The organism is Paenibacillus tritici (genome assembly GCF_013204885.1).
In the GTDB taxonomy this organism is placed as follows: domain Bacteria; phylum Bacillota; class Bacilli; order Paenibacillales; family Paenibacillaceae; genus Paenibacillus_AQ; species Paenibacillus_AQ tritici.
On record NZ_JABMKX010000001.1, the window covers coordinates 173,015 to 230,685 of the forward strand.

Sequence of the window (57,671 nt, forward strand, 5' to 3'; positions counted from 1 at the left end):
CAGCTGCGCGCCAAACATATGGAGTTGGGGTGAGGATATTTGATCAGAACAGTTCAAGCCAGCGACATTGGCCGGGTACGTACGGTCAATGAGGATTCAGTCTGGATCGGCGCTACGCGCCACGGTTATACCCTCGGCATTATAGCCGACGGAATGGGGGGACATTTGGCTGGCGACACCGCGAGCAGGCTTGCACTGGAGACGGTCCGGGATATTCTGGACCAGCTGCAGCCTGATCTTCCCGAGGCAGAGCTGAAGGAGGCGCTGACTGCCGCCATTATGGAAGCCAATAACACGGTTCACAGAGAAGCCCAGAGCGATGAGAAGTTCCACAATATGGGGACCACCATCGTTGCTGCGCTGTTGAAGGGGTCGGCCGGATATATCGGCCATATCGGGGACAGCAGAGCGTATCTGATTCAGAACGGTGAAGCGAAACAACTAACCGAGGACCACACGCTGGTGAATGAGCTGTTCAAGAACGGCCAGATCAGTCTGGAGGAGCTGGACAATCATCCGCGCCGCAATGTGCTGACCAGGGCACTGGGGACAGATACAGTGGTATCGGCGGATCTGGCTTCTGTTACGCTTGCTATTGGTGAACTCCTGCTGCTGTGCAGCGACGGGCTAAGCAATTATGTCAGCCAGGAGCATCTGGGCAAGGTGGCCGGGATTAATGAAATATCTCTGGAAGAAAGAGCAGAGCGATTACTTCAACTGGCATTACTTGCGGGCGGCAGCGATAATATAAGCGTTGCTATGCTGGAACATCAAGGAGAGGCCGCAGTGCCCGAGACAAAGGAGTGGGAAAGATGATCGGTCACGAATTGGGCGGCCGTTACCAAGTTATCGAACGGATCGGCGGAGGTGGCATGGCGCTCGTCTATAGAGCCCATGATATTCTGCTCAACCGGAATGTTGCTATCAAAGTATTGCGCAATCAGTTTGTGCATGATGAGGAATTCATCCGCCGCTTCCGGCGGGAGGCGCAATCAGCGGCATCTCTATCTCATCCCAACGTAGTCAGCATATACGATGTCGGCCAGGAAGATGAAGTCCATTATATCGTTATGGAGTATATTGAAGGCAAGAACCTGAATGAAATTATCAAAGAGCGGGCACCGCTGCAGGTCGATGAGTCCGTGCGGATTGCTTCGCAAATTTGCGATGCGCTGGATCATGCGCATATGAACCAGATTATTCACCGCGATATTAAACCTCATAATATTCTGATCGGCCGTAACGGGCGGGTGAAGGTCACGGACTTCGGGATTGCCCGGGCGGTTACGTCAACTACCATTACCCAGACAGGTTCTGTCGTGGGTTCGGTGCATTATTTCTCGCCGGAGCATGCCAAAGGTGTGACTACAGGAGAGAAGTCCGACCTGTATTCCCTGGGGATCGTAATCTATCAGATGCTTACCGGAGTGCTGCCTTTTCTGGGTGAAAGCCCGATCAGTGTGGCGCTGAAGCATCTGCAGGAGGAATTCGAGGAGCCGCGCCTGCTGAATCCGCTGATTCCGCAAAGCGTGGAGAATGTGATTCTGAAGTCCATGCGCAAGAATCCCGAGGAACGGTACCAGTCGGCCAAGCAAATGCTGCAGGATCTGGAGACCTGTCTGCTGCCTGAGCGGCGGAGTGAGGCCAAGGTCTTGTTTCAGGAGGATGACGATGAGGACCGGACGCGCATCATTCCGGCGATCAAACCGCTTCAGCGGGGGCTTGGCAGCCGCGCCGGAGACGAGCGGATCCGCAGTATGGAGGATGCCCCGCCTGCTGTTCCCGAGAAGCGCAAACGGAGCCGTACAGCGCTGTGGATCAGCCTTACCCTGGTCATTCTGATCGCTATGGGTGGAGTCGTGTGGTATGTGAACTCCAAATTGTCTGTCGATGAAGTAGCGGTGCCTGTGGTTACAGGCAAGACCTTTGAGCAAGCCAAAGCAGAGCTTGAAGCTGCAGGCCTCTTTGCCGAGGAGCCGCCGCTGCAGGCTTACAATCCTAATGTTGAAGAGAATGTTGTGTGGGAGCAGAGCAAGACTAATACCATGGTCAAAGAAGGCACTCATATTATTCTGACGGTTGGCACAGCCAAGACTCTGCCTAAGCTTAAGGACGTTTCGGGTAAGAGCTATAATGACGCGGTCAAAGAACTAATTGCCGCGGGGATTGCAGAGAGCCGGATCACCGAGGACCCGCGGTTCAGCAAGGATTACCCCGAAGGGCAGGTTATCAGCTCTGAACCGGCTGCCGATACGGAATACGATCCTGAGACGGTAACCGTGAAGCTGATCGTGAGCAAAGGCGAAGAGAACACCCCGATGCCGGACCTCATTGGGAAGACGGAGAAGGAAGCCAAGGCCGAGCTTGATAAGGCGGGTCTCGTACTGGACGCGGTCAAGGAAGAGCCGAGCTTCATCCACGAGAAGGGCAAGGTTACGAAGCAGTGGGCCTATGAGCCGGGAGATCTGGTCCCTCCAGGTGAGAAGATCACGATCTATATCAGTACAGGATATCCCCCGGAAGCTCTGGAATTTACGTTCAATGTTCCTGTAGCACCGGCCGCAGACGGCAAGAAGAGCAAGATCCGTATCGTGTTTGCGGATGCGCGCAACGGGGGCGAGAACCAGGAGTGGGGCACCCGCACGATTGGCAAAAGCCAGACCTTGTCCGTGAATATGCTGCTTGCCCCTAACAAGGATGGTATGGTTTCTGTATACCGTGACGGGAAGTTCCTGGAGACTTATCCTATAACGTATGTGGATGTCAAGAATAACACTGTGCAGCAGCCTGAGCCTCCTCCGGTTCAGACACAGACGCCTGAACCTACCGTTGCCCCAACAGAGACGCCTGTCCCTGCCCCTGACCCGACAATAGAGCCTGAGATTCTGCCGCCGGATACGGGGGAAGGCGTTGGGACAGGGGAGACCGATCAGACAGGTCTCCTACCGGATAACGAACAGAGTAATAACGCGCTGGCCTCTGCCGAGAGCAAGGGGAATGAGAACAGCAGCAACAACAGTAAGGGCAAGAACAACAAACCAGGCAAGGATAAAGATACAAATAATAATAAGAGATAAGCTTCAGTGATACCGCCGGCAACACCGGCAGGACTGAAGCAGCGTAAATGACCCGGGGGTTCCACACTTGGGTCATTTGCGCAATATCAGGAGAGGAAGGCTCAGCATGTATGCCTGAAGGAATCATAATTAAAGCGCTAAGCGGATATTACTATGTGAAGCCGCTCAAGGATGGACAGATCGCCACAGAAGAAGAGGCCGTGCAATGCCGGGGACGCGGAATCCTGAAGAAAAGAGGGATTGCGCCGCTGGTCGGAGACCGGATTCTCTATATGCTGACCGAGAACGGGGAGGGAATGGTGGATGAGCTACTTCCCCGTGAATCCGAGCTGATCCGCCCGCAAGTGGCGAACGTGAAGCTGGCGGTGCTGCTGTTCTCCGTCCGGGAACCGGACATGAACCTCAACCTGCTGGACAAGTTCCTGGTTCATATCGAGCATTCCGGTCTTGATACGCTGATTGTGCTCACGAAGCAGGATTTGGCAGAGGATGACGGCCGGGCTACGGAAGCCGTCAAAGCCCTGTATGAGCAGATCGGATACGAAGTATTGGTCACAAGCTCGCTGAACGGGTCAGGCGCAGATGAACTGAAACAGCGTCTGGCCGGAATCATCAGTGTGTTCTCGGGGCAGTCAGGCGTAGGCAAGTCCACGCTGCTGAACCGTCTTGTGCCGGGCCTTGAGCTGGAGACGGGCGAGATCAGCCTCCGCCTCGGACGCGGCCGGCATACGACGCGCCATGTAGAGCTGATGGATATAGGAAATGGCGGATTTGTGGCCGATACCCCGGGCTTCAGCCAGCTGGACTTTCTGGAGCTGGGAGTGGACGAGCTGTCGGAGTGCTTCCGGGAGTTCGCTCCATATGCGGAGAAATGCAAATTCCGCGGCTGCAGCCATTTGCACGAACCGGGCTGTAAGGTGATTGAGGCCTGGAAATCAGGGGATATAGCAGATAGCCGGTATGATCATTACAAGCTGTTCTTCAATGAAATGAAAGATAAAAAGCGGAGGTACTAAACACATGGTTAAAATTGCTCCTTCCATATTGTCAGCAGATTTCGCGGCGCTTGGCGCAGAGGTGGCAGAAGCTGAAGCCAGCGGTGCGGACTGGATTCATGTAGATGTGATGGACGGACATTTTGTGCCGAATATTACGCTCGGTCCCGCTATTTGTGCAGCCGTGAGGGCGCATACCTCGCTGCCGCTGGATGTTCATCTGATGATAGAGCATCCGGAAAACTATATTGCTGATTTTGCTGCTGCGGGTGCTTCTGTAATTACGGTACATGCGGAGGCCTGCGTACATCTGCACCGTGTAGTGCACCAGATCAAGGAACTCGGACTGATGGCCGGTGTAGCTATTAATCCGGGCACACCGGCAGCGGCTGTGCGTGAAGTCCTGGCGGATGTGGATCTGGTGCTGGTTATGACCGTTAATCCGGGCTTCGGCGGGCAGGCGTTCATTCCACGCACCCTGCATAAGATCACACAGCTCCGGGAATGGGCCAAGGAGATGAACCACCAGGGCTTGCATATTGAGGTGGACGGCGGTATTGCCGAAGCCACTGCACCGCTGGTAGCTGAAGCAGGGGCTGACGTTCTGGTGGCAGGCAACGCCGTGTTTGGACGCAGTGACCGCGCAGGGGCAATTAAGGCTATCCGTGAGGCGGCGGACAACGCTGTCCGTTAAGAGATAAGGCTGTACCTGATCTGCAGCAATCGCAGACTAAAGGTATAGGCCAAGTAGTGCGCGCATAAATATGGTTACATGAGCAGAAATCTCATGTAGCCTTTTTTTAGATAGAAGACTTTATACTGTTATAAAGGATTCTTCTATTTCCCGCTGTAACAGAAGCCTTCTCTTCAGAGGACAGAGCTGTTACTGCTTGGTACAACAAGGGAGGTCTGCAGTTCGTTGGTACATTTATTAAGACAGGATAGTCTCCTACGGCACGGCATGAATTGATGGGAGGGTTAATCATGAAATTTTACACGTTTAAGCTGCCAAGATTTTTGGGAGGTTTTGTTAAAGCGATTTTGAACACGTTTCAGAAGAGTTGAGCGCAAGCAGACAAGTAGATATGGAAAAAAAGCACCTTACGAATGTAAAGGGTGCTTTTTGCTTCAAATATAATATCTTCTATTCTCGCTGAAACGGATACCGTCTAAGTAAGGACGGCATGTCCGTTTCTACTTGGTATGAGATATCGCTAGCTCCAGGAATAATCCGGGACTAGACGCGTTCAACTTTGCCGGCTTTCAAAGCACGGGTGCTGACGTACACGCGTTTCGGTTTGCCGTTCACCAGGATACGGACCTTCTGAACGTTAACTCCCCAAGAGCGACGGTTGCGGTTGTTAGCGTGAGACACGTGGTTGCCGCTTCCCGGTTTCTTGCCTGTTACTGTACATGTGCGGGACATAGATTACACCTCCTTGTTACTTACACCTGCGTAAAACAATACTTAAATATCATATCACAGCAAAATTTGCTTCGTCAACCGATTCAAAAACATTTATTTCTGCAGACTCTTATAGTACAATATAACTTAGTGCATTATGTCCAGTTAATCATTGAATTGATTAGGCATGAAGTTAGGAAGGGGAATTCTCATTGAGTAAGCGTTCTATAAACGGTACAGATTTTACCGCAATGGTACTAGCAGGTGCGGAAAAGCTGCAGCAGCATGCCGAGCATGTCAATTCACTGAATGTATTTCCGGTACCGGATGGAGATACGGGAACGAACATGAATCTGACAATGACCGCAGGCGCGAACGAATTGAAGAGAAATAATACGGCCTCTGTCGGTCAATGTGCAAGCGTTCTGTCGAAGGGACTACTGATGGGCGCACGGGGGAACTCCGGCGTTATTTTGTCACAGCTGTTCAGAGGTCTTGGACGTTATGCCGCCCAATATGATGAATTGAACACGCAGCAGTTCGCTGCAGCTCTGCAGACCGGTGTGGATACCGCTTATAAGGCAGTAGTCAAGCCGGTTGAAGGTACCATTCTTACGGTTGCCAAAGAAGCGGCAAGACATGCGGTGTATTATGCCCGCCGTACTACGGATATTGTCGAGCTGATGACCGAGGTGCTGGCCAAAGCCAAGGAAGCATTAGCCCATACGCCTGAGCTTCTGCCTGTACTGAAGCAGGTTGGAGTAGTGGATTCCGGCGGACAGGGTCTGGTCTATATCTATGAAGGCTTCCACCAGCATCTGACCAGCGGATCAGTCTCTGCACCTGTACAGACGCCTGTGCAAGGACAAGCCGCAGCTCCTGCATCCGTGCCGGCAGCAGTACTAACCAAACCAGAGAATGTGTTGTCTTCTGTACAGTCTTCGGCGCAATCTCAGCTCTCTACGGAAGACATTGAATTTTTATATGATATGGAATTTTTCATCAACCGTCAGCTTGGCCCGTCCGTGAAATCGGATTTTGATGAGGAAGCCTTTAGGAAAGCGTTATCAGTTAACGGTGACTCCATTATCGTGATTTCGGATGATGAGACCATCAAGGTCCATGTGCATTCCAAGACTCCCGGAGAGGTGCTGAATCTGGCTCTTGTCCACGGGGAGATCACCCAGATTCACATTCTTAACATGCGTGAGCAGCACCGTGACCTGCTGACTGCCGGAATGGACATCGCGCCAATGCCGGATGTGTTCGCCGATATCCCGGAAGAGAAGGCCAGCGTACAGTCGCCGGCGGTTCCGCCTGCAGATGATATGGCGCCTTACGGCTTCATTGCGGTCTCCTCGGGAGACGGGATCTCGGATATCTTCCGCAGCCTGGGTGTGGATGCGATTCTGGCCGGCGGCCAGACGATGAATCCCAGCACAGAGGATTTCGTGAATGCGATCTCTTCCATTTCCGCGAAGCATATCTACATTCTGCCGAATAACTCCAATATCGTCCTGGCTGCACAGCAGGCTAAGGAGCTGCTGGAAGGCGAACGCGATATTACGGTGATTCCGAGCAAGAGTATTCCCCAAGGGATCTCGGCAGCCTTTGCCTTCCAGGAAGATGATAGTGTAGATGCCAATACCAGCAACATGCTGGAGGCGATTGCCCAGGTCAAATCCGGCCAGGTTACGAATGCCGTTCGGGATACCGTCATTGAGGATCTGGAGATCAAATCCGGGCAGTACATCGGCATTGAGAGCTCCAAGATTGTCGCTGCTGCTGATGAGCTGCTCGCGGTAAGCCAGCAGCTGCTTACCAGTATGCTCGTGAACGGCGATGAAATCGTGACTGTACTGACAGGTGCAGATACCGAAGCAGACGTTACGGAGGCCCTTGGAAGCTGGCTGGAAGAGACATACCCGCAGGTCGAGGTTGAGATTCATGAAGGCGGCCAGCCGCTGTACTATTATCTTTTCTCAGTGGAGCCATAGACCTCTTAGAGCTTAAGCATTAAGCAGGCACAGTGGATCAGCTATATCACAGTATGGGGAGGAACATTATGAATCGTACCGTAATCGTTACCGACAGCACTTCCGATATCCCGCCTGCGTTGGCGGCGCAATACGGCATTGAAGTCGTTCCGCTGACGCTGATGTTCGGCGAAGAAGCATTCCGGGATAATGTGGATATGACTCCGGAACAGTTCTACGAGCGTCTTCCCCGCTCGCCGCAGCTGCCGACCACTTCACAGCCGTCACCTGTAGAATATATGAATGTGTACCGCCGGATTCAGGAGCTGCATCCGGGCAGTTCGATCTTATCCTTCCATATCTCCTCGGGGCTAAGCGGAACCTATCAGTCTGCCGTCCTGGCCAAATCCATGCTGGAAGAGGAAGGGGAGGCTATCACCGTTGTGGATAGCCTGTCCGCCTCTTACGGGTTCGGATTCATGGTAGTGGAAGCCGCCCGGCTCGCAGAGCAAGGTACAGAGCCTGCAGAGATCCTGGAGAAGGTAGAGAGCCTGCGCCAATCACGCAAGCTGTACTTTCTCGTGGATACGCTCGAATACCTGCAGAAGGGCGGCAGAATCGGCAAAGCGTCCGCCATCCTGGGTACGCTGCTCAATATTAAGCCGATTCTGTCCATTGATGCAGAAGGAATTATCTATGCGGTCGAGAAGGTCAGAGGCCGCAAGAAGGCAGTTGCCCGCATGATCGAGCTGTTCAAAGCAGATCTGCCGGGTGTGAATACAATACATGTGGCCGTGGGTCATACGGCTGAACCGGCTTCCGGCGAAGAATTCCTGCGGGAATTAGCCGGCCATTTCACCTTGAAAGAGAAGGTCCTGACCAACGTCGGCCCTGTTGTAGGCAGCCATGTCGGCAACGGGACCTTAGCCGTATTCATCTGGCCCGCCTAAGTATAGGGGATGAACATGGTGCTAACTTTGGATTCAATTGATGTGAAACAAATAACTGGCGTGAGCGCTCAAAAGCAAAGCGAGCTTCACGCCTTTGGCGTTTTTACAGTGAAGGATTTGCTGGAGTATTATCCGTTCCGTTATGAGGATTTCCGGCCCAAATCGCTCAGTGAGGTCAAGCATGGCGATAAGGCGACCCTGGTGGCCAAGGTTATCGGCATTCCGGTGTTGCAGCGCTTCGGGGGCAAATCCCGCATGAGCTGCAAGATGGTGGCCGAGCCGTGGATGTTCACGGCAACGTGGTTCAACCAGCATTATGCCAGAGAGCAGCTGACTGTAGGCCGCGAAGTGGTGCTGACGGGGAAGTGGGATCAGAAGCGCAATCAGATCACGGTGACCAACTATGAATTCCCGGACCGCGGGGAAGGCAAGACAGGAACGCTGCAGCCGGTCTATTCTGTAGGCGGGAAGATCACACAGTCCTGGATTCGCAAGATCATAGGCCAGGCCCTGCAGCAGTACGGGGAGCTGATCCCTGAGATCCTGCCGCATAGCATTATGCGCAAATATGACTTCATGTCACGCAAGCGGGCGATTGCCACCATTCATCAGCCTGAGGATACACGCGAAGGCCAGCAGGGAAGACGCAGGATGGTGTATGAGGAGCTGTTCCTGTTCCAGCTGAAGGTACAGGCCTTCCGGGTGCTGAACCGCGGCAGAATGGACGGTGTGGTCCATACGGTGGACAATAGAACCGTCCGGGAGTTTGTACGCAGCCTGCCCTTCGAGCTGACCGATGCCCAGAAGCAGGTTGAGCTGGAGATTCTGCATGATATGCGTTCCGGATACTGCATGAACAGGCTGCTCCAGGGGGATGTAGGCTCCGGCAAAACGGTACTAGCGGCGATTGCCCTCTACGCTACGGTAAGATCAGGTTTCCAGGGGGCACTGATGGTGCCGACTGAAATTCTGGCCGAGCAGCATATGCGTTCGCTCACGCGGATGTTCGAGCCGTTCGGCATTACCGTGGGGCTGCTGACCGGCAGCGTAACCGGCCGCAAGCGTAAGGACCTGCTCGCTTCGCTGCAGCTTGGAGTGCTTGATGTGGTGGTCGGAACCCATGCGCTGATCCAAGAGGATGTCTTCTTCCGCAGCCTGGGGCTTGTGGTCACGGATGAGCAGCACCGCTTCGGTGTGAACCAGCGCAGTGTCCTGCGGCGCAAGGGGTACAACCCGGATGTGCTGACTATGACCGCCACGCCGATTCCGCGGACCCTGGCGATCACTGTATTCGGGGACATGGATGTGTCCACCTTGTCCGAGCGGCCGAAGGGGCGTGTGCCGATTACCACCTATTGGGTGAAGCCCGATCTGATGGAGCGGGTACTGAATCTGATCAGCCGTGAGATCGGCCAGGGGCGGCAAGCCTATCTGATCTGTCCGCTGATTGAGGAATCGGAGAAGCTGGATGTGCAGAACGCGATTGATCTGCATGTGCAGATGTCACAGGCTTTTCCGGACTATAAGGTAGGTCTGCTTCACGGGAGAATGACACCGTCCGAGAAGGACGAGATCATGCGGGCCTTCTATAGCAATGAGCTGCAGCTGCTGGTCTCTACAACGGTCGTAGAGGTGGGTGTCGATGTCCCGAATGCCACGCTGATGATCATTATGGATGCCGACCGCTTCGGTCTGTCACAGCTTCATCAGCTGCGCGGCCGGGTGGGCAGAGGGGAACATGCCTCGTACTGCGTGCTTATGGCTGATCCGAAATCGGAGATCGGGCGTGAACGGATGACGGCTATGACCGATACGGATGACGGATTCGAGGTATCAAGGCGTGATCTGGAGCTGCGGGGACCGGGGGACTTCTTCGGAACGAAGCAGAGCGGACTGCCTGAATTCCGGCTGGCAGATATGACCGCAGACTTCGAGACGCTGGAGCTGGCACGGGATGACGCTGCCGAGCTGCTGCGGGATGCCGCGTTCTGGACCTCTGGTGATTATGCGCCGCTGCGCGGGTATTTGCAGCAGGAACAAATTTTCCAGGGGGATTTAATTGACTGAATAGACACATGTAGGCACCTGCCCTCATATACTGTGAATGATTGGATATGACAGGAGGTGCTGTGCTTGGGTTATCAGCAATTTGGAATCAGTCCCCAGCTGGTGGAACGCATTAAGCTGAAGATGAAGAATCCGGCGGTGAAGGAACGCGTCAAGAATATGATCAACGGTATCTCCAAACAGGAGCTGCAGGACAAAACCGTTGTGCGCAGGCTGGTGCATCAGGCGGCGTCTGCTATGAATGAGAAGCTTACTTCGGCACAGGAAGAGCAAATTGTGAAATTTGTGATTGCCCAAAAGATTGATCCTAACAATACGTTTCACTTAATCCGGTTGTGGGGCATGTTCCGCTGATTATGGCGGGTCATATGGCTCCATCCGGGATTTGTAATACCAAAAAGCGTTCCCGTGTGTCACTTGCGGGAACGCTTTTTAGTGTGGCTCTGGGACTAACCGGACACAAACAGGACATCATCCGGGCGGCTTGTTCCGGAAGAGCGCTGAAATCCGGTGGTTTCGGGCAGCGTTGATCACAATCTTGCTGTCCTGGTCACAACCGTGCACGATCGAAGCAAGCTGTTCTTCCTCCAGCCTGCTCGCCAGGCAGAAGACGGTGCCGGGCTGGCCCTCCGGGCCGGTGGAACGCACGAGCTTCACCTCACGGTCCAGCGACTGCTGAAGCTTGCGGCGAATCTCTTCACAGTTGCTGCTGGTAATCCAGACTGCCTGGGTGAGCGAGAGATCCCTCAAGGAGAACCGCAGGGCTTCAAAGGCAAGCAGGTAAGCAATGATGCTGTACATCGCCTGGTCCCAGCCGAATAAGGACCCGCCATAGAGCAGGATGAGCATATTGAACAGCATGATCGGCATTTCCGCCGATTTGGGCGGTCCTCCGTTCAGCAGCCGGACTCCCTGCTTCTCGCTTCCTCCGGTAAGACCCCCGAATCGCACGGATATGCCAAGGCCGAATCCGAGACACAGTCCGCCGGCTATAGCGGCGGGCAGCGGTTCACTGGTTGCTGCCGGAAAGTGGTGGAGGGCGAGCGAACCAGCCGTGAGCACAACCAAACCAACCATGGTATACAGCGCAAAGCGCAGATTAATCTGTCTGCGCGACATCAGAATAAACGGAAGGTTGAACAGGAACAGAAATAAGCCAAGGCGCATTTCTGTTAGATGGGACAGCAGAGCGGATAATCCGGCAATTCCGCCCGGAAGCAGCTTGTGCGGCATCAGGAATAGCTCAAGACCTACCGCAGCGAGCAGTCCTCCGCCTACCACGGAGAGCAGGCGCAGGGTTTTGGAGTAACGCATGGGTGCAGCGCTTCTATATCTGATTCTCAATTAAGATTTCCTCCTTTCAGCAGGAAACCGGGATTTGTGTTAGTTAAAGCATATCATAGGATCTAGGCAGGGCCAAATCTAAAGCACTGTTCAATCCGGAGAAAATAAAACGGAAATACGAAACCGGAGCCGCTACGCTGCGTATTCTCTAGTAAATTGAACTTTTAATGAACATTTCACCAAAGGAGCGGTTCATTTGCATAATGATGGCGTATTTAAAGGTTTTCTGCATCCGGCAGCAGCGAGTGCCCAGGGCGGATGGTCCTCTGCATTCCCTTTTATATTGAAGCTGGTCCTTCTGATGATTGCAGGCTATGTAATCTATACTATAGTGATGATGATCAAGACCTGGATCACCAATTATACGAGTCCGGTTCAGTCAAATGTTGTCTCGGTGGTAGCCAAACGGACGGAGGTCTGGGGCGGCAGGGGGTATATGGGCACCCATACCAGCTACTATGTGACCTTTGAATTCCAGGGCGGGCAACGCCGGGAGCTGCAAGTGAAACCCAAAGCCTATGCCACGATGGTGGAGGGGGACAGGGGCAATCTGTCGTACCAGGGGAGCCGGTTCACAGGGTTCGAGCGCATATTTTGATTAATGTACATAGATTATCAGAATTCTCCTGCTAATTTTGGGTAAAACTCCATATATGGATGTATTGCACAGAATAAACCGCTGAAGGAGCTGATGATTTGAATTCGGATTCTACCCAAAAGAAGAGTCAGGAAAAGACGGCGTTCCATACGCTTGATGCATCCGAGGTGCTGAAGCAGCTGGAGAGCCGGGAAGAAGGGCTGACCCGGGAACAGGCGGCACAGCTATTGGAGCGCTACGGCAAAAATGTGCTTCAGGAAGCCAAGCCCCAGTCCCTGCTGGCCAAATTTATCGAGCAGTTCAAGAATGTGATGATCTTCATTCTGCTGGCTGCTGCCATACTGTCCGGGATTCTCGGGGAGTGGACGGATACTGTAATCATTCTGCTGGTCGTTATTCTGAATGCAGTGCTGGGTGTGATCCAGGAGAACAAGGCCGAGCAGGCGCTGGAGGCGCTCAAAAGCATGTCCTCCCCCCAGGCCAGAGTTAGGCGCGGCGGGCAGGTAACCGAGATCAAAAGCGAGGAGCTTGTGCCCGGCGATATTGTACTGCTGGAGGCCGGAAATGTAGTGCCTGCGGATATCCGGCTGCTGGAGGCCGCTTCGCTGAAGACGGAGGAGGCGGCGCTCACCGGTGAATCGCTGCCTGCGGAGAAGCAGGCGGGTGTGCTGGAAGGCCATGATCTGGTCATCGGGGACCGGACAAATATGGCTTATATGAGCAGCAGCGTCACTTATGGACGGGGCGTTGGGGTGGTGACGGCTACGGGCATGAACACGGAGGTGGGCCGGATCGCCGGGTTCATCTCGGAGGCTGAGAACGAAGTCACTCCTTTGCAGAAAAAGCTGGATGAGCTTGGCAAATACTTCACCTTCATTATTCTCGGTGTCTGCGTGGTGATCTTCATCGTGGGCTGGCTTGAAGGGCGGGAGCTGCTGGATATGCTGCTGACCTCCATCTCCCTTGCAGTTGCGGCCATTCCGGAAGGGCTTCCGGCCATCGTGACGATCATTCTGGCGCTGGGTGTCCAGCGGATGGCTAAGCGCAAAGCGATTATCCGCAAGCTGCCGGCGGTAGAGACACTGGGCAGTACAGAGATCATCTGCTCGGACAAAACGGGTACACTGACCCTCAACAAGATGACCGTTGAGAAGCTGTATGTGGACGGGGAGACCGTGGACGCGGACGCCAGGCTAAACGAAACCCCGGGCGGTGAACTGCTGCTGCAGGCGATGACCCTGTGCAATGATTCCAGTATTGATGACGGCACGGGCGCAGCAGAGGAATCTCCGGCCAAGAAGCCGGATGCAAGCGGCGGGACAAGAAGCGGGAAAGCCATCCTTGGCGATCCCACAGAGACGGCGTTAGTTGACTACGCACTCAGCATCGGGACCGACAAGCGGGAGCTGGAGCAGCGTTATCCGCGTGTGGGTGAGCTGCCGTTCGATTCGGACCGCAAGCTGATGACTACCATCCATAAGCTGGATAACGGACAGTTCCGGGTGCTGACCAAAGGCGCGCCGGATGTGCTGGTCGCCAGATGCAGCCACATCTATGAGAATGGCGGGGGTGTTCCATTGACGGAGGAGCACACCGCCCGGATCACCGCAAGCAACAAGAAGCTGGCGGATGAAGCGCTGCGGGTATTGGCCTTTGCTTACCGCGATGAAGCGGTGCAGCCGGCGGAGCCTTCGCCGGATAAGACAGAGCGGGAGCTGGTATTCGTCGGCTTGACCGGAATGATCGATCCGCCGCGCGAGGAGGTCCGGGATGCTGTGGCCGTCTGCAGACGGGCGGGTATCCGGCCGGTGATGATTACCGGGGACCACCGGGACACGGCGGCTGCGATTGCGCGGCGCCTTGGCATCATTGACGATGACAAGGCGGTGCTGACCGGCCGCGAGCTGGACGGGATCAGCGAGGAGGATTTTGCCGTAAGAGTGGCTGATTATTCTGTGTATGCCCGGGTCTCCCCGGAGCATAAGGTGCGAATCGTCAAGGCTTGGAGGCAGAAGGGCAAGATTGTGGCCATGACCGGCGACGGTGTCAATGATGCCCCTGCCCTGAAATCGGCCGATATCGGAGTGGGGATGGGGATTACCGGGACGGATGTGGCTAAGGGTGTATCGGATATGGTGCTGGCTGACGATAACTTTACAACCATCGTAGTGGCTGTAGAGGAAGGCCGGAAGGTCTACAGCAACATCCGCAAGTCGATCCAGTTCCTGCTGTCAGCGAATCTGGGCGAGGTCGTCACCTTGTTCATTGCAACGCTGATCGGCTGGCGGATTCTGGAACCGATTCATATTCTCTGGATTAACCTGGTCACGGATACGCTCCCTGCACTCGCGCTGGGGCTGGAAAAGGCGAGCGGGGATGCGATGTCGAAAAAGCCGCGTAAATCCAGCAGCAGTATCTTTGCAGGCGGTGTCGGTATTTCGATTATCTATCAAGGCCTGCTTGAGGCTGGCTTGACGCTCATGGTCTATTACTGGGCACATACCCATTATGATGAGGGCGTTGCGGTCACGATGGCCTTCGCTACCCTGGGTCTGTTACAGCTTACCCATGCCTTCAACGTCAGGTCCAATACGAAGTCGCTGTTCCAGATCGGTGTGTTCAGCAACCGTTATATGCTGGGGGCCTCGGTGATCTCCGGGCTGCTGCTCGTGCTGGTCATTATCATTCCGGGGCTCAATGAATGGTTCGGTGTTCAGCATCTGAACGGCTTGCAGTGGGGAATAGTCTGCGGGGCGGCGCTGTCCATCGTGGTCATTGTTGAACTGGTGAAGCTGGTGCTCCGCCTGAGCGGGCGCATAAAGAGCTGGGAGTAGGCTCACAATAGCATATTCGTGTTAACTTGCAGGCAAAAAAACATGCAAGGAGGATTCCCGGCCCTGTCAAGACGCCGGTTATCTTCCTTGCATGTTGTGTTATTCCGGGCTTGCCCCCGGATTACAGCACACGCTGCATATGCAGGATCACATTGCTCCAGTACCCGCTGTCCAGCTCGCTGATCTGCACGCCGGGATCACCCCAGGTATGAATAAAGCTTCCGCCGCCCAGGTAGATGCCTACATGACCGGGAACGGCATCGGTCTCGAAACGTCCGGGAACGGTGAAGAAGATCAAGTCGCCGGGCTCCAGCTCGCTGCGGGACACCCGTCTGCCGATATTATCCTGATCCTTGGCCAGCCGGGGCAGGTCGATCCCGAATTTCTGGAATACATGGCGGGTAAAGGACGAGCAGTCGAACCGCTTGGTCTCCTCATAAGGACCGGCGCCGAAGTCGTAGGGAACACCGAGAAACTGCTTGGCGTAGGAGACCAGTTCGCCGGTATCTACACTGGACACACTCTGAATCCGCAGCGGCTTCGCGGCTTCCCACGCGCTGGTATCTTCTGCAGCGGCTTCACGGTCGGACGGGGCGGCGATATTAATCTCGCCGGTGCCCGGATTCCAGCCCACCTCTGTCTGCAGCAGCTTGGACAAGGCGGTAGGCGTAATGAAGATCTGACCTTCCCGGCGGACCGGAACATCGGGCAGGGTGACTTTTTGTCCCAAGGAGAAGACCTGGCTGGAATCCGGGCGCAGCATATACATTACATCACTGTAGCCCAGCTTGGTGTACCCGCCGCTTGCAGTGTCATCCTTCATTCTATACCCGATGGAGGCTGCAGCAGGTTTGAGCGGAATCCAGTACTTCCCCTCTTTATCGGTATAGGAGTTCTTCTCGTAGTAACTGCCGGCAAAGGTTCCTGACGGCGTGATGGAGTTAACTTTGGGCTTGCTGTCCTTACTGGTGTAACTGCAAGCCGTAGTTCCCGCAATGGCGGCAATCAGGATGGCAGAAGTAAGAATGATTTTGCTGGACTGCGGATGGATCATTGGCATCATGGCACGCTCCTTCAAACTTTACTTAAAGTTTGTGCAGGGCTGGTTTTTTTATGTGCAGCATGCCTTTAGTAATCAATGTCAAGGATAACAGAGCGCTGTAGAAGGGATTCTGCGCCCATTGTGCGATTTTTGTAAAATATGGAGCGAGGATTAAGGATTGACGGAAAATCAGGCTACATATAATATATGTTTAATAGATTAGGGGAGTGGATGTGGAAAGGGTGCGGATATTCGCTTTAATGCTTTTAAAGATGAAAGCGATAATGCTGGACCGCTAGCCCTGGTTCTCGCACTGACCCGTCCAAGAAGAGGGGTAATCTGATGAAGAAAAAGAATGTTTGGCTGGGCCTGAGCATGGCCTTGATGCTTGTAGCTGCCGGATGCGGAAACAATAAGACTGCAGGGAATACCGGAAGCGGGAATACTCCGGCTGCTGCGACAGAAGCCCCGGCCAATACGGGCTCCACAGATGGTAAATCCTATACGATCGCTATTTCGCAATATGTGGAGCATCCGTCGCTGGATGCCACCCGCGAGGGATTCCTGGCGGCACTTAAGGATGCGGGCATTGTTGAGGGTGAGAACCTGAAGGTGGATCTTGAGAACGCCCAGGCCGATCAGGCCAATAACCTGTCCGTGGCCCAGAAGATTGCCGGTGACAAAAACGATCTGGTGCTGGGTATTGCTACTCCTTCGGCCCAGGCGCTTGTACAGAATGTCAAGGATACGCCGATTCTGTTCGCAGCAGTCACAGACCCGCTCGATGCCAAGATTGTCAGTGATCTGGAGCATCCCGGAGGCAATGTCTCTGGTGCATCAGATACGAATCCTGATTCGATTAACCGTCTGATGGACTTCATTGCTGCACAGTTCCCGAAGGTCAAGAAGCTGGGGCTTGTGATCAATGAAGGGGAGCCCAATGCTGTAGTGATGGCGGATATCGCTAAGGCAGCACTGGACAAGCACGGGATTGAGCTGGTGAAGGCGGCGATTACCAATACCTCTGAAGTGAAGCAGGCGGCAGAGTCGCTTGTAGGCCGTGTGGATGCCCTGTACATTACGCTCGATAACTCCGTAGTCAGCGGTGTGGACACCATCATTCAGACCGCGAATGACAATAAGCTTCCGTTCTTCTCTGCAGACCGTGATACCGTGGAGAAAGGCGCTTTTGCAACCGTAGGCTTCAAATACTATGATCATGGCTATCAGGTTGGCGAAATGGCGGTGGAAGTGCTGAAGAACGGCAAAAGCCCAGGCGACATGAAGGTAACTATGCAGGAGAAGCTCGACCTCATTCTTAACCTCAAGGCGGCAGCAGCACAGGGAATTGAAGTCACGGATGCGATGAAGGCTGAAGTGGCAGATCCTGCGAATAACATTATTCAATAAAGATAGACATGATCACGGGGCGTATCCAAAGCGGGCGCCCTTTGCCGTTTGAGGGAGGAAGTCACGATGTATAATTCATTAATGGGCGCCCTGGAAATGGGCCTGCTGTATGCTTTTATGGCACTCGGCGTATATATTACTTTCCGGATTCTTGATTTCCCGGATCTGACGGTGGACGGAAGCTTCACTACAGGCGGAGCGATTGCCGCTGTGATGATTACCAACGGTTACCCTCCATTCCTGGCGACTATCTGTGCGCTGCTTGGCGGAATGGCCGCAGGGATGTGTACCGGGCTGCTCCATACCAAAGGTAAAATCAACGGCCTGCTGTCCGGGATTCTGATGATGATTGCCCTGTATTCGATCAATCTGCGGATTCTGGTGAAGCCGAATGTCTCCTTGATGGGAGATGACACATTGTTCAGCTCCATGAATCCGCTGCTGGTTATGCCTTTTATCGTCGTGCTAATCAAAATCCTGATGGATCTGTTCCTGCGCACCGATCTGGGACTGGCCCTACGGGCCACCGGCGACAACTCGCGGATGATCCGCAGCTTCGGAGTGAACACGGATACAACAACCATTCTGGGCATCAGCCTGTCGAACGGGCTGGTGGCGCTCTCAGGTGCATTGATCGCCCAGTATTCTACCTTCGCCGATGCCTCAATGGGGATCGGGATGATTGTCATCGGACTCGCGTCGGTAATTATCGGTGAGGCAATCTTCGGTGCGAAGAACGTCTTCCGGGCGACACTGGCCGTGCTGCTCGGCTCGATCGTGTACCGGATTGTGGTGGCCCTGGCGCTGCGGGTGCCATGGCTCAAGGCTTCCGATCTGAAGCTGATTACAGCTATTATCGTTATTATTGCTCTGGTCTTCCCGTCGATTCAGCGGATCATGAAGCAGAAGAGCATGGCCCGCAGACGAACCGCAGAGCTTGCTGAACTGGCACAGCGCAGCAAGAAAGGAGGCGCCGCCCATGCTGAAGCTTGATAATGTATCCAAGCTGTTCAACCCCGGCTCACCCGATGAGAAGATCGCTCTGCTGGGGATAGACCTGGAGCTGCGCACCGGAGATTTCGTAACGATTATCGGCAGTAACGGTGCCGGTAAGTCTACACTGATGAATATCATCTCAGGTGTGATGAAGCCCGATCTCGGACAAGCGCGTATCGAGGGCAACTCGATCAGCAATCTGGCAGAGTACCAGCGCGCACGCTGGATCGGCCGGGTCTTCCAGGACCCGATGGCCGGCACGGCGCCGCATATGACGATTGAGGAGAACCTGGCTATGGCCTACAAGCGGGGCCAGTCCCGCGGGTTATCCTTCGGTGTCAATGCAGCCAGACGCAAGCTGTTCCGTGAACAGCTCAGCCGCCTGGGCATCGGCCTGGAGAACCGGCTGCGGGCCAAGGTGGGGCTGCTCTCGGGAGGAGAGCGGCAGGCGCTCAGCCTGCTGATGGCGACCTTCACCCGGCCGCAGATTCTGCTGCTGGATGAGCATACGGCCGCGCTGGACCCTTCCCGGGCCGAACTGATCACCACGCTTACGGAATCCATTGTCCGTGAGATGAAGCTGACTACGCTGATGGTTACACATAATATGGACCAGGCTATCCGGCTGGGCAACCGTCTCATTATGATGGACAAGGGGTCGATCATTCTCGATTTCGATGAGACGCGTAAGAAGGATCTGACGGTAGAGCGGCTGCTTGGCGAATTCGAAGCCATCAGCGGGCATAAGCTGGCAGATGACCGGATGATGTTAGGATAACGAAGGCTTGAGCGCTGTCTGTTATGAGGACAGCAGCTCAAGCCTTTTTGGCGTTCAGGTGTCATTGTCCGATTCATTTTGCGGAATGGGAGGTAAAGTTTAAGGAGAGAATTTAAACTTGAACTACCATGAATCCAAGGAGGAGAATGCACAGATGACCCCTAAGAAACTGGAAGGTAAAGTAGCTATCGTTACAGGAGGCGGCTCGGGCATTGGCCGGGCTTCGGTACTCGAGTTCGCGAGAAATGGAGCCAAGGTGGCGCTTCTGGACCGGACGGTGGAGAATGCCGAGAAGGTGGTGCGTCAGGTTGAGCAGGAAGGCGGGCAAGCCGCTGTGTTTGAATGTGATATCGCCGAGCCGCAGCAGGTAGAGGATGCTGTGAAGCAGGTTGTCGCCAAGTGGGGGCAGCTCGATATTGTGTTCGCCAATGCCGGAATTAACGGTGCAATGACGCCGATCGAGACAATGGATATCGAGTCCTGGGATCAGACGATTCATATTAATCTGCGCGGGACGTTCGCCACCGTCAAATATGCCATACCCCACCTCAAGGAGAGAGGCGGCAGTATCCTGATTAACAGCTCCATTAACGGCAACCGGGTATTCTCGAATATCGGTTTTTCCGCCTACAGTACTACGAAGGCTGGCCAGGTAGCTTTTATGAAAATGGCGGCGCTGGAGCTGGCCCAGTACAAAATCCGCGTAAATGCCATCTGTCCGGGAGCCATCACCACTAATATTGATGACAACACCTATCCTTCTGAGGACCTCAAGGAGGTACAGATTGCCGTGGAATTCCCGGATGGCGGGCAGCCGCTGGAGAAAGGTCCGGGACGCCCTGATCAGGTGGGCAAGCTGGCGCTGTTCCTGGCTTCTGCGGATTCGGATCATATCTCCGGCACGGAAATCTACTGTGATGGGGCGGAATCACTCCTGCATGGCTGATTCTTCTATATATCATAGGTTGCTCATATCCTAGAATGAGTGAAGTCTTCTCAGAAGCGGACGATGTTCCTTTGCCGGACCCGGGGCAGTGCGGCCTGGAGTGCCGGTTAACCAGGGACAGCCGTCCGTTTCTTTACTATGGCTGCTTGCGGGAAATTTCAGTAAAGTTTGCAGCGGTTTTCAGGTATACTGATTCTATGTGCCAAGAGGAAGGAGGAATCATCATATGGATTTTACTATTGATCTGCACACGGAGTCGATTGTGAAGCTGCTTGTGGCCATGCTGTTCGGGCTGTTCATCGGCATTGACCGGCAATTGAAGCAGAAACCGCTGGGAATCCGGACCAGTATGGTCATCAGCATCGCAAGCTGTCTGGTTACGCTTGTATCAATTCATGCCTACGACAAATTCGGCGGAACGGATCATCCCAATATGGACCCGATGCGTCTGGCGGCGCAGATTGTCAGCGGCATCGGATTCCTGGGGGCGGGTGTTATTCTGCGCAGGGGCGGAGATGCGATCTCCGGCTTAACCTCGGCTGCGCTGATCTGGACGGCATCCGGGATCGGGATTGCGGTCGGCGCAGGCTTTTATGTAGAGGCAGGTTATGCGGTTATACTGCTGATGTTCGCGGTAAATGCTGTCCCCCTGCTTATTAGAGCCATCGGGCCAGAGGTGCTGAACAAACATGAGATATCCATCAAGATTATCATGGAGCCGAATTACATCCTGACCGATGTGATCCAAAAGATTGAGCAGCGCCATATCATCACCGACCAGCGTAAAACCCGCAAAACCGGCCGGACGATCCGGCGGATGAAGATCAAGGATCTCGACGACGGAAGACAACTGATTGACATGGTCATCTCTGCTCCAGACAAGGACTATGCTACGGAAATCTATTATGATGTGAAGAAAATCGAGCATGTGATGAGTGTGGAAGTGGAGCAGCTGTAAAAATGACATGTTGCCATTCCGGCAGATGTGGTACTCTATCTATGAGAGAGTCATAATGAATATATGGAAGGGGATTAGAGTAATGAGTTCAATTACTGCATTTGAAGGGCACTATGAGGGAGAAGCCGCCATCTGGCTGAAGGCCGGACGTTATGAGGCTGCGGTTCTGCCGGGCATCGGCGGGAATCTGATCTGCTTCCGTGATACTGAGAGCGGTTACCGTTTCCTGCATGAGCCAGGTGCGGAGGAGATGGAAGTATTCAAGGCTAACCCCGGCATTCACGGCATTCCTGTGTTGTTCCCGCCGAACCGCTACGAAGACGGGGAATTCCCGTGGAACGGACAAACCTACCACTTGCCGGTTAATGAGGCCAAGACAGGCAACCATCTGCACGGTTTCTTACATACAGCAGCATGGGAGGTAGAGGAATTCGGCAGCGGTACAAGCGAAAGCTTCGTCACTGTAGCGATCAAGGTGGATGAGAATCATCCTTCTTATCAATATCTGCCGTTCAAATATACCGTCAAGCTGCGCTATACGCTGGGCGAAGCCGGTCTGTCCCAGCAATTGCTGGTTCGTAATGACGGCGAAGTGCTGATGCCTTGTCTGCTGGCGTTCCATACTGCCATTAATGCACCCTTCGCACCAGGCAGCACAGCCCAGGATTACCGCGTCAAAGTAACGATCGGTGAGCGCTGGGAGCTGAGCGACGACCGGATGCTGCCGACCGGCAAATTCCAGGAGCTGACTGCCGATGAAGTGGCCTTGCGCGGCGAAGGAGTGTATCCGTTCTATGCGCCGATGGACAACCACTACACCGCAGCCGCCCAGAACGGACGGAACCGGATGGAGCTTACCGACCGCAAAGCCGGAGTTACACTGGTGTATGATGTGGGCACCTCTTACAAGCAGTGGATGATTTGGAACAACGGCGCAACAGAAGGCTTCTTCTGTCCGGAGCCGCAGATCAACCTGGTGAACGCACCGAAGGTAGATCTTCCTGCAGAGGACATCGGCCTGTTCGGTCTGGAGCCTGGGGAGTATTGGGAGGAGAGCAGCCGGTTGTATGTGAAGTAGGGGGATATAGCTTGAACCGGGAAAGTCCACTCAGGGGTCAGCCGTGGCTGCAGAGAATGTTTGACTTCCGGCCGCTGTTGTCCCCAGATTTCTTGATTTAAACCGCTCTTCGCGGTGGAAATCCGGGAACAAAGGCGGTCGCTATCGCTCCTACAGTTCAAACTTCTCTTCCGCCACTTCACCCTTAGTGTATATACCAAATTCAAGCTATCTCTTGGAGTTGAGAATAGATAAGAAAGAGGAGAGCAGCGCTTATGCTGCTCTCTTTTTTGAAAAGAGAAGTGCTTTTCCAAATATTGCGTACTTCTTCCCGCTTGAAGGTTATATTTACGTCATGCACGAGCCGGGTAGACGAACGGGAGACGATTGGAGGGGGAGTAGATGGATTTTCTCCACTTGCTGAAGTACGGATGACCACTGTTGGGGGAGCAGTTGGAAAAACAGCACTTCATTAATCACAATTTACGCAAAAGGGCAGGAATCCTCAACAGCAGATGCTGTTTTTCCACTTGCTTACGCCAAATCGTCGGAAACGGCTAAATTAAGATACGTTTATCCACCTGCTGAAGTACGGAGGGTTCCTGCTACGACAGACAGCTGTGGGATCAAGGATGCCTAATGTTCCTTTTTGGATACTGAATTTTAAGGCGGTTTTAAGCTTAAAGGCGTATACTACTCCTTTAACCGAGTTAGGAGTGATTGCACTTGTCGCGGATATTACCTTCCAAACGTTTGTCGTATTTGCTGGTTGTTTTGCTGGCCGAAGGATTCGGGCTGAATTTTTTCCTTCAGGCTGCTACTTTTCGCATGGATCTGCCCCGGGCCCTGGAGTGGGTTGGCTCGTATCCATGGCTGTATGGTACAGGAAGCTTGTTCATTTTCTTCATTCTGCTCTTAAGTTCAGTGCTGCTGCCCAATACATATGCGGGGCCGGCGGTTACCGGTGCAGTGTTCCTGCTGCTGGGCATTGCCAGTGCGCAGAAGCTTGCTGCGAGGGGGGAACCGCTGTTTCCGTGGGATCTCATGCTGCTGAGGAATGCCGGTGAGATGAGCAAAATCACCAGCGGCATCATCTCGCCGACTGCTATCGTGGCCGCAGCTGTGCTGATTGCCGGGCTGGCGGTTGTGATCTTCAAGCTGCCCAAGAATAGAATCAGACTACCGCTGCGATTAACGCTGGGCGGGATATCCGTGGCTTGCAGCGCAGGATTCCTGGTGCTGGTCACCGGCCATTCCCCTGTTGTTGCGGCTATGAATTATCAGAACATCTTCTGGAATCAGAAGGTTAATTATACACAGAACGGGTTTGTGTATGCCTTTGCCGGGAATTTGCGGCAGAGTCTGATGGAGAAGCCGGAGGGGTACAGCCGTGAGGCGGTTGAAGCGGTGGCGGCCAAGTACTCGGCATTGCCGGATACGCCGGTGCAGGCCAGCCCTGAAGAACAGCCGAACATTCTGTTCATGATGAACGAGGCGTTCTTTGATCCTACGCGTCTGCCCGGGTATACGTTAAGCGAAGATCCGCTGAAATTCATCCATGGGGCGGCGGAGCAGACTCCGTCAGGGTATTTGCTGTCCCCGGAATTCGGTGGCAATACGGCGAATGTTGAATTCGAGGCCCTGACTGGGCTGTCGATGTACTTCCTGGGAGACGGAACCATTCCTTATCAACAGCGCATCGTCAAAATGTCTACGCTGCCGTCAATCGTCAGCATTCTGAAGGAGAGAGGGTATCAGGCACGGGCGGTGCATCCGTTCGATGAGACCTTCTATAACCGCAACCGCGTCTACCCGTTGCTGGGCTTCGACAGCTTCACCAGTGAGAAGGATCTGCCGGATGCAGCCCGTCTTACTCCGGGAGGGTACATCTCGGACAAGGCCGCTGTACAGGAGGCGGTCCGGCAGCTTAAGGACGCATCCGCACCGACATTCCTGCATCTGGTGACGATGCAGAACCATTTTCCATTCACCAAAGGGATGAACGGACCGAACACAATCACCGTCGAGGGCGGCCGGCCGGAACAGAAGGATGAGCTTGAGACCTATGTGCAGGATACGAAGCTGACGGACGAGGCACTGGCTTACATGCAGCAGGAGCTGCTCAAGCTCGAGCGGCCCACCATTGCAGTATTCTGGGGGGATCATCTGCCGGCGCTGACCGCCGGAATCTATACCGAAGCAGGCTGGGATCAGGAGCCGAGGCTGAAGCATGAGACACAATTATTGATTCTGGCTAATTTTGAGATTGGCAAGGAGCCGCTGGGTACCCTGAGTCCGGCCTTCCTGGGTCCTGCCGTCTTCAGATTATCCGGCCAGAGCTTGCCGGCCTATTACAAGCTGCTGGAGCAGGTGCGGGCTGAAATTCCCGGACTGAGCAAGAAGGTGCTGATCGGGCCGGGCAACAGAGGAGTTCTGCATGAGCTGACACCGGATCAGCAGGAGCTGCTGAATGACTATCGTCTGATCGAATATGACCTGCTGGAAGGCGAGAAGTATGCAGAGTCTCTGATGTTCTGACCGGCAGAACCGACACCACCAGCACAATAGGCACAACCCAAGTCTCCAGACTCAGCGCAGCCCCACATCATGGAAGCGGTTCGCAATGGGTTCGCGCAGCAGGCCGCGGATGGATTGAATCGCAGCGGTCTCGATACGCTGTGCTTCCCGGAGGAGCGTGATCAGCTCCTGGCGTCTAGTCGCAGCTGGAAGCAGCGTGTTCACGCCTAACCGTGCCGTGATTTCATCATAGACGGCGGACAGGGATGCGTAATGACCCGCAGTCTTGTCGAGTCCAGGCATGTAGGTGCAGGCCCAATTGGTGTAACTGGCCGCATCCTTTTTGCAAGACGCATAGAATACCAAGGTTTCATAAGCACCAGCGGCATCATAAGCATCGCCTGAGAAGGCTTCCAGCATGGCATCATAAGCCTGCAAGCCGCAGGCATACTGCGCTTCGGGCAGCAGCGGGTCATGGACCTCTGCTTTGTACACCGCCTGGATTAAGGATTCCCGGATGACCTGCGGGAGCTCCTTGCGGATCTGTCCTTCATAGATCTGACAGTACCAATAGGGAGTCGTATTCCTTCCCAGTTGTGCGTACGGCAGCTCCAGCTCAGCGCCAGAGGACATCTCATTGTAATAGAATAGCTGCTTGCGGTCATCGGAGCGGGTGATCACCACAAACTGGTCTTTCCAGCAGACAACGCCGGTGCCTTGCGCAAGCGACCCGCGGATATCCAGGATCGCCTGCTTCTGATAGAGCGGGAAGGTTGGGGCGAAATGATAACCTGCCGACTGACCGGCGACAATGCCGATTAGATCTGCTGCTACTGTGTGTTCGGCCGCCCAGTTATAGGCCGTTGGTGAATCCTTATGAAGCTGTCTGTGGACGGAGAGCCGGAAGCAGGAGGCCGTCATCCCGGATAACATAGGCTTCGGCAGATTGAACCAGCCTTTGGCGGACAGGACCTGGTGCAAGGCATCAACATAAGATATGGTGAGCGGGTGCTTGTCTCTCATCGTGCTGTATGGGCCCCCCATCTTGGCAGAATGGAACGTTTCAGATCCGGGTACTGCCCGGAGATGACTCTAACCTGCTGCATGGCCTGTTCCTCCAGTTCCATAGCCTGCTGGACAACAGCGCAGAGAGATGGAAGCTGCTCAGGCAGCAGCACTCTGTTACCGGGCGCCACGGGAAGGGAGGCGGCCAGCTGCAACCGCATTATTTTCTCCAATTGAGCGTATATACCATGAACTTCACCGAGCCCCGGCAGTACAGACTGAACCTCCTCCAGATAACGGCGAATCTCAGAGCGTGAGCTCAAATAGGATTCAAGAATATAGACAGCGCCGCTATTGTCGAAATCCCCCTGCTGAAGAGCGCCGATCAGGAAGCTGTAGGCCAGGCGGCCGGAAGCTATACTTTGGTCAGGCAATATTTTATACGGAGTCTCCCAGTCCTCCAGGGCAAGCCTCAGGGATTCGAGGACAGCGTCCTGCAGCGGAATATCCACCTTATCCCCGATATACTGGCAGTACCAGAAGGAGGTGAAGTTAATGCCGAAGTTGTCATAGAGCACATACTCCGTCCCGCCGGACTTGCCATCCTGTACATAGAACACTTGATCCTCCTCGTCATAGCCATGAATCACGCCGAACTCCGGTATCCAGTAGATGCAGGCCCTGCCCCGGTCCAGACTCTGCTTTACACTCTCAATAGCGATCCGCTGATACTCCCTGAACGACTCATGTCTGCTCCTCCCCCCATCATAGACGGTATAAATGCCGAGATTATCTATGCCCGGACCATGCTCCTGGCCCCACTGTCCATAAGCGGTAACGGAGTGGAAATAGAGCTTCTCATGCACCGAGAATTTGAAGGCCATGCCGCTAAGCCCGGAGAGCATGAATTTCGGACCCTGGAATAACCCCGCAGCAGTCAGGACCGCATAGAGGGCATCGGTAAAAGATTTGGATTCACGCTTCATCTGGATTCCTTCAAGGATTACTCTCGTTCTCACGCTCATTCTCCTGTTCATCTAGCAGTGTCAGTACAGCCCGGCACCTGTCCCGGACCTTGTGCTTCAGCCATTTGGGGGAGAGGATTCCGGTCCAGTCCGAGCGGAGCAGGTGTCCCAGGAAGGCTTCGGTGTCCCAAAAGTCGATTTCGTACACATCTCCTCCGGCTGCGCGGACCGCATACCCGCCCCATGAGGAGTCCGCAGGTGCTTCTCTTAAGGTGATACGGGCCGTGAACGGCTTCAGCGGCGGTCTGCTCTGCTGTGGCGGGGAGACCGAACCTTCTTCTTCACCAGCTGAGAAAGTCCTGCCCGTCAGCTTCAGCTGCCGGATACCGGATAGCATGTAGAACGCTGGCTGCTCCTGGTCTTCGATAGCTGCAAGAAGATAATCTTCATCCAGACGGCGGCTCAGCTTCACGGGACATAGAAACAGCTCCTGCGGCGGGTCCTGCTGCCCCTGGTAGAGGACATGGATCACGCTGCGGGACGCAATGGCTTGCTCCAGCAGTTCAATGATCTGCAGCAAGCGGGCATCCACTTCAAATACAGGAAGCCGGATGTCCTTATCCGCGTTAGGCTGCGCCGTGAACCGCTCCAGCAGACCGCCGATTTTGCGGATCGTCCGGGCATTCTCATAATCATAATGGCTGTAACGATAAGCCAGATATTTAAGTATCCGCTGCTCCTCGTCCGTGATATACAGATGCGGCAGCACAAAGCTGTTATCCTCATATATATATCCCCGCTGCTTCGCCACGTACCGGAGGGGAGCACGCAGAGACTCGGCCAGATATTCGATATCCCGCTGCGCCTGGCGCCTGGAAATCTCGAATTGCTCCGCCAGCGAGTGGCTGTTCGGATATTTGGCATTTCGGATCTGCTGGTCAAACCACTGAATCCGGTGAATATGGCTCATGCGGCTCCGCTCCTTTCCTGTCGGTCAGCTTTCAGTATATCCGCTGGCGGTTATCTTACGCAACGAAACAAGGATGCGCCCGGCTACATGCACTTAGGAGCATATAGGCGGGCAGACATCCTTGCACGATACCCTCAGGTTATACGGCGCATGACCTTTTATCGGCTATACGGCGTCTACTTTGCTTTGCGGTGCTTTGTCACAGCGTTTGCAGACCTTAAGGGCGGTACCGTCAGATTTAACTTTGGTGTAGAGCACCTTAATTCTGGTGGCCCCGCAGATCGGGCAGGTGCCGCGGCCATGGGAAGGGAGGGTCCAGAGTACCCGCCCGCGTTTTGTTTTTGACATTTGTGTAGTCCTCATTTCAGTAATTTGGATGTTACCTGCCCAGTATAGAACAACTGGTACGACATAAAATGTCGCATCAGTTCACAATTTTGATTCATCTGCCCTGTAACGTAATTGACGGAAAGCCTGCCGAGCCATTAGACTAGACTGGACAAAGATGGAAGAAGCTGGAGGATGTCTTTATTTTTTGGTTTTGAAAGGGGTTACATACATGAAAAAGCTCTGGCTAGTCTACGTGCTGCTGATCGGGATCTTTGTAATCTATGTGCTGAATTACAAGCAGCAGGGGGAGTCGGCAGACCCGTGGGAGACCGCCGGACTGCGCGGGAATATTGAGGATAAATATGTGATGGTCACCTTCCAGATCGGCATTGACTATTGGAAAAGCGTGCTGAAGGGCTTCGAGGATGCGGCAGAAGAGCTTAATGTATCTGTCGAATACCACGGCTCGACCCAGCATAATGCAAGTGAACAGATGACCGTGCTGGAGCAGACCATTGCCAAGAAGCCTGCGGGGATTGCGATCTCGGCGGTGAATTCCAAGCTGCTCACAGCGACCATTAATAAGGCGGTGGAGAGCGGCATTCCGGTCGTGCTGTTTGATTCGGGAGCTCAGGGCAGCAAAGCGTATTCTTTTCTGGGAACGGATAATTACAAGGCCGGAACCCAGGCGGCGCACAAGATGGCCGAGCTGACCGGAAGCTCGGGCGAGGTTGCGATTATTACCACACCGGATCAGCATAATCATCAGGAACGGACGGACGGCTTCACAGATACCATCCGCAGCAAGTACCCGGAGATGAGCCTTGTGGCTGTCAAGGATGGCCGGGGCGATCAGGTGGCCTCTAGGGAAGCGGCGGAGCAATTGCTGGTGCGGTATCCGCAGCTTGCCGGGATTTTTGCCACGGAATCCAATGGCGGAATCGGAGTGGCGGAGGCGGTGGATGCAGCCCGGGGCAGCGGCCCGTCACCGAAGATTATCAGCTTCGATACGGATAAGGGCACGCTCGATCTGGTGAAGGAAGGCAAAATTGCCGCAACGATGGCCCAGGGGACCTGGAATATGGGCTACTGGTCCCTCACCGAGCTGTTCCATCTGCACCGCGATCTGGAGGCTGACCCTGACGCCTATGCCCATAACAAGCCACTGCCCGTCCCCGATTCTGTAGATACCGGCATAGATGTGGTCACCAGGCAGAACGTGGACAATTATTATGCCAAGTAGACTGCGGCAGAGGGGGAGCCTGTGATGCGCAAGTCCGGCGTAACTATGGAGAAGCTGAAGCTGAATAATATGCCGATCCGCTACAAGCTGATTATTCACTTTTTGCTGATCAGTATTCTGCCTTCCATTGGCCTTGGGCTGCTGATCGGCTGGACGGTGGACCGGATCGTGGAGGAGCAGAGCAACGAGAATACGATGCAGCTGATCCGCAAGGTGAACACGGCGATTGAGAGCGATGTGGAGAATCTGCAGAAGATTACCTACCTGATTTCGTTTGATCCGGGAGTGCAGAAGTTTCTCAAGGGGGAAGCGGCGGGAACCGCACAGATGGACCCGGCTGCGGGTAACGGGGAATCTGCCGAATACAACATCCGCAAATTTCTGCAGGGCTTCACCACACTCAGCTCCGAGATCGCGGGGATTATGCTGGTCAACCGTGAAGGCGATTTCATCAGCAATGAGATGTACACCCGTTCCGGGACCCGGTTGACGGAGGAGGCTTGGTACAAGCAGGCGGCAGCGAATAAGGGGATCTTCCAGATCGTCGGGCATCCCTACGGCCGTGCGGTCAGGTCCCATGTGGACTATAAGGAGAGTGAGGTGGTCTCCGCCGTGCGGGCCATTGTGAATCCTGAGACACAGGTCGTGCAGGGCGTGGTGCTGGTGGATCTGAAGCTGCGGGTGATCGCGGAGACGGCCAGAGATGTCACACTCGGGAAGACAGGTTACCTGACGGTGGTGGATAACAACGGAGAGATGATTTACGCGCCGCAGCACCCTTTGATGCAAAAGATTCCGGCAAACCTGTTCACCGAGTCCTCGGGGATCACCTCAGAGACGGTGGACGGCCGCCATTTGCAGCTGATCTACCGGACCTCGCCGTTTACCGGCTGGACCACGATGGGCGTCTTCCCGATGGATGAGTCGGCCTATGGTATCCGCGAGATTACGTTCAATGTCGTAACCTTTGTATTTGTGGTCTGCATGCTGGGCATGACGGCTTCGTTCTATCTGGCCTATTCGATATCCCGACCGATCGGTCAGCTGGCCTCCTTCATGAGCAAGGCGCAGTCCGGCGATCTGACGATCCGCTACTGGGGCAACCGGTCCGATGAGATCGGGCTGCTCGGCCGCAGCTTCAATACCATGCTGGCCCAGATCGGCCGGCTGTTGTCACTGACGGAGCTTCAGGCGCGGCAAAAGCGTGAAGCAGAGCTGCGCAGCCTGCAGGCGCATATCAAACCGCATTTTCTCTATAACACGCTGGATACCATCCACTGGATGGCCCGCAGCAAGGGGGCGGAGGATATTGCCGAGGTGGTGCAGTCCCTCTCCAGGCTGTTCCGTCTGGGCCTCAGCAAAGGGAGCGATATCATTCCGCTCTCCGATGAGCTGGAGCATATCGTCAGCTATCTGAAGATTCAGCATGTCCGGTACAGCAGCAAGCTCACCTATTCGATTGAAGTGGAGCCGAAATTGCAGGAGCTGTACGTGCTTAAGCTGCTCCTGCAGCCGATGGTGGAGAACGCAATCTATCACGGCATTAAGGAGCGCCGCGGCCCCGGGCACCTCTCGATTGAAGTGGTGGAACAAGGCAACGAGCTATACCTTACCGTACGCGATAACGGAGCGGGGATGGCTACTGACAGGCTGAGGGAGCTGAGGCGCCGTCTCGAAGCTGTTGGAGGGGAAGAGCCCGAGCCTTCCGAGCCCGAGATGCCTGTAACGGGTAGCGCAGGAAGCGGCTACGGCATACTGAATGTGCAGGCCAGAATCAGGTTGACCTATGGGGAACCATACGGGATCAGCATGGAGAGTGAGCCGGGGAAGGGGACCGTCGTCACGGTCAGGCATCCGGTCGTCCGTGACCCGGAGAAGAATTAGGAAGAGGAGGAATACCGGGCATGCCGGACAAATGGAAAGTAATGATTGCCGATGATGAGAGCATTATCCGTGAGGGTATCCGGCAATGCGTAGACTGGGACAGCCTGGGCATGAAGGTTACTGCGGAGGCAGAAGATGGAGAAGAGGCGCTGGAGCTGGCAACGGAGCAGGACATCCACATCGCGCTGGTGGATCTCAATATGCCGATTATGCATGGCATGGAGCTGATGAAGCGGCTGAGGGAGGAACTGCCCGGCTGCAAAATCATTGTGATCACCGGACATGATGAATTCTCCTATGCCCAGGAGTCGATCCGGCTGCAGGTGAATGATTACATCCTTAAGCCGGCGGAGCCGAAGCAATTAATGCAGGTGCTGCGGGGCGTCCGCGACGAGCTGGAGTCGGAGCAGCAGCAGAGCCAGCATCTGGAGCAGGCCTCCCGGCAGCTGCTGAAGAACTTCCCGCTGCTGCGTGAGCGCTTCTGCCAGGAATGGTTGGACGGCAATCTGAGCCAGGCGGAGATCAGGGAACAGCTCCAATTCCTCAAGCTTCCGCCGCAGCGGCCGGAGCTGATCGGCATCATCCGCTGGAGATGGGAAGGGCAGCATCCGGCGATGAAGGAGAAGGAGCGGCAGCTTTTCCTGTTCGCCATCGAGAACATCGCCGCTGAGCTGCTGGAGCCGTATTCCAGAGTGATCTTCCGGGATGCTGCCGGACTGATCGTCATTCTGCTGTGGGATGCTGCTGGCGAACGTGTCCTGGCCGGTGTGGAGGCTGCTGTGCGCAGCAATCTCAAAATCGCAGTGGAAGTCGGCGCCACGCCGATCCAGGGAGAGATTACAGACTTGACCGCCGCCTACCGGAGCTGCCGGATGGCGCTGGCCAAGGAGCAGCCGCTGTCCCCGCTCGTCCGCCGGGCTAAGCAGTATATCCAGGAGCATTACAGCGAATATGGCCTTACGCTGGAAGCGATGGCAGGCATCCTTCAGGCATCGCCGGTCTATCTGAGCCGCCTGTTTAAGCAGGAGCTGGGCGAGTCCTTCGGCGCTTATCTGACGCAGATCCGTATCCGCCGGGCAGCCGGGCTGCTGCATTCCACGGAGCTGAGTATTAATGAGGTAGCGGAGCAGTCCGGGTATGAGACCCAGCACTATTTCAGCACCGCCTTCAAGAAGCATACGGGGGTATCGCCGATGCAATTCCGTAAGGGTGTGCAGCCTGGTGACGGTGGTAACCGGAAGCAAGATAATCAGTAGGAAGGATAACTAATACCTACCATAATTTTGTGAACCGCCTGTGGTCAATGGACTGCGGGCGGTTTTTGATGTAGGAAATTATAAATCCACCTGATGTGGATAATGGGGGGCATAGCGTGGGGAGCAGCGCTCTTTGAATGATTCGGAGACCGAATGAGAAACTTTCAAGGCACAACTCCAGCATGAAAATGAGCAGCGCGCCTAAAAACAGAACGTCGTCTGTTCATCTATTTAACAAATTTCAACGGAAAACCGAACACAATTAGACCGGGGGGGTAGCGTAAGCCGAATGTAATCGGAAAACCGAACACAATTGGATTGGGAGCGCCGTGTAGGCCGAATGTAATCGGAAAACCGAACACAATTGGACTGGACGTACCACGTAAGCCGAATGTAATCGAAAAACCGAACACAATTGGACTGGACGCGCCACGTAGGCCGAATGTAATCGGAAAACCGAACACAATTGGACTGGACGTGCCACGTAGGCCGAATGTAATCGAAAAACCGAACACAATTGGACTGGACGTGCCACGTAAGCCGAATGTAATCGGAAAACCGAACATAATTGGACTGGACGTACCACGTAGGCCGAATGTAATCGGAAAACCGAACATAATTGGATTGGGAGCGCCGCGTAGGCCGAATGTAATCGGAAAACCGAACACAGTTGGACTGTGAGCACCGCGTAGGCCAAATGTAATCGAAAAACCGAACACAATTAGACCGGGTGGGTAGCGTAAGCCGAATGTAATCGGAAAACCGAACACAATTGGACTGGACGTGTCACGTAGGCCAAATGTAATCGAAAAACCGAACACAATTGGATTGGACGTGCCGCGTAGGCCGTTCTTTATCGCAGGTTGTGCCAGTATTTTCACAGAAAACCGAATACAATGTGCGGGTGCGAAGGTTCGTAGACCGGATGTCCCGGAAATGGGCAAATGGGTAAGAGCGAGGTAGCCATATGAGCTGTCTGGACCACAGAGGTTCTTACATCATCCACCCGCAGGGTGATTATGTACAGTGCCTGCTTAGTGTGAAGGGACCGCGTACCAAACAGGTTTAATTTATCTTTACAAAAAGCACTACAGAACTAAACAAAAAGCAAAAGAAGCGGAGGGGAAATTTGGAACTGTAGGAGCGATAGTGACCGCCCGAAAGCTTTCCGAAGGAAAGCTACCTCGTAAGGATAAGCTGTCACCGGATTTCACCCGCTTACGGCGGTTCAAAATCAAGAAATCTGGGGACAACAGCGGCCGGAAGTCCAAATGTTCACCGCAGTGACGATGTAGCTTCAAGTTAAAAGAGCATGAACTTTTATGACAAAAGTTGGATTTTCACAAAAACAGTAGCCTCAGTGTAAATACGCCGTATGCCCTTCGTTGCTATACTCGATTTGTCACACGGGAAGCCCGTGGAAGACAACAGAATAGTTCAGGGGGTAGTGCAGGAATGAAAAGGTATTTATTGATCACGTTGCTTCTAACAATGGTAATTGTCTTGTCTGCGTGTGGAAACAGCGGCAACTCTTCCGGCGGCAGCGGGGATTCAGCCAAGGGTAAGGTAGGCATTGCAATGCCGACGAAATCTTCGGAACGCTGGGTGAATGACGGCAACAATATGGTGAAGGAGTTCGAGAAGCTGGGCTACGGCACGGATCTGCAATACGCTGAGGATGTGGTGGAGAATCAGGTCTCGCAGATTGAGAACATGATCACCAAAGGCGTGAACGCGATTGTAATCGCTTCAATTGACGGCGAGGCGCTGACGGATGTGCTGCAGAAGGCCCATGATGCCAACGTTAAGGTTATTGCCTATGACCGTCTGATCAAAAAAAGTGAATTCGTAGACTATTACGCAACCTTCGATAACTTCAAGGTGGGCGTGCTGCAAGGCTCCTACATTGAGGAGAAGCTAGGCTTGAAGGACGGCAAGGGGCCGTTCAACATCGAACTGTTCGGCGGATCGCCGGATGACAACAACGCCTACTTTTTCTTCGATGGCGCGATGTCGATCCTCAAGCCTTACATCGAATCCGGCAAGCTGGTTGTCCGCAGCAAGCAGGTTACGATGGATCAGGTGGCTACCCTGCGCTGGGACGGCGCTGCCGCCCAGTCACGGATGGATAATCTGCTGAGTGCGAACTATGCCAGCGATAATCTGGACGCCGTATTGTCTCCATACGATGGCATCAGCATCGGTATCCTGTCTTCACTCAAAGGCGTGGGCTACGGCTCGGGAGACAAGAAGCTTCCGGTAGTTACGGGACAGGACGCCGAGCTGGCTTCCGTGAAGTCGATTCTGGCCGGAGAGCAGACCCAGACCGTATTCAAGGATACGCGTGAGCTGGCCAAGAAAGCGGTCGAGATGACCGAAAGCGTGCTGAAGGGCACAGAAGCCGAAGTCAACGACACCACAACCTATGACAATGGCGTCAAAATCGTCCCGTCCTACCTGCTGGAGCCCGTGTCTGTGGATGCAGGCAACGTGGATAAGGTGCTGGTAGACGGCGGTTACTATACCAAGGATCAACTGGGACAATAGCCGTCAGACAGCGATTTAGCGGCTCTCCGGCGGCTGTGATTCAGATCCGCCGCCGGAGAACCGCTGCACAGTCACAAGGAAAGCTGGGTGAGACACTTGAGTGAAACGATTTTGGAGATGAAAGGCATTACGAAGACATTCCCCGGCGTCAAGGCGCTCGCAAATGTCAATCTGCAGGTGAAGGCAGGCGAGATCCACGCCCTCTGCGGGGAGAACGGGGCAGGCAAGTCCACGCTGATGAAGGTGCTAAGCGGAGTCTATCCGCATGGAACCTATGAAGGGGATATTTACTACCAGGGGCAGGTATGCCAGTTCAAGGATATCAAGGACAGCGAAGGCTTGGGGATCGTCATTATCCATCAGGAGCTGGCGCTGATTCCGTATCTGTCGATTTCGGAGAACATCTTCCTCGGCAATGAGCAGGCCAGGCGCGGGGTGATCAACTGGAACGAAACGACGGTGAAGACCAAGGAGCTGCTTGCCACCGTCGGCCTCAAGGAATCGCCGTTTACGGGAGTATCTACGATAGGTGTCGGCAAGCAGCAGCTCGTTGAGATTGCCAAGGCGCTCTCCAAGGAAGTGAAGCTGCTCATTCTCGATGAACCTACAGCGGCGCTGAATGAGGATGATAGCGAGAACCTGCTGATGCTCATTCTGGAGCTGAAGAAGCAGGGGATCTCCTCGATTATCATTTCCCACAAATTGAACGAAATCGAGAAGATAGCGGACTCGGTCACGATTCTGCGGGATGGACAGACGATCAAGACCCTGGATATGAAGCAGGATGAGGTCACTGAGGATGTCATTATTAAGGGCATGGTCGGACGCGATCTGACGAACCGTTATCCCGAGCGCACGCCGGAGCTGGGCGAGACCATCTTCGAGATCCGGAATTGGGACGTCTACCATCCTACGCAAGCAGACCGCAAAATGCTGGATCAGATTAATCTGCACATCCGGCGCGGCGAGGTGGTCGGCATTGCCGGACTGATGGGCGCGGGGCGCACGGAGCTGGCGATGAGCGTGTTCGGGAAGTCCTACGGCAAGCGGATCAGCGGCCAGACACTGATGCACGGCAAGGAAGTCCGCCTGAATAACATCAGCCAGGCGATTGAGAGCGGGCTGGCCTACGTTACCGAGGACCGCAAGCATTACGGCCTCATTCTGATCGACGACATTAAGCGGAATATCTCGCTCAGCAGCCTGAAGAAGCTGTCCCGCCGCGGAGTGATTAATGAGAACGAGGAAGTGCTGGTCGCAGAGGAATACCGCAAGAAGCTGAACATCAAGACCCCCAGCATCCTGCAAAAAACCGTGAATCTCAGCGGCGGCAACCAGCAGAAGGTGGTACTCAGCAAATGGATCTATGCCCAGCCGGATATTCTGATTCTGGATGAGCCAACACGAGGAATTGATGTCGGGGCCAAATATGAAATCTACTCGATCATTAACAGTCTTGCGGCAGAGGGGAAGGGCGTGCTGGTCATTTCCTCCGAGCTGCCGGAGATTCTCGGGATGTGCGACCGGATCTATACCATGTGCGAAGGGCGGATCAGCGGGGAAGTCGAGCGGAAGAACGCATCGCAGGAGCTGTTGATGAAATTAATGACACGAAGCAGGGGGTAACACCGCATGGGAGCCATTAGTGAATTATTCAAAAAAAACATCCGCCAATACGGCATGATCATTGCCTTGATCTTTATTTCAATCTTCTTTCAAATCCTGACGGACGGCATTCTGCTGAAGCCGCTGAACGTCACCAATCTGATTCTGCAGAACAGCTACATTCTGGTGCTGGCGATCGGGATGGTGCTGGTCATCATCACGGGTCATATTGACCTGTCCGTCGGCTCGGTAGCCGCCTTCATCGGCGCTCTTTCGGCCATTATGATGGTCGATATGGAGCTGAATCCGGTGCTGGCTGTGGTTCTGTCGCTGCTGATGGGAGCGCTGGTCGGGGCCTGGCAGGGCTTCTGGGTTGCTTATGTCAAAATCCCGGCGTTTATCGTGACCCTGGCGGGGATGCTGCTGTTCCGCGGGTTAACCATGATTGTGCTGAACGGACAGTCGATTGCGCCTTTCCCCAAGAGCTTTCAGAAGATCAGCTCCGGGTTCATTCCTGACGTTACCGGAGGGGGTTCGCTGAATGTGCTGACCCTGATCATCGGTGTGATCCTGTCGGTGCTGGTGATCTATCAGGAATTCCGCAACCGCCGGATCTCGGTCAAATACGGGTTTGAACAATCCCCGGTCTGGATGTCCGTAGCCAAGGCGGCCGCGCTGGTCATCGTGATCAACCTGTTCACGTATGTCCTGGCCCAATATAACGGGATTCCCAACATTCTTGTGATTCTGATGGTGCTGATCGTGATCTACTCCTTCGTGATGAACCACATGACGATGGGGCGGCATATCTACGCTCTGGGCGGCAACGAGAAGGCGGCAAGCCTCTCCGGTGTCAAAACCAAACGGGTGACCTTCTGGGTATTCGTCAACATGGGTGTACTGGCGGCTTTGTCCGGTCTGGTGTTCGCGGCCCGGCTGAACTCGGCTACCCCCAAAGCCGGGACCAACTTTGAGCTGGATGCTATCGCCGCCTGCTTCATCGGCGGAGCCTCGGCTTCCGGGGGAATCGGAACCGTGGTCGGCGCCATTATCGGCGGTCTGGTCATGGGGGTCATGAACAACGGCATGTCACTCGTCGGCCTTGGCGTGGATTGGCAGCAGGGCATCAAGGGGCTGGTGCTGCTGCTTGCTGTGGGCTTTGATATCTATAACAAGTCGAAGACGGCGTAATAGGCGTGATATAGGATAGAAAGCCGGGCCGGAACTGCTCCAGAGGGAGCGGCTCCGGCTTGCCTGTCGTACAAGTCTTCCCGCGCAGCTTGCAGCATCCGGCTCTGGCATGGATAATAGCACCTAAGGTGCTTTATATTTCATGACTGTAACAGGAGGCTACAGATGCAGATTATTGCCATGTTGACCATGCTGATTGATCATATCGGCTATATTTTTTTCCCGGGTGAGCTGGCCTGGAGGTATGTGGGGAGAATTGCCTTTCCGATTTATTGCTACGCGCTGGTGCAAGGACATCTACATACCTCATCGAGACCCCGCTATCTCCGCAGGCTGCTGGTCATTGCCCTGCTGGCCCAGATTCCGTATAATCTGGCGCTTGATCCGGGGGGCTGGAATGTAGTATTCACCCTGCTGATCTCAGCGGCCTTGCTGGCCCTGCTCGATAAGCTGCCGAAGCTGTGGTTCGGCATTCCGGTTGTGATACTGGCTGTGCTGCTGGCGGATGCGCTGCCGCTGGATTACAATGCCTACGGGCTGCTGCTGGTGCTGATTTTCCGCTATACCCGCTCCTACTGGCTGGTGCTGGCGCATTTGGCGCTGAATGTATTCTATCTCTTCTATTATAATTGGCTGGTGCAGATGGCGAGTATCCTCCCGACGATCCTGATTGCGCTCATTCCGGGCTTCTGGGTCCTGCTGGAGAAGAAACGTCTGCCGCGCTGGGTCTGGTGGAGCTTTTATCCGGCACATTTAGCATTACTTGCCCTGGTAAAGTTTCTCTTATTCAAGGAATGGGTATTTATAGAGTGGCGGAGTTTATTTACCGTCTGAATTGTTAATCATTTCAAGGCGCCGTATTTACAAATCCACGTTCCTTTGAGATGATGGAGACGTTGCCAAATTATGAGCTAGAGGAGACATGCTATGAAGAAAATGAAAGCAAGAACCAAGTGGCTGGTGCCGATTCTCGCCCTGCTGCTGATCCTGTCCGGCTGCCAGACGGTTGGCGGCTTCGATGTCAATAAGGCATTGCTCGGGGATCTGGATGTCAAATCCTCTGAATCAAGCACTACGATGACGCTAAGCGCTGTTCCTGCTGTAAGCATCCGTGCAGAAGACCGGGAAATCGTTGATCTTATTAACTCTTTATCCCTTTCGTTCGGACATGTGAAGCTTCAGGATAACGGCAACGTCTCGGCAACAGGTGTTGTAGGTTATAAGGAAATGAAGATTCCGTTCTCCTTCTTCATGGATAAGACGAATATGGTCTTTACCGCAGAAGGCGCGAAGCAGCCGTTCTACTTCCCGATTCAGGGATACGAGGATTCACTCGGCATTGAAGGCATGGATCAGGCCAAGACACTGGAGCTATCCAAGCTGATCTCCCAGTTCGTGGTCAAGAATCTTCCGAATCCAGGTGCTATCACCGTAGCCTCCGTAACAGAATCCGTATATGGTCAGCCAACCAGCTTGACGAAGCTACATACGGAAATTACAGGGGAAGAGCTTCCGGTATTGTTGAAGAGCTTCCTGAGATCTGTCTCCAAAGACACCGAAGGCTTCACAGCATTGATCAGCGGTCTTTATGATTATTTGTATCCGCTGCTGAAGGCTTCTGGTGAAGAGATGAACAATTTCGATTTCGGTCTGGGCGAAATTCCGCTCGATGACAAAGAAGGCGTAGTCACTGTAGCGCATGACGCTGCCAAGCTGGGCATTGACGCCCTTCTGCTGGTCTATGACAAGCAGCTTGAGAAGCTCTATGAGGAAGCTCCTGAGCTTAAGACTGTGCTCGGCAAGGATACGAAGCTGACCGTGGACATGTTCGTGGACAGCGGCTTCCATGTCCGCAAACAGAACATCGACCTTAAGGTTGCTCTTCCGGCCAGCGAGGACCTGCCGCTGCAGAGTATCAATGTGAAGCTGGTATCCGAGACCTGGAATGTGAACGGTCCGGTAACGGCTGATCCGATCAGCACCGACGGAGCGATTGACTTCTCCAAGTCACAGCTGACTCCGGGCGAGACCCTGAGAAGCTTCGAGCCATCTTCATCCGTGTATAAGCTGCTCAAAGAGGACATGGGAATCACCTCCAAGAGCCTGATGATCTCACCGGATGATGATTACTATTATCCGATCGTGGATAACGGTACAACTTATGTGCCACTGCGTTATATCGCAGAGGATATGGATGCCACTGTAGAGTGGGATGCTCCTAACCGGGCGATCAAGGTGACTGACGATGTATACGGCGACCAGCTCGTATTCAAAATCGGTTCCGCCCAGGCACAGATTGCCGGCAAGACCGTTAAGCTTCCACAAGCAGTATTTGTGGATGAATACGGAGATGCTTATGTACCGCTGCGTGTACTCGCACAAGGTCTTCATGCCACGGTTGAAGTGGATGATGACGGGTATATCTGGATCGACCGTCCATAAGATGTAAGGTTTAAGCCGGGACCCCTGAGCAATCAGGAGGTCCCGGCTTTTTGTGCTTGTAATGGTATAGGAAATTATAATATCCGTCTGATGTGGATAAGGGGGGATGGCGTAGGGAGAAGTGTTCTTTGAAGGATCTGGAGCTGGTGCCACGGAAATGGGCAGGAGGGGAAGGGGGGAAGTAGTTGGATTTTCTCCACTTGCTGAAGCACGGATGGCTCCTGGCGGGACAGCAGTTGTATAAACAGCACTTAATGAATCACCATTCAACCCAAAGGGGGACAACTAACAGTATTAGATGCTCTTTTTCCACTTGCTTGCCGATTATCCGATGAAAACGATAAATTAAGATACATTATTCCACCTGCTTGTCACTGAGGAGGCATCATTGATGCCCAAGTATTACCACTAAACCCAGCCTTGACAACTTAGGTTTACTGCAATAGACTTAACATCATAAGGTCTACTACAATAAACTTATAAGGAGTGATCAGGATGGAGCCCTACAAATTATTCGATGCTGAGTATAAATTCGCATGTCTGATCTGGGATCATGAGCCGATTAATTCTACAGAGCTGGTGAAGTTAAGTCTATCCAAGCTTGGCTGGAAGAAGTCCACTACATATACCGTACTAAGAAAGCTGTGCGAGCGTGGAATTCTCAGGAATGAGGAAGCGATCGTGACTGCCATCATCCCCAAGTCAGAGGCGCAGCGATATGAGAGTCAGACGGTTGTAGATAAAGCCTTTGACGGGTCTTTACCGCAGTTTTTGACCGCTTTCCTTGGGGACAAGAAATTATCTGCGAAGGAGGCGGCTGAGCTGAAAAAGATTATTGAGGAGGCCTCCCAATGACGAACCTGTGGGTCAACCTTCTGAACATGAGTATTACAGCCAGTTATGTGGCCGCCGCTGTAATGCTGGCAAGAGTCCTTCTGCGGCGTGTCCCTAAGGTGTTCTCCTATATTATGTGGTCGGCTGTAATGATCAGGCTGGTCATTCCTGTCAGCTTCACTTCAAGCTTCAGTATTCTGCGGCTTATACGGCCTGCGAGCCAATCGGGCATGGGGGTTATGGAATTTGTTCCGCATAATATCGGGCTGTAGCCGCAGCCTGCTGTGGACACTGGACTAGATAGTGCTGGAAGCTTAATCAATAATCTTCTTCCGGCTGCAGCTCCGGCAGCAAGTACAAATTCAATGCAGGTGATCTTGTGGTCGGGAAGTATGATCTGGCTGACAGGCGTTATAGCACTGCTAATGTATAGTGTTATCTCCTACATGAGAATATTGCGGAGAGTCCGTACGGCAACACTTGTGAAGGATCATATTTTTGAAACCGATCAGATCACTACACCTTTCGTATGCGGATTCGTGAAGCCACGGATATACATTCCGGCCGGAATAAGTGAACAGGAGTTGTCCTATATCCTGCTGCACGAGCAGACCCATATTCGCAGGCGGGATTATCTGATTAAGCCTTTAATGTACCTGCTGGTGATTCTCCATTGGTTCAATCCGCTGATGTGGCTGTCGTATGCACTCATGAGTAAAGATATGGAGATGTCCTGCGATGAAGCGGTTATCAAGAAGCTGGGTTCACAGATTAAAGGCAGCTATTCGGGTTCCCTGCTTGGCTTTTCAGTCCGCAGAAGCGGTCTCGTAACCGGCAGTCCGCTTGCTTTTGGAGAGAGCAGTGTGAAGGCCAGAATCAAGCATATTCTTGCGTACCGCCAGCCCACTTCCAGGAGAGTTGCCGTCTCAACGATTGCGATTATGATCTTGATAATAGGATGTATAGCTAACCCTAAGCCTGTGCAGACCGCTTCGCAGCCGCTATATTCGGGATATGCCGTAGACCGGCTTCTGGAGAACAGAACCATGTATGTGGGGGATAATAGTAAGGTGGTAGCTCTCATCAACGACTTGCCGTTACCGGCAGGGGTAGAAGGTGCAGGCATCGAACTGAAAACAGGCTCTCAGCCATATGAATTAACGATCCATTACTCCATGAAGGACGCTGCCGTAATGATGAAGGATGGAGCATTAAGCGGTGAGCTTTTATACTGGAATTCAATTCTGCTCTTCAGCCTGATTGATAACGTCGGCATTATTAATAATGTGGTGGCTGATAACACAGGAGAATATGATGGCGTAACCGCTACTTATACCTTTACAAGACAACAGGTCGATCAGCAGCTCGGAGAGGATGTCCGGCCATATTCCAAGAATGAACCAGGCCTGCGACAGCTGATCGACCGGTTAAAGAGCCTGTCAGTCCTTGATTTATGAACAATGATGCTTTACCACCGGCCCACCGCCACAACCACAGCCAATACGATGAAGACGAGGTTCACAGCGATCTCCCGGTACTCCTTACGCTGAATGTGGAACACAGCTCCGCTAGCCACAACCAACGCAAGCGCGGCTGCGGCAACCGGTGTCAGCACTGGCATGATATCGAGCGCATAGGGAAGGATGATTCCCGTTGCGCCGAGCAGCTCGGCTACTCCAATCAAGGTGACTAATGCCCGGGGGACATCGGTTACCCAGCCCCAGGAGCGTTTCGCCTGCTCATATTGAACGGCTTTTAGCCAACCGGAATAGATGAAACCAAGTGCTGCAATACCCTGAACAATCCATAATGCAATATTCATGAATGACTCCTCCTGATTACGTTTTTCCTGCCCGGTACTGGTATAATAGCCGCAGAGATAGTTCTTAAGGAAGTAGGCACTTTTAATAAACCTGGTCTATTAAAAGTAACCATAGACCGTTAAAGGAGCGGGGGGAGTTATGGAAAAGTATTGTAAGTTCGAATCGGCGCTGGATATTCTAATCGGGAAATGGAAACCTGTCATTCTGCTGCAGCTTATTACAAACGGCACCATGAGATTCGGCGAGCTTCAGAAGTCCATCCCGGAGATTAATAAAAAGATGCTCACCCAACAATTAAGAGAGCTGGAATATAACGATATTGTACACCGCGAGGTGTATCACCAGATTCCGCCGAAGGTCGAATACTCGATCTCGGAATACGGCAGAGGGTTAAGCAGCGTCCTGCAGGTATTGAATGATTGGGGAGTCTCGCATATTGAGCATATGAAGGGCCGGAATGAAGCATAGATTATTTTACCTTACGCTGCACTGCGTTTAATCAAATTCTTGATCAGGAATGATAGACTGGGAGGAGGTTTACAGTTCAACAGCAAGGGAGCCATAGAGATGGAAGCGGATGAGCAGGTTGTATCGGTGGAGCAGAAGGGGAAGGCTGGCGCCCTATTAGAAGTGCTGGTTGTATCTGCGAAATTAGGTCTTACTTCCTTCGGCGGACCTATAGCCCATCTGGGTTACTTTCATAATGAGTACATCCGGCGCCGAAAATGGATAGATGAGCGGAGTTATGCTGATCTGGTGGCGCTCTGCCAGTTTCTCCCGGGTCCGGCGAGCAGTCAGGTGGGGATTGGCATCGGTGTGATGAGAGCGGGGGTGCTGGGCGGTGTCGTGGCTTGGCTGGGTTTCACTTTGCCATCTGTCCTTGCGCTGGTTGCCTTTGCCTTGGTGCTGCAAGGTTATGATATCGCCAGTGCAGGCTGGATACATGGTCTGAAGATCGTAGCTGTAGCGATTGTCGCCCAGGCTGTTCTGGGAATGGGACACAAACTGACGCCTGACCGGGAAAGAGTGACCATTGCCGTTATTACAGCAGTGATTACATTATCCTGGCAAACCGCCTATAGTCAGATCCTCATGATTGCGGCTGCGGGCTTAGCCGGGATATGGCTGTATCGTCACCACACAGCGGAAGGTCTGACGACTCTTCATATACCCATCCGCCGGTCCTTTGCTATGGGGTGTTTAGCTTTGTTTGTGGGATTACTCGTAGCTCTCCCGCTCCTCAGAGGCTCGGCTGAGACTGGAGGGTTAGCGATCGTTGACAGCTTTTATCGTTCCGGTGCTCTGGTATTCGGCGGCGGACATGTCGTCCTTCCGCTTCTGGAACAAGAGGTAGTCCCCACAGGCTGGGTAAGCCAAGCGGACTTCCTGGCAGGATACGGGGCCACACAGGCCGTTCCGGGCCCGTTGTTCACCTTTGCAGGTTATCTTGGGGCTATGACGGGTGGTATCTCCGGGGCAATTATTGCCACGTTGGCCATTTTCCTGCCAGCCTTTCTGCTGGTTATCGGTGCCTTGCCTTTTTGGAACAGCTTAAGAAGGAGCCCGAAGATTCAAGGAGCCTTGGTTGGCATCAATGCCGCAGTTGTTGGAATTCTGCTTGCTGCCTTGTATGACCCCCTGTGGACGACAGCGATCTTGGAGCCTATGGATTTCGCCTTGGCCGTCATCCTATTTGTGATGCTGGTCTTCTGGAAGCTGCCGCCTTGGATGGTGGTTATAGCGGGTGCAGCGGGCGGAATGGTGCTGGGAGTCCTGTAGATTTCGCTGTAAAAATAGATACGAAACAGCCGCGCGGATAAGCATCCGTGCGGCTGTTTCGTATAGCTATTTTTTTCAAGACCTAATTCAACATAATAACAGAACGCAAAGAACCAATCCTATGGCAGTGATCTGTTTGAAGTCAACAACCGGTATTTATTGCAGCATTCTATACGGCCCCCTTTACTTTACCATTTGAATAGGGAGAAGGAGCAATATCCTTTCGATTATGCACTGGTTGAGTATGTGGCTGGATCAGACGCCGAAGGTTATTTCGAGCATCCCGACTCCAAGGTGAAGGATAATGTCTTTGAGCAACTGGGGGAGATGACTCGCAAGAGGGATTACCGATCGTCATACTCGGTGTGCACTGCATTTTATAGGAGCTTGAGTCCCGAGACAAGCCTCTCTCTCTAATCCGGATGGGAGGCTTTGTTTTAATAATGTGGGGTTATCTGTAGTGGGTTTATTTTCTTAATCAGAATTATGAATTCATAACATTGTAAGACCATAGATCATGTGATAAAATTATAACAAGGCAATTGAATTAGGTAACTAAAATCAAAAACAAGGAGAGCAGATCACATGAGTGTCAATCAACTGAAAATAGGTCTTTCCAATAAAGAAGGTCAACTAGGCTTCATGTCTACAAGAGGAGGTCCCCGGGAGGGAGCCGGCCGCAAGAACATTGGAGTAACTAAAAAAGTGTCGCTAACTTTAACGGATGAGCTATGGGAGAAAGTGGACAAGCACTGTGTGGATAATAAAATGTCCCGGTCGGAGCTTATACGCACTCTAATAGAATCTAGCAATTTGTAATTCTAACTTGAGGAAACAGGTGAAGCCCGTGCAGGTCAATATAACGAAGGATTCTCTTCTAAAAGCTCTTCAGCAAGTGCTTAAGGCTGTGCCAGCGAACAATCTGATTTCCAAATTGGCAGGGGTCCACATACATGCTCACGCGAATGCTATGGTAGTAACCACAAGCAATAGTAGTATGACTATTCAGTACCGTATTCCCGAGGGTTATACATCTTTAAAGGTTCAAAGGATTGGGGAAGTGGTTGTGCCAGCGCGATATTTTTACGAAATCATTCGGAAGTCAGATTCTGGTTTCATTACTTTGGAAGTGGAAAGATACTTAATGCTCACGATCTCCTCAGGACATACGCGGATTCGGTTATGTGGAATGGATGCTGCGGATTACCCAAAAGTACATACTATAGAAAGTCACCCCTTACTCAAATTAAGGATTAATAACGCTCTATTGAAAACTTCCATTAAACAGGTGGCATGTGCTGCTTCAACGTCTGAGCATAGACCTGTTTTAACAGGTATTTCTTTTAAATACAGTAATCAAGAGCTTAATCTAATGGCAACGGATGGTGTTCGTCTTGCTTCCCGGACTTTGAATATAGACCATGAAGCTGATGGAGATAGACATATTATTATTCCCGGTCGAAATTTACTTGAGGCTGCCAAAATAATGGACGGAGAGGAGAGTGCAACTGAAGTTGAAGTAAGCAGCAATCAGATAAGATTTACTACCAATAACATTCAGGTTCAGTCTGCCTTGATTGAGGGAGAGTACCCGTCCCTGCGAAACGTGATTCCGCAAGCTTTTATATCAGAGATCATAGTTGAAACGCCCTCCTTATTAAAAGCGATTGAACGGGCAACGGTGTTGGCCAGTGAAAGTATCATAAGGATAGCGGCAACTGTTGATACGTTAAACTTATTATCCCAAACTACAGAAATCGGTGATATTCAGGATGAGATTCCTATCCAAGAGAGGAGCGGTGAGGATTTTATCCTCTCATTAAATGGAAAATATTTCGCGGACATCCTCCATGATATAGACAATAAGTTCGTACGGCTAAGGTATACTGGCAAAATGAGCCCAATTGTTATACAACCGCTAAACGACCTATCGTCTACCTTGTTTCTACTAACACCGGTGCGTACTGCAAATTAAACAAATCAAGCTTTGAGATATTTTGTGGAATCACCTCGATGAGGACCGGAAGCTGTTCTATCAGTTTCATTACCTGGCCAAATCAAGTCCCTTATCGGCAAGCGCCTGGCGGATGATACGGATGCCTTTGGGTCCCATGCCGTGCAAACTCAGCAGCTCTGCTTCCGTCATTGAAGTTAACTGCTCCAGGCGGATCATTCCTGCTGCGGCCAGCGCCCGGTGCGCAGGCTTGGACAGGGTCTCCGGCAGACTGCTGCCCTGTGACGATTCACGAGATTCTGTCATAATCATAGCTCCTTCGATATTAGAATCACCTATTGTGTAGTCAGAACCATTTCCAGCGAGACATTGCTCAGCTCTGCATGTTCCGCCATACTGCGGATGTACCCGGACATGAAGCCGCCCTCTATACTCTCCCACAGCTTGTAACCCGGCATCGCCCGGATCTCCTCCAGCGAATCAGCGGCATTCCCGGCAAAATATTTCACATTCAGCTTCGACATCACCTCAGCCATGGATTGCTTCTGGGCTTCGGTGAAGCTGCTCTCCTTCAGCCTGCTCATGGCCTTCGCGTAAGAATTCTCTGCAAAAATCTCTTCCGCATACGATTTGAAGTTCAGCAGGTGCGGATCAGTCTTCTTGTTAGCCTTGGCCCAGCCTTCGACATCCACGATAGCCGTATGGTAGGTGACTGCCCGGGAAGAAGGATCGAAGGTCATGCTGCCGTACTGATGCGGGTTAACCGCCATTGCGCTGGTTGCAATATCATATACAGGCAAGGCAGGATCTATCGAATCTGCGGGAGGATCACGGCGGATATCCTGCATATGAATATGCCCGGACAATACCAGATTCAGACCATCCCTGCGAAAAGCCTTCATCGTCTCCTGGCTGTTATTCAGCTTGAACCCGGATACAGCCATAGAGGTATGGCTCAGCAGATTATGATGCATCACTGTAAGTATGGAGGCGTGTTCCTGTGCGGCCAGCTTCACTTGCTCATCTATCCACGACAAGGTGGAAGGCAGGATGCGCCCATCGGTCTGCGGGAAATTATATTCTTCATTATGCGCATATTGGGCACTGTCCATCATAAGCAGCCATAGGCCGGGAGCCGCCTTCACGACATAACTTAAGCTGTCCTTATCCCGCGAGACCGCCTCATTATATCCGAAATCAGCGTAGATCCGCAGGAAATCCTCCATATTGATGTGCGGGGCAACCACCTGCTTGTCCCCGTCGAATGATCTGGCCCACGGATTATTGATATCATGGTTACCCGGGATTACATAGACAGAGGTCCCCGCAGCTTCCATGCGGTGCAGCTTTGCAGCCAGCTCCTTGTGACTATCCGCCTCACCGTTATTGGTGAGATCGCCGCTCAGAATCAGGAAGGCGGGTTTCTTGTGTTCCACATCGCGGACGAGAGCTTCGGTCAGCTCATCGCTGTAGGGAAGCATTTTGCCGTCCCCGCCTGTGACGTAGGTCTGGAAGGCCTGGCCGCCATCCTCAAGGGCTTTGTCCAGATAATGAGTATCTGTGGCGATCCAGAAGGGGACGGGCTGTGTAGAATCTGTGCGGGCCTCAGCCGCTGCCGGAACAGCATTCAAGGATGGCGAAGTGGTGTCTTTGTCTTTGCACCCGCTGAGTATGAAGAGTGAAGACAACAGCAGGATGAAGGTGAGTTTCACAGTTTTAGCAGTACCTTTATGGAGTGAAGCGCGCATGGCTTGACCTTCTTTCTGTATTTTTGCTGAATCATTGTAGCGTATTTATTGTCCGGTTGTATATACGAAAAGCCGGCCCGCTGTTTCTAATCCTCATGAATGGCTTATAGAAAATAGTGGAAGATGTATAAATAGAACGAATCCAGCGACACTAAGAGCGGGTATATCAATAGTTCCTCAAAGGAAATGTGAATATGTATTGTACTCAGGCAGGAAAAGTGTTATACTTTAAAAAAGTAATTTACTTAATTAAATGGAGGTAGTTATTTTATGTCGAAAACTTTTTTTGAAGCGGTAAAAGGCAGACGTTCCATATATGCGATCAGCAAGGAATCCCCCATCTCTGATGAACAGATCCAAAAAATCGTTGAAGAGGCCGTATTACATAGCCCAACTTCCTTCAACTCACAAAGCTCCAGAGCTGTAGTGCTGCTGGGAGAACAACATGATAAGCTGTGGGACATCACTGCAGAAACTTTACGTAAAATCGTTCCTACAGAACAATTCGAAGGCACTGCCCAGAAGCTGTCCTCCTTCAAGGCAGGGTACGGCTCCGTGCTATTCTTTGAAGATCAGGCAGTTGTGAAGCATCTGCAGGAGAACTTTGCACTGTATGCAGAGAACTTCCCGATTTGGGCCAACCAATCCTCGGGGATTCTGCAGTTTGTAGTATGGACAGCCTTTGCCGAAGCAGGCCTGGGTGCTTCCCTTCAGCACTACAACCCGCTGATTGATGATGAAGTGAAAGCTACCTTTGGTATTCCAGCAGAGTGGAAGCTGATTGCGCAAATGCCATTCGGCAAGACCTTGACCCCTCCAGGCGAGAAGGAATTCCAGCCGATTGAAGAACGGGTAAAAGTCATCAAATAAGGTAACCTTACGCGAAGCAGTTTAGAACCTCCTTGATCCGGCTAAGTATAATTATAGCCAAATCAAGGAGGTTTTTGATATGCCATGGAACAAGGAGAACTATCCGGATTCACTGAAGAATTTCACGGCGCCTGTACGCAATAAAGCGGTGGAGATTGCAAATGCGCTGCTGGAGGATGGATATGAGGAAGGGCGGGCGATCGCTATTGCCACCGCACAAGCCAAAGAGTGGGGCGAGAATCACGATAAGCAGATCCGCAAAAAGGAGCATTGACGCTGTGCCTGCCTGTTAAGCTCAGGCTACAATGTGCGGATAAGCAAAGAGGACAAGCGGTGATCCGCTTGTCCTCTTTGTGCCTATATGTTGCGGTAAATCATTTATTACTTGGCTGGAGCTTCTGTAGCAGCAGCAGGATCTGCACTGGCATCCGGTGCGCCAGATTCTGCTGGAGCTGTTGAAGCATCCGGCTTATCAGTCAGCGTATTTGTAATCTTGGAATTCTTGTTCAAATCAGCCAACCAGGTAGCAGACATCTCAGACACTTTTTGTGCCGTTAAAGTCTTTTTGATCTCGTCTTTCTTCTCTGCCAGGGTATATTCCTTGGCTTCCTTGCGGTCTGTAACCTTGATAATGTGGTAGCCGTATTCCGACTTCACAGCACCGCTGGTCTCGCCAACCTTAAGCTTGAAGGCAGCATCGGAGAATTCGGCAACCATGTCTCCGCGTTTGAAGAAGTCCAGATCCCCGCCTTTTTCCTTGGAGCCGGTATCTGCGGATTTCTCCTGAGCCAGCGCGGCGAAGTCTCCGCCTTCTTTAAGCTGCTTCACAATCGCATCGGCTTCTTCCTTGGTCTTCACCAGGATGTGGGAAGCGCGCACTTCCTCTTCCTGATTGTACTTCGCCTTATTCTCTTCGAAATATTTGGAAATATCTTCGTCCGTAATCTTAATCTTAGGTTCAATCAGCTTGCGGATCTCAACCTGGAGCGGCATTTGCTTCTTCAGATCCTCGATCGTCATAGAACTCTGCTGCAAGGCGTTATTCAGAGCTTCCTCACCGCCGAACTGAGTCTTAAGGTCTTCGATTTCCTGATTAATATCTGCATCGGTAACCTTAATGTTGGCTTTCTTGGCTTCCTGGCCCACGAGAGTGGTAGTAATCAGGTTCTGCAGGGTGGATTCCCCGCCGGCTTCCACCAATTTATCATACAGCTCTGCTTTGGTGATATCCGTTCCGTTGACGGTCGCAACCGCTACTTTGCTGTCGTCCTTCTTGAAAGGCTGTACAATCAGCACTACGATTAAGGCTGCTGCCAGCAGGATGGAGGCAATCATCCAGCCTTTACCGCCGCCGGAGGCGCCAGGTGTGGAAGGAGGAGTACCCCCGCCGCCAACCTTATTCATCACGGGAACGCTTTCTTCAATTCTTGGGGAGTGCGGTTTGCCGGAGCCCTCAGTTGCAGCTTGTACCGGTTCCTGCGGTACAGGGACTGTTCCTGCAGGTTCAATTCCTTCATCCGGTTTAATTACAGAAGCCTCATTCTCTTCCGGCGTTAGGCCGTTTTTAAGCTGTTCATTTTCATTGAAATCTTTTTTGTCCATAATAATTAATGACTCCCTTCAATATAGGTGGTGCCTGTCTTTCTACAACTTTACCAGAAAACAGAATTCCAAACCTTAAGAAAGTATAAAAAAGCACAATTACTTTTTAAGATTCCATTAAGAAACAGGAAAAACCGGAGCCGCAAATGGTTCCCCATGTGCGCTCCGGCCTGATGAGAGAGGCAGTGATATAGAAACCTGCGGATATGTATCCGCCTTAGGAGCTAAGCCCCTTAAGCAGATGACGGATATTCTCCTGCTTGCGTCTGGGAACACGTACAGACTTGGCATATAAGCCCATTTCACCGAAGTAGATGCAGTCATCCTCGATGGAGCTGATCTTGTTCAGGTTCACGTAGCAGCCCCCGTACACATGATAATAGCTGTTGCTCGACAATAAGCGGTTCAGTTGCTCGGCAGTCATTCTCTTTTTAATATTGTAGTTTCTGCCGTGAAAAATGACCAGGTCATGGTCCCCGACCTTAAAGAACAGAATGTCTGTCTCCACCTCGAAGTCCTCGTATACATTTCTGGCTTCCAGCAGGCTGCTCATTCGTGTTCCCCCTTTATCTTGATTAATAACATTAATGTTAGCGCTTTCATTATATCATACTCTGTTTGCTTTGAGAAGTCTTATTTTTGAAATGTTTTTTGTCATTTTTTCCGTTGCATTTGTCATCTCTCACGAAAAAATGTAAATTATATAGATGGCTATTTAACTTGGAGGAGGAATATCAGATGAAAGACAAGACGAAGCTGCTGTTATTTACCGGCTCTTATGCCACGGCAGAAGAGAGCGGAGTCCAGGTATTTGCTTTTGACGGTGAAGCAGGGGGGACTCTTGAGCGGCTGGCTACCGCAGAAGGCGTGACGAACCCGACGTTCGTGAATGTGGACCCTTCCGGGCTGAAGCTGTATGCCATAGGGGAGAAGCCGAATGGTGAAGGCGGCAAAGAAGGGGAGGTTGTAACCTTCGCTATTGATCCTGAGACCGGTAAGCTTGCTGAGCTGCAACGGATACAGACTATGCCATCGGCAGGCAAAGGCCAGACGACAACCTGTAACATTAACCGGGATGCCGGTAATGAACATCTTGTAGTGTGCAGCTATCACGGGGGATCGGTCGGACTAATTACCCTTGATAAGAAGGGACTGCCTGTAGCCTTGGCGGATACAGCCGTACATACCGGACAGGGAGCGCTCCCGGGCCAGGATCGCCCTCATCCGCATTCAGCTATCTATAGTCCGGATGGACGTTATCTGTTTGTGTCTGATCTGGGACTGGATCTGATTCGCAGCTACCGGATTAATAAGGAGACGGAAACATTTGAAGCTGTTGGGGATACCAAGCTGCAGGATGGGGCGGGACCGCGCCATTTCGTATTCCATCCGGACGGGAAGTCCGCTTATGTGATCAATGAATTGAACAGCACCGTGACTTCTTTCCTGTATGATGCTGCTGCAGGTACGCTCCAGCCGGCAGTTACCTTATCTACTCTCCCTGAGGGATATCCCGCAGACTCTAACAGCTGTGCAGAGATTGCGTTCTCCAAGGATGGCAGATATCTGTACGGCTCCAACCGCGGACATGACAGTATCGTGGTGTATGCAGTAGATCCGCTGACGGCGGGGTTAACCCTGGTAGAGCATGTATCCACCAGAGGCGGACATCCGCGGCACTTCACGGTTACCCCGGATGGCGCCTACCTGATTGTGGCTAACCGGGACGGCAATAACCTGGTTGTCTTCGCGCTGGAGCCTGCCAGCGGCCGTCTGAGCTTCACCGGGCACACCGCCGAGCTGTCCAAGCCCGTATGTGTGATGCCGGCAGTCTTCCCTGCGTAAGACGACAGGACGCCTTCCCTTAAGCGATCTGCCGGCACTGGTCTTGCCTTAGCGGCGGCACAGGCAAAAGGAACACCGGAATCATGCTCCGGTGTTCCTTTTGAATTCCTGGCGGTTATGCGGCTTAGGTCTAGGTTAGAATGTGCGCCTTGGAGACTGCTTATTTGAGTGAGACCGGCTTCAGCGGCACTACAGTTGAGACTGCCGACTTGAAGAGTACGTTCTGTCTTCCGTCACCCTGGCCCTGCAAGGTGATTGTATAAGCGTCATAAGAGGTTATCAGTCCCTGCATTTTGACTCCGTTCGTTGTAAAAATCGTCACAGGCATCTTCGTTGAGATGCACTGGTTCAACAAACGTTCCTGCAATTTTAGACTTTCCACTTGGCAGCACTCCATCTTTATATAAAATAATTTCTCAGGATATTATAACACGGGATAGACCTTCCCTGGAAATGTGTTCATATGGCGTGACAAATAGACAAGGGGGTAGTTATGCTTTATTATCATTACTGGTCCCGCGGATTCCGGCGGTTTATATGGTTCCTGCTGGCCTTTATCGTGATTGCGGCACTGGTCAAGCTGGGCGGGGCGGGGGGCTTTGACCGTGCGGTTATCCGGTTCGTACAATCCATGGAATCTCCGCCGCTGACTTCGCTGGCCAAAGGCTTATCCCTGGTGGGCTCCTCGAAGCTAGCGATCGGGATATCCCTGCTGACGATGATCATCCTCTTCTTCGCCCTGAAGCACCGGCTGGAGCTTGCCTTGTTTCTATGGGTAGGCTTAGGCTCACAATTGCTGAACACGCTGCTGAAGCTATGGTTTCACCGGGAGCGCCCCAGCATCAACAGGCTGATTGAACAGGCCGGATACAGCTTCCCGAGCGGGCATTCTATGGCAGCCTTCTCATTATATGGAGTCATAGCCTACTTGCTCTGGCGGCATATGCATAGCCGGACCGAACGGTTCCTGCTGATTCTGTTCGCGGTGCTGATGACCGGAGGGATCGGCTGGAGCAGGATTTATCTGGGGGTGCATTATCCCAGCGATGTCATTGGCGGCTATGCCGCGAGCGGGGCCTGGCTGATGCTGTCGGCTGCTATATTCGAGGCCTACCGGAATTATAAGGAACGCAAGGGGAAGAATCCGCGCAACACAAAGGATGCCCGGCGCAAATAAGCTCCCGGGCATCCGCAGGCTTTTACTCCTTAAGGTGACTTCGTTGCAGCAGGCTGCTGCGAAGGTTTGATCTGGTGAAGCTGGGCTGTGCGGCTAAGGCTGCGCTTGATCAGCAGCGGCAGGCCCGGCTTCAGCTTGGCGGCGTCTTCCTGCGTCAGCTTCCCGTCCTTGACGAATTCATCGAGCTTGAGACTGGCGGCTTCGCTCAGCTTCTGGATATACTGGTCTTCACTCCAGCCTTTTTTCTCCTGGGCCAGACCGTTCAGCGTCTTGCCGGATTTCAGGCTGTCGATCAGCTCCGGACGGCTGATTCCGAGCAGCTTGGCGGTTTCGCTCAGGATGAAATGGCCGCCGGCTCTGAAATTTCGGTCCCCGCCGCGGGGATGATGATGCTCTTGGCCGGCATGCATGGAATCCGGTGCTGCGGTTGCCCGTCCTCTGGACGGCTGCTCTGCATAAGCGGCGGCAGGAGCCATAGTAAGCATTAAGGCTGTGGCCCCTGCGATGATTGTGCGGGTGCTTTTGTTCATGGATTCACCTCTTCTGTGGTTGTGGCTGCTGCCTGGTAACCAGTATTCCCCGAAAGCTGAAAGAATCCTGAAGCCCGGCTTAAGACATACTAAAATTCGCCAGCCCGGTTCATGGGTAATAATGTGTGTACAAATATTAGAGATTAACCGAATGCCTGCAGGATATACATAAATGATGAAGACCGGCATTTATTATGAAACAGAGCATCAAGCTACTTGGGAGGGATAGATTTGGCTTTTGGTGCCCGCATACTCAAAACAGGAATGGCCGTAACACTTGCACTTTATCTGTCCGTTCTATTCCAATTCGCCTCTCCTGTCGGTGCGGCCATTGCGGCAATCTTTGCCATGCAGCCATCCATATACAGATCATGGAGGTATTTCCTGGATCAGATACAGACCAGCACCATGGGGGCGGTTATCGCGCTGCTGGGCGGAATGCTGCTGTCCAATGAACCGATTGCGGTTGGACTGGTATGTATACTGGTGATTATGATCAGCATGAAAATGAACCGCGCCGATACCATCGGCCTGACACTGGTCACGGTTATCTCCGTCATGGAGGCGTCCGGCCAGTGGCAGTTCGCGTTAACCCGTTTCCTGCTGACATTGACAGGAATCCTGTCCGCTTTTATTATCAATATTTCCGTATTCCCGCCGCAGCCGCGTAAGCAGTACATCAAGCAGATAGAGACAGTATTCACCAGCCTGTCGCTGCTGCTGCGGACGGCGGTGTCGCATGAAATGAAGGAAAGTGTGTTCCGGGATGAGAAGAACGGCCTGGAGGGCTCCATTAAGGCGCTGGCTGACAAGTATGCCTTGTTCGAGGAAGAGCAGAAGCAGCTCCGCAGGGCTAAATATAGTCAGACGAGGCAGATGGTGGTCTACAAAAACCTGCTGAATTCTCTGCAAAAGGGCTATCAGGTGCTTGAGGCGATTGACCGCCACTATTTCCAGGCAGAACGTACGGAGCATACGGATGAGCTGTTCGACCGGCATCTGGAGCAGCTCATCAAGTATCATGAGTATATCCTGCTGAAGTTCGAGGATAAGCTGAAGCCTGGAGCCAATGACTCTGAGCTCTTGGGAGAAGACAATGAACGGTTTTTGAAATCCGCTATTAATGGCTATGATCCGCAGAAATCCGGGCAGCTCCGGCTGTCGGTGGTGGCAGCGGCAATCTATGACTACGGCTATCAGCTGGAGCGTCTGGATAAGGTGGCTGACCAGATCAACCGGATGAATGCAGACGACAAGGACAGCGCGGTTCTGAGCGAGAAACTGTAATGAGAAATGAAGGGGATGACAACCATTGGATAAACATGATCACGAGTGGCAAAAGGAGCAGGAGCGGGTAAACGGCATCACCAGACTGCTGTCTACCCAAATCCGGCTGCTGTCGGAGGAGCTTGGACTCCACCGCACGGATGTCGTGGATATGCGTAAGGACTTCTGGGAAGAAGTTACAGTGAACTTCAGCAGCCCCGACGATCTGGGGGAGACCTCCACAAGTCTGCGGCAGCAGGCCCAGATTCTGAACGAACGCGAACGCCATCATCTGCAGTCCAGCAAAGCGCTCAAAAAATATAAAAAACTGGTCGTATCCCCCTACTTCGGCCGGATAGACTTCTCGGAGCCGGGGGATGAAGCGGCTGACAAAATCTATCTTGGCATCGGTTCATTGATGGAGGATAACGGGACCTTCCTGATCTATGACTGGCGGGCACCGATCTCCAGCCTGTATTATGACGGCGCGCCGGGACCGGCCGCTTATGAAACACCGGGCGGCCTGATTAAGGGAACGATGGAGCGTAAACGCCAATTCGTCATCGACAACGGTGAAATCGAAGTCATGTTCGACACGGGCGTAACTATCGGCGATGAGCTGCTCCAGCAGGTACTGAGCCATAGCGCCGATGACCGGATGAAGAGCATCGTGGCTACCATCCAGAAGGAGCAGAACGCGGTCATCCGCAATGACAGAAGCCGGATGCTGGTTGTGCAGGGAGCCGCCGGAAGCGGGAAGACTTCAGCGGCGCTGCAGCGGGTGGCTTACCTGCTCTACAAGTACCGGGAGGTGCTTCAGGCAGATCAGATGCTGCTTTTCTCCCCGAACCCCTTGTTCAACAGCTATGTATCTACCGTACTGCCTGAGCTGGGTGAAGAGAATATGCAGCAGACGACCTTCCAGATGTATCTGGAGCACCGGCTGGGCCAGGAATTTCAGCTGGAGGATGTGTTCAGCCAGACCGAGAGTCTGCTGAATGCCCCGGACGGTCCGGAAGCCTCCATACGCAGAGAAGGTATCGCTTATAAATCGTCAGTGGTCTTCCTGGGTGCCATCCGGCGTTATGTGAACCTGCTGGAGCATGAAGGGATGCTGTTCAAGCCGCTGATGTTCCAGGGCCGGGCGGTTGTAGGCAAGGAAGAGATGGAACGCCAGTTCTACAGCTATGACCCGGGGATCAAGCTGGCGAACCGGATCGAACTGATGACGGGCTGGCTGCTGAAGAGAATCGCTGCGTTCGGCGTTGAAGAGCGGAGTGCTTCATGGGTAGATGAGCAGATTGAGCTTATGGACAACAGCGATTATCAGCGGGCTTACAATCAGATGCGCCGTAAGGGCGGGGGACATAACGACAGCTTCGATGACTATGAGGCGGAGAAAATCCTGCTCGCCCGCTACGTAGTGAGCCAGAAGCTGAAGCCGCTGCGCGGCTGGACTAAACGCGGACGCTTCGTTGATGTGAAGGGTCTGTACAGCAGGCTGTTCCAGGGCCGCGAATGGATGGAGCGTCTGGATACCCGCCAGCCGTTGCCTGAGGCGTGGGACGAGATCTGTGAACAGACGCTGGCTTCCATCAGCGGCAATGAATTGGCGTATGAGGATGCCACGCCGTTTCTGTATTTGAAGGAGCTCAGCCAGGGCTTCCGGACGAATACGCTGATCCGTCATGTCATTGTTGATGAAGTGCAGGATTACTCGCCGTTCCAGCTTGAATTCATGCGCAGACTGTTCCCGCGGGCCAAGATGACGGTGCTGGGTGATCTTAACCAGGCGATCTATGCCCAAGGTGAGGTGCTCGGAGACCTGGCGGGACTTGTGAGCATCTACGGTGAA

53 protein-coding genes and 1 pseudogene (2 of these 54 running past the window's edge) are annotated in these 57,671 nt (G+C 53.0%); 40 read left to right on the forward strand and 14 right to left on the reverse strand.

From position 1 onward, the window contains the following. The 6 genes from rlmN to spoVM all read left to right on the forward strand — a co-directional run. Nucleotides 1-33, forward strand: the 3' end of a protein-coding gene (gene rlmN, locus HQN87_RS00815; RefSeq protein WP_173126294.1) for a dual-specificity RNA methyltransferase RlmN. It extends 1,008 nt beyond the left edge of the window; 33 of the gene's 1,041 nt are visible here — the last part of the coding sequence; its start codon lies beyond the left edge, outside the window; its stop codon occupies nt 31-33. A 6-nt stretch (nt 34-39) separates the two neighbouring features. Further along, nucleotides 40-816 carry a Stp1/IreP family PP2C-type Ser/Thr phosphatase gene (locus HQN87_RS00820; protein WP_173126297.1) on the forward strand — a complete coding sequence of 259 codons (777 nt, stop codon included), beginning with the start codon at nt 40-42 and terminating at the stop codon, nt 814-816. Further along, nucleotides 813-3,077 carry a Stk1 family PASTA domain-containing Ser/Thr kinase gene (gene pknB / locus HQN87_RS00825; protein ID WP_173126300.1) on the forward strand — a complete coding sequence of 755 codons (2,265 nt, stop codon included), beginning with the start codon at nt 813-815 and terminating at the stop codon, nt 3,075-3,077. The genes HQN87_RS00820 and pknB overlap by 4 nt, the downstream gene beginning before the upstream one ends. A 110-nt stretch (nt 3,078-3,187) precedes the next feature. Continuing rightward, on the forward strand, nt 3,188-4,093 hold the full coding sequence (gene rsgA, locus HQN87_RS00830) for a ribosome small subunit-dependent GTPase A (protein ID WP_173126304.1): 906 nt from the start codon (nt 3,188-3,190) through the stop codon (nt 4,091-4,093). Nucleotides 4,094-4,097: 4 nt separating this feature from the next. After that, the gene (gene rpe / locus HQN87_RS00835) at nt 4,098-4,766 is read left to right on the forward strand and encodes a ribulose-phosphate 3-epimerase (protein ID WP_173126307.1); all 669 of its coding nucleotides are present in this window, start codon (nt 4,098-4,100) and stop codon (nt 4,764-4,766) included. Nucleotides 4,767-5,056: 290 nt separating this feature from the next. Continuing rightward, on the forward strand, nt 5,057-5,137 hold the full coding sequence (gene spoVM / locus HQN87_RS00840) for a stage V sporulation protein SpoVM (RefSeq protein ID WP_020431362.1): 81 nt from the start codon (nt 5,057-5,059) through the stop codon (nt 5,135-5,137). 172 nt (nt 5,138-5,309) lie between these two features. Here the strand turns inward: spoVM and rpmB are convergent, their stop codons facing one another. Then, the gene (gene rpmB, locus HQN87_RS00845) at nt 5,310-5,498 is read right to left on the reverse strand and encodes a 50S ribosomal protein L28 (protein WP_042175942.1); all 189 of its coding nucleotides are present in this window, start codon (nt 5,496-5,498) and stop codon (nt 5,310-5,312) included. 191 nt (nt 5,499-5,689) lie between these two features. Here rpmB and HQN87_RS00850 point away from each other — a divergent pair, with 191 nt between their 5' ends. The 4 genes from HQN87_RS00850 (at nt 5,690) to HQN87_RS00865 (ending at nt 10,824) form a co-directional block, all read left to right on the forward strand. After that, nucleotides 5,690-7,474: a DAK2 domain-containing protein gene (locus HQN87_RS00850; RefSeq protein ID WP_173126310.1), complete on the forward strand. Its 1,785-nt coding sequence runs from the start codon at nt 5,690-5,692 to the stop codon at nt 7,472-7,474. A 68-nt stretch (nt 7,475-7,542) separates the two neighbouring features. Then, entirely contained in the window at nt 7,543-8,403 is an 861-nt protein-coding gene (locus tag HQN87_RS00855; RefSeq protein WP_173126313.1) for a DegV family protein, read from the forward strand. Nucleotides 8,404-8,418: 15 nt separating this feature from the next. Continuing rightward, entirely contained in the window at nt 8,419-10,470 is a 2,052-nt protein-coding gene (recG, locus tag HQN87_RS00860; protein ID WP_173126316.1) for an ATP-dependent DNA helicase RecG, read from the forward strand. Nucleotides 10,471-10,536: 66 nt separating this feature from the next. After that, nucleotides 10,537-10,824 carry a stage VI sporulation protein F gene (locus HQN87_RS00865; protein WP_173126318.1) on the forward strand — a complete coding sequence of 96 codons (288 nt, stop codon included), beginning with the start codon at nt 10,537-10,539 and terminating at the stop codon, nt 10,822-10,824. Nucleotides 10,825-10,941: 117 nt separating this feature from the next. On the opposite strand, the gene HQN87_RS00870 is transcribed toward HQN87_RS00865, so the two are convergent. Continuing rightward, complete coding sequence (locus HQN87_RS00870; RefSeq protein ID WP_173126321.1) at nt 10,942-11,814, reverse strand: YitT family protein; 873 nt, start codon at nt 11,812-11,814, stop codon at nt 10,942-10,944. A gap of 196 nt (nt 11,815-12,010) precedes the next feature. On the opposite strand from HQN87_RS00870, the gene HQN87_RS00875 reads away from it, so the two are divergent. Together HQN87_RS00875 and HQN87_RS00880 are read left to right on the forward strand one after the other, a co-directional pair. Next, on the forward strand, nt 12,011-12,412 hold the full coding sequence (locus tag HQN87_RS00875) for a DUF2500 domain-containing protein (protein ID WP_173126324.1): 402 nt from the start codon (nt 12,011-12,013) through the stop codon (nt 12,410-12,412). A gap of 98 nt (nt 12,413-12,510) precedes the next feature. Next, nucleotides 12,511-15,246: a calcium-translocating P-type ATPase, SERCA-type gene (locus HQN87_RS00880; RefSeq protein ID WP_173126327.1), complete on the forward strand. Its 2,736-nt coding sequence runs from the start codon at nt 12,511-12,513 to the stop codon at nt 15,244-15,246. A 121-nt stretch (nt 15,247-15,367) separates the two neighbouring features. On the opposite strand, the gene HQN87_RS00885 is transcribed toward HQN87_RS00880, so the two are convergent. Further along, nucleotides 15,368-16,309 (reverse strand): C40 family peptidase, encoded by a 942-nt coding sequence (locus HQN87_RS00885; RefSeq protein ID WP_254075306.1) that lies wholly within the window; start codon nt 16,307-16,309, stop codon nt 15,368-15,370. Between the two features lie 321 nt (nt 16,310-16,630). Here HQN87_RS00885 and HQN87_RS00890 point away from each other — a divergent pair, with 321 nt between their 5' ends. From HQN87_RS00890 to HQN87_RS33175, 7 genes are all read left to right on the forward strand, one after another. Further along, entirely contained in the window at nt 16,631-17,698 is a 1,068-nt protein-coding gene (locus HQN87_RS00890) for an ABC transporter substrate-binding protein (RefSeq protein ID WP_173126330.1), read from the forward strand. Nucleotides 17,699-17,764: 66 nt separating this feature from the next. Next, the gene (locus HQN87_RS00895) at nt 17,765-18,691 is read left to right on the forward strand and encodes an ABC transporter permease (protein WP_173126333.1); all 927 of its coding nucleotides are present in this window, start codon (nt 17,765-17,767) and stop codon (nt 18,689-18,691) included. Beyond that, nucleotides 18,678-19,472 (forward strand): ABC transporter ATP-binding protein, encoded by a 795-nt coding sequence (locus tag HQN87_RS00900; protein ID WP_173126336.1) that lies wholly within the window; start codon nt 18,678-18,680, stop codon nt 19,470-19,472. The genes HQN87_RS00895 and HQN87_RS00900 overlap by 14 nt, the downstream gene beginning before the upstream one ends. Before the next feature lie 154 nt (nt 19,473-19,626). Then, nucleotides 19,627-20,418 (forward strand): SDR family oxidoreductase, encoded by a 792-nt coding sequence (locus HQN87_RS00905; RefSeq protein WP_173127609.1) that lies wholly within the window; start codon nt 19,627-19,629, stop codon nt 20,416-20,418. Nucleotides 20,419-20,644: 226 nt separating this feature from the next. Further along, nucleotides 20,645-21,376, forward strand: coding sequence for an MgtC/SapB family protein (locus HQN87_RS00910; RefSeq protein WP_173126339.1), 732 nt, complete (start codon nt 20,645-20,647; stop codon nt 21,374-21,376). 82 nt (nt 21,377-21,458) lie between these two features. Beyond that, the gene (locus HQN87_RS00915) at nt 21,459-22,454 is read left to right on the forward strand and encodes an aldose 1-epimerase (protein ID WP_173126343.1); all 996 of its coding nucleotides are present in this window, start codon (nt 21,459-21,461) and stop codon (nt 22,452-22,454) included. A gap of 1,344 nt (nt 22,455-23,798) precedes the next feature. After that, nucleotides 23,799-24,971 (forward strand): LTA synthase family protein, encoded by a 1,173-nt coding sequence (locus tag HQN87_RS33175; protein ID WP_436836450.1) that lies wholly within the window; start codon nt 23,799-23,801, stop codon nt 24,969-24,971. Between the two features lie 51 nt (nt 24,972-25,022). Here the strand turns inward: HQN87_RS33175 and HQN87_RS00925 are convergent, their stop codons facing one another. From HQN87_RS00925 to HQN87_RS00940, 4 genes are all read right to left on the reverse strand, one after another. Beyond that, complete coding sequence (locus HQN87_RS00925) at nt 25,023-25,973, reverse strand: hypothetical protein (RefSeq protein WP_173126349.1); 951 nt, start codon at nt 25,971-25,973, stop codon at nt 25,023-25,025. Continuing rightward, nucleotides 25,970-26,974 (reverse strand): cysteine peptidase family C39 domain-containing protein, encoded by a 1,005-nt coding sequence (locus HQN87_RS00930; RefSeq protein WP_367272641.1) that lies wholly within the window; start codon nt 26,972-26,974, stop codon nt 25,970-25,972. Before HQN87_RS00930 ends, HQN87_RS00925 begins: the two co-directional genes overlap by 4 nt. After that, on the reverse strand, nt 26,952-27,890 hold the full coding sequence (locus HQN87_RS00935) for a helix-turn-helix transcriptional regulator (protein ID WP_173126355.1): 939 nt from the start codon (nt 27,888-27,890) through the stop codon (nt 26,952-26,954). Before HQN87_RS00935 ends, HQN87_RS00930 begins: the two co-directional genes overlap by 23 nt. A 165-nt stretch (nt 27,891-28,055) precedes the next feature. Continuing rightward, nucleotides 28,056-28,238, reverse strand: a complete 183-nt coding sequence (locus tag HQN87_RS00940) for a hypothetical protein (protein ID WP_173126358.1) — start codon at nt 28,236-28,238, stop codon at nt 28,056-28,058. Between the two features lie 211 nt (nt 28,239-28,449). On the opposite strand from HQN87_RS00940, the gene HQN87_RS00945 reads away from it, so the two are divergent. The 11 genes and pseudogenes from HQN87_RS00945 to HQN87_RS32200 all read left to right on the forward strand — a co-directional run bounded on the left by HQN87_RS00945 (nt 28,450) and on the right by HQN87_RS32200 (nt 42,679). After that, nucleotides 28,450-29,463, forward strand: coding sequence for a substrate-binding domain-containing protein (locus HQN87_RS00945; protein ID WP_173126361.1), 1,014 nt, complete (start codon nt 28,450-28,452; stop codon nt 29,461-29,463). A 24-nt stretch (nt 29,464-29,487) separates the two neighbouring features. Next, nucleotides 29,488-31,347, forward strand: coding sequence for a cache domain-containing sensor histidine kinase (locus HQN87_RS00950; RefSeq protein ID WP_173126364.1), 1,860 nt, complete (start codon nt 29,488-29,490; stop codon nt 31,345-31,347). A 20-nt stretch (nt 31,348-31,367) separates the two neighbouring features. Beyond that, entirely contained in the window at nt 31,368-32,603 is a 1,236-nt protein-coding gene (locus HQN87_RS00955; RefSeq protein ID WP_173126367.1) for a response regulator, read from the forward strand. A 1,455-nt stretch (nt 32,604-34,058) separates the two neighbouring features. Beyond that, on the forward strand, nt 34,059-35,150 hold the full coding sequence (gene chvE, locus HQN87_RS00960) for a multiple monosaccharide ABC transporter substrate-binding protein (RefSeq protein ID WP_173126370.1): 1,092 nt from the start codon (nt 34,059-34,061) through the stop codon (nt 35,148-35,150). 96 nt (nt 35,151-35,246) lie between these two features. After that, entirely contained in the window at nt 35,247-36,776 is a 1,530-nt protein-coding gene (gene mmsA, locus HQN87_RS00965; RefSeq protein ID WP_173126373.1) for a multiple monosaccharide ABC transporter ATP-binding protein, read from the forward strand. Nucleotides 36,777-36,782: 6 nt separating this feature from the next. Beyond that, entirely contained in the window at nt 36,783-37,946 is a 1,164-nt protein-coding gene (gene mmsB, locus HQN87_RS00970) for a multiple monosaccharide ABC transporter permease (protein ID WP_173126376.1), read from the forward strand. 165 nt (nt 37,947-38,111) lie between these two features. After that, nucleotides 38,112-38,780: a TraX family protein gene (locus HQN87_RS00975; protein WP_173126379.1), complete on the forward strand. Its 669-nt coding sequence runs from the start codon at nt 38,112-38,114 to the stop codon at nt 38,778-38,780. Nucleotides 38,781-38,873: 93 nt separating this feature from the next. Next, the gene (locus HQN87_RS00980; RefSeq protein ID WP_173126382.1) at nt 38,874-40,388 is read left to right on the forward strand and encodes a copper amine oxidase N-terminal domain-containing protein; all 1,515 of its coding nucleotides are present in this window, start codon (nt 38,874-38,876) and stop codon (nt 40,386-40,388) included. A 495-nt stretch (nt 40,389-40,883) separates the two neighbouring features. Then, on the forward strand, nt 40,884-41,243 hold the full coding sequence (locus HQN87_RS00985; protein ID WP_173126385.1) for a BlaI/MecI/CopY family transcriptional regulator: 360 nt from the start codon (nt 40,884-40,886) through the stop codon (nt 41,241-41,243). A 26-nt stretch (nt 41,244-41,269) separates the two neighbouring features. Then, nucleotides 41,270-42,097, forward strand: a pseudogene (locus tag HQN87_RS32195) (M56 family metallopeptidase); the annotation flags it as partial. Between the two features lie 66 nt (nt 42,098-42,163). Continuing rightward, nucleotides 42,164-42,679, forward strand: a complete 516-nt coding sequence (locus HQN87_RS32200; protein ID WP_301953143.1) for a DUF4825 domain-containing protein — start codon at nt 42,164-42,166, stop codon at nt 42,677-42,679. Between the two features lie 11 nt (nt 42,680-42,690). On the opposite strand, the gene HQN87_RS00995 is transcribed toward HQN87_RS32200, so the two are convergent. After that, a complete protein-coding gene (locus HQN87_RS00995) occupies nt 42,691-43,044 on the reverse strand; it encodes a DoxX family protein (RefSeq protein WP_173126387.1) in 354 nt (117 codons plus the stop codon). A gap of 139 nt (nt 43,045-43,183) precedes the next feature. Between HQN87_RS00995 and HQN87_RS01000 the strand changes: the two genes are divergently transcribed. The 4 genes from HQN87_RS01000 to dnaN all read left to right on the forward strand — a co-directional run bounded on the left by HQN87_RS01000 (nt 43,184) and on the right by dnaN (nt 46,799). Further along, on the forward strand, nt 43,184-43,513 hold the full coding sequence (locus tag HQN87_RS01000) for a winged helix-turn-helix transcriptional regulator (protein WP_173126390.1): 330 nt from the start codon (nt 43,184-43,186) through the stop codon (nt 43,511-43,513). Nucleotides 43,514-43,612: 99 nt separating this feature from the next. Continuing rightward, on the forward strand, nt 43,613-44,824 hold the full coding sequence (locus HQN87_RS01005; protein WP_173126393.1) for a chromate transporter: 1,212 nt from the start codon (nt 43,613-43,615) through the stop codon (nt 44,822-44,824). Nucleotides 44,825-45,466: 642 nt separating this feature from the next. Next, nucleotides 45,467-45,643: a ribbon-helix-helix domain-containing protein gene (locus HQN87_RS01010; protein ID WP_254075332.1), complete on the forward strand. Its 177-nt coding sequence runs from the start codon at nt 45,467-45,469 to the stop codon at nt 45,641-45,643. Nucleotides 45,644-45,671: 28 nt separating this feature from the next. Further along, on the forward strand, nt 45,672-46,799 hold the full coding sequence (dnaN, locus tag HQN87_RS01015; protein WP_173126400.1) for a DNA polymerase III subunit beta: 1,128 nt from the start codon (nt 45,672-45,674) through the stop codon (nt 46,797-46,799). 69 nt (nt 46,800-46,868) lie between these two features. Here the strand turns inward: dnaN and HQN87_RS01020 are convergent, their stop codons facing one another. Continuing rightward, nucleotides 46,869-47,084, reverse strand: a complete 216-nt coding sequence (locus HQN87_RS01020; protein WP_173126403.1) for a helix-hairpin-helix domain-containing protein — start codon at nt 47,082-47,084, stop codon at nt 46,869-46,871. A gap of 29 nt (nt 47,085-47,113) precedes the next feature. Further along, on the reverse strand, nt 47,114-48,526 hold the full coding sequence (locus HQN87_RS01025; protein ID WP_173126406.1) for a metallophosphoesterase: 1,413 nt from the start codon (nt 48,524-48,526) through the stop codon (nt 47,114-47,116). 270 nt (nt 48,527-48,796) lie between these two features. On the opposite strand from HQN87_RS01025, the gene HQN87_RS01030 reads away from it, so the two are divergent. After that, nucleotides 48,797-49,396: a nitroreductase family protein gene (locus tag HQN87_RS01030; RefSeq protein WP_173126409.1), complete on the forward strand. Its 600-nt coding sequence runs from the start codon at nt 48,797-48,799 to the stop codon at nt 49,394-49,396. Nucleotides 49,397-49,475: 79 nt separating this feature from the next. Further along, a complete protein-coding gene (locus HQN87_RS01035) occupies nt 49,476-49,670 on the forward strand; it encodes a DUF2188 domain-containing protein (protein ID WP_173126411.1) in 195 nt (64 codons plus the stop codon). Between the two features lie 107 nt (nt 49,671-49,777). On the opposite strand, the gene HQN87_RS01040 is transcribed toward HQN87_RS01035, so the two are convergent. Both HQN87_RS01040 and HQN87_RS01045 read right to left on the reverse strand, forming a co-directional pair. Beyond that, nucleotides 49,778-50,998, reverse strand: coding sequence for a peptidylprolyl isomerase (locus HQN87_RS01040; RefSeq protein ID WP_173126414.1), 1,221 nt, complete (start codon nt 50,996-50,998; stop codon nt 49,778-49,780). Between the two features lie 217 nt (nt 50,999-51,215). Next, nucleotides 51,216-51,551 carry a LytTR family transcriptional regulator DNA-binding domain-containing protein gene (locus tag HQN87_RS01045; protein WP_173126417.1) on the reverse strand — a complete coding sequence of 112 codons (336 nt, stop codon included), beginning with the start codon at nt 51,549-51,551 and terminating at the stop codon, nt 51,216-51,218. Nucleotides 51,552-51,736: 185 nt separating this feature from the next. On the opposite strand from HQN87_RS01045, the gene HQN87_RS01050 reads away from it, so the two are divergent. After that, entirely contained in the window at nt 51,737-52,843 is a 1,107-nt protein-coding gene (locus HQN87_RS01050) for a lactonase family protein (protein ID WP_173126420.1), read from the forward strand. Between the two features lie 160 nt (nt 52,844-53,003). Here HQN87_RS01050 and hfq read toward each other — a convergent pair whose 3' ends face one another. Next, on the reverse strand, nt 53,004-53,225 hold the full coding sequence (hfq, locus tag HQN87_RS01055; protein ID WP_173126423.1) for an RNA chaperone Hfq: 222 nt from the start codon (nt 53,223-53,225) through the stop codon (nt 53,004-53,006). Between the two features lie 111 nt (nt 53,226-53,336). On the opposite strand from hfq, the gene HQN87_RS01060 reads away from it, so the two are divergent. Further along, the gene (locus HQN87_RS01060) at nt 53,337-54,020 is read left to right on the forward strand and encodes a phosphatase PAP2 family protein (protein ID WP_173126426.1); all 684 of its coding nucleotides are present in this window, start codon (nt 53,337-53,339) and stop codon (nt 54,018-54,020) included. Between the two features lie 29 nt (nt 54,021-54,049). Here HQN87_RS01060 and HQN87_RS01065 read toward each other — a convergent pair whose 3' ends face one another. After that, nucleotides 54,050-54,550, reverse strand: coding sequence for a hypothetical protein (locus tag HQN87_RS01065; protein ID WP_173126428.1), 501 nt, complete (start codon nt 54,548-54,550; stop codon nt 54,050-54,052). A gap of 231 nt (nt 54,551-54,781) precedes the next feature. Here HQN87_RS01065 and HQN87_RS01070 point away from each other — a divergent pair, with 231 nt between their 5' ends. Both HQN87_RS01070 and helD read left to right on the forward strand, forming a co-directional pair. Next, nucleotides 54,782-55,837: an FUSC family protein gene (locus HQN87_RS01070; protein WP_173126431.1), complete on the forward strand. Its 1,056-nt coding sequence runs from the start codon at nt 54,782-54,784 to the stop codon at nt 55,835-55,837. A 25-nt stretch (nt 55,838-55,862) separates the two neighbouring features. Continuing rightward, nucleotides 55,863-57,671 carry the 5' portion of an RNA polymerase recycling motor HelD gene (gene helD, locus HQN87_RS01075; protein WP_173126435.1) on the forward strand. Its footprint extends 549 nt past the window's final position, so 1,809 of the gene's 2,358 nt are visible here — the first part of the coding sequence; its start codon is at nt 55,863-55,865; its stop codon lies off the right edge, out of view.

Coding starts and splice junctions, on each gene's coding strand:
- pknB (WP_173126300.1), top strand. CDS start 813: ATGATCGGTCACGAATTGGGCGGCCGTTACCAAGTTATCGAACGGATC.
- rsgA (WP_173126304.1), top strand. CDS start 3,188: ATGCCTGAAGGAATCATAATTAAAGCGCTAAGCGGATATTACTATGTG.
- rpe (WP_173126307.1), top strand. CDS start 4,098: ATGGTTAAAATTGCTCCTTCCATATTGTCAGCAGATTTCGCGGCGCTT.
- spoVM (WP_020431362.1), top strand. CDS start 5,057: ATGAAATTTTACACGTTTAAGCTGCCAAGATTTTTGGGAGGTTTTGTT.
- rpmB (WP_042175942.1), bottom strand. CDS start 5,498: ATGTCCCGCACATGTACAGTAACAGGCAAGAAACCGGGAAGCGGCAAC.
- HQN87_RS00855 (WP_173126313.1), top strand. CDS start 7,543: ATGAATCGTACCGTAATCGTTACCGACAGCACTTCCGATATCCCGCCT.
- recG (WP_173126316.1), top strand. CDS start 8,419: ATGGTGCTAACTTTGGATTCAATTGATGTGAAACAAATAACTGGCGTG.
- HQN87_RS00885 (WP_254075306.1), bottom strand. CDS start 16,309: ATGATGCCAATGATCCATCCGCAGTCCAGCAAAATCATTCTTACTTCT.
- HQN87_RS00890 (WP_173126330.1), top strand. CDS start 16,631: ATGAAGAAAAAGAATGTTTGGCTGGGCCTGAGCATGGCCTTGATGCTT.
- HQN87_RS00895 (WP_173126333.1), top strand. CDS start 17,765: ATGTATAATTCATTAATGGGCGCCCTGGAAATGGGCCTGCTGTATGCT.
- HQN87_RS00900 (WP_173126336.1), top strand. CDS start 18,678: ATGCTGAAGCTTGATAATGTATCCAAGCTGTTCAACCCCGGCTCACCC.
- HQN87_RS00905 (WP_173127609.1), top strand. CDS start 19,627: ATGACCCCTAAGAAACTGGAAGGTAAAGTAGCTATCGTTACAGGAGGC.
- HQN87_RS00910 (WP_173126339.1), top strand. CDS start 20,645: ATGGATTTTACTATTGATCTGCACACGGAGTCGATTGTGAAGCTGCTT.
- HQN87_RS00915 (WP_173126343.1), top strand. CDS start 21,459: ATGAGTTCAATTACTGCATTTGAAGGGCACTATGAGGGAGAAGCCGCC.
- HQN87_RS33175 (WP_436836450.1), top strand. CDS start 23,799: ATGGAGAAGCCGGAGGGGTACAGCCGTGAGGCGGTTGAAGCGGTGGCG.
- HQN87_RS00925 (WP_173126349.1), bottom strand. CDS start 25,973: ATGAGAGACAAGCACCCGCTCACCATATCTTATGTTGATGCCTTGCAC.
- HQN87_RS00935 (WP_173126355.1), bottom strand. CDS start 27,890: ATGAGCCATATTCACCGGATTCAGTGGTTTGACCAGCAGATCCGAAAT.
- HQN87_RS00940 (WP_173126358.1), bottom strand. CDS start 28,238: ATGTCAAAAACAAAACGCGGGCGGGTACTCTGGACCCTCCCTTCCCAT.
- HQN87_RS00945 (WP_173126361.1), top strand. CDS start 28,450: ATGAAAAAGCTCTGGCTAGTCTACGTGCTGCTGATCGGGATCTTTGTA.
- HQN87_RS00950 (WP_173126364.1), top strand. CDS start 29,488: ATGCGCAAGTCCGGCGTAACTATGGAGAAGCTGAAGCTGAATAATATG.
- HQN87_RS00955 (WP_173126367.1), top strand. CDS start 31,368: ATGCCGGACAAATGGAAAGTAATGATTGCCGATGATGAGAGCATTATC.
- chvE (WP_173126370.1), top strand. CDS start 34,059: ATGAAAAGGTATTTATTGATCACGTTGCTTCTAACAATGGTAATTGTC.
- mmsB (WP_173126376.1), top strand. CDS start 36,783: ATGGGAGCCATTAGTGAATTATTCAAAAAAAACATCCGCCAATACGGC.
- HQN87_RS00975 (WP_173126379.1), top strand. CDS start 38,112: ATGCAGATTATTGCCATGTTGACCATGCTGATTGATCATATCGGCTAT.
- HQN87_RS00980 (WP_173126382.1), top strand. CDS start 38,874: ATGAAGAAAATGAAAGCAAGAACCAAGTGGCTGGTGCCGATTCTCGCC.
- HQN87_RS00985 (WP_173126385.1), top strand. CDS start 40,884: ATGGAGCCCTACAAATTATTCGATGCTGAGTATAAATTCGCATGTCTG.
- HQN87_RS32200 (WP_301953143.1), top strand. CDS start 42,164: ATGATCTTGATAATAGGATGTATAGCTAACCCTAAGCCTGTGCAGACC.
- HQN87_RS00995 (WP_173126387.1), bottom strand. CDS start 43,044: ATGAATATTGCATTATGGATTGTTCAGGGTATTGCAGCACTTGGTTTC.
- HQN87_RS01000 (WP_173126390.1), top strand. CDS start 43,184: ATGGAAAAGTATTGTAAGTTCGAATCGGCGCTGGATATTCTAATCGGG.
- HQN87_RS01005 (WP_173126393.1), top strand. CDS start 43,613: ATGGAAGCGGATGAGCAGGTTGTATCGGTGGAGCAGAAGGGGAAGGCT.
- HQN87_RS01010 (WP_254075332.1), top strand. CDS start 45,467: ATGTCTACAAGAGGAGGTCCCCGGGAGGGAGCCGGCCGCAAGAACATT.
- HQN87_RS01020 (WP_173126403.1), bottom strand. CDS start 47,084: ATGACAGAATCTCGTGAATCGTCACAGGGCAGCAGTCTGCCGGAGACC.
- HQN87_RS01025 (WP_173126406.1), bottom strand. CDS start 48,526: ATGCGCGCTTCACTCCATAAAGGTACTGCTAAAACTGTGAAACTCACC.
- HQN87_RS01030 (WP_173126409.1), top strand. CDS start 48,797: ATGTCGAAAACTTTTTTTGAAGCGGTAAAAGGCAGACGTTCCATATAT.
- HQN87_RS01035 (WP_173126411.1), top strand. CDS start 49,476: ATGCCATGGAACAAGGAGAACTATCCGGATTCACTGAAGAATTTCACG.
- HQN87_RS01040 (WP_173126414.1), bottom strand. CDS start 50,998: ATGGACAAAAAAGATTTCAATGAAAATGAACAGCTTAAAAACGGCCTA.
- HQN87_RS01045 (WP_173126417.1), bottom strand. CDS start 51,551: ATGAGCAGCCTGCTGGAAGCCAGAAATGTATACGAGGACTTCGAGGTG.
- HQN87_RS01050 (WP_173126420.1), top strand. CDS start 51,737: ATGAAAGACAAGACGAAGCTGCTGTTATTTACCGGCTCTTATGCCACG.
- HQN87_RS01060 (WP_173126426.1), top strand. CDS start 53,337: ATGCTTTATTATCATTACTGGTCCCGCGGATTCCGGCGGTTTATATGG.
- HQN87_RS01065 (WP_173126428.1), bottom strand. CDS start 54,550: ATGAACAAAAGCACCCGCACAATCATCGCAGGGGCCACAGCCTTAATG.